This is a genomic window from Psychrobacter sp. PSi21 (genome assembly GCF_054960615.1).
This window is the reverse complement of the sequence record NZ_JBHNYR010000002.1, coordinates 171,994-218,916: the sequence shown is the minus strand read 5'-3', so window position 1 is coordinate 218,916 and position 46,923 is coordinate 171,994. Positions and strand designations below refer to the sequence as shown.

Here is a 46,923-nt window from a genome sequence, read left to right as displayed (position 1 = left end):
GAACCTGTTGCCGAACCTGTTGCCGAACCTGTTGCCGAACCTGTTGCCGAACCCAGCGCAAATGATTCTCAGTTAACACTGATGGGCGATGACCCACGCGTGTTGTTACGCTGTGCGCCGCAGCCCTTAACAGGAGAATGGACGCCTGAAAAATGGGACTATTGGTTACAAACGGCGCGTGAAGAATCTTTATTGGCAGAAGATGAGCGCGCCCTTGCCAGACAAGGCGTGATGACTGGTGAGTGTAATGGTGAAGCGACCTTTGTCACTGCTGTGGACAGTAAGCATTTGCAAGCGACCTTCTTGCAACTGTCTGCCAAACTACAAGCTCAGTTTACGCACGCTAATATCCGTCTAAAAAGCGATGGTGATATCATAAAAGCCGATAACGTCACGCCTGAGCGCCGTCAGCAGCACCGCGTAGAACAAGCCAGTCAAGTGGCTGAAAAACAGCTGCAAGATTCTCCAGTGATGCAATATCTCAGCAGTCGCGGCGAAGGCAAAATGGGCAAGGTTAAATTGACCTAGCCAGTTCCCATCTATATTACCTGCGACAACTATCAATCACATGAATGTTAATATATACTAAACAGTAAGTTTGGTTATGTGCTGGTATTTTTTATGAAAAATGCAATATGACAAAAAATGGAAAGCCATCATGGCAGCCGTAACAATCAAGTAACATTTTGATTTTATAGAAAAAAGGTTGCCATCGATAATAAAGTAAAACCATGTAACAATAGTGATGGTCTGTTACAACGATTAAGCCATATTAAAAACTGTAAAACAGCTTGGATAAAATTATGTTAGACAATTTACGCGGTATGGCCGTGTTCGCCAGCGTGGTCGGACACGGCTCTTTTAGTGGGTCAGCTCGCGAACTTGGTATCACTACCAGCGCCGTCAGCCAACAAATTCGCTCACTAGAAAATGAGCTTGGTGTGGTGCTGTTGCATCGCTCTACGCGCAAGCTCAGCTTAACCGAAGCTGGTGAAAGCTTTTATGAGGCGGCAAAAGATGTGGTCAGTGCCGCAGAACAAGGCCGCATCAAGGTAAACCAGCTGCGTGACGAGCTTGCAGGTAGCCTGCGTATCGCCACCACACCTGAGCTTGGCGTACATCATATTTTGCCCGCCTTATCAACATGGATGGCCGCACATGATGACTTGAGCATCAACTATCTGGCAGACAATCACTATATTGATATGATTGATGAGCGTATTGATATCGCTATCCGTATGAGTCCCAGTATTGATGACTCAACCTTGAGTAGCCATCCGCTGACCAATGTACGCCAGCTGCTTGTAGCATCACCGCAATATCTGCGCCAGCATCAAAAAATTGAAATGCCTAAAGATTTGACCAATCATCAATTGATCTGTATTGATTTGATGAAAGAGCCCAATCAGGTGGAGTTGGTACAAACTGAAACCAACAAAAAATCACGTATCAAAATGCCGTCGCGTATTCACACCAACAATGTCTTTATGGCGACAACGCTTGCCAAAGAAGGGCATGGACTGGTACGAATGATGGAGATGGATGTCAGAAAAGACCTTGAAAGCGGTGCTTTGGTAGAAGTGTTGACAGGGTATAAATTGCCAAGCTTTGTACTCTATGCGGTGACGCTTAACCGTGATCAGCAGCCTGCTAAAATCACGCGCTGCCTAGAAGTGTTGAAAAAGTATTTTCATGCCAACTAAATAAGCGCATATAAAACCAAACAGCCGAGATCGTTTATTGTCAATATCCAGCAATAAATGACCTCGGCTGTCATGGTTTAGAGGACTCGTAAAGACTATCCGTCACCGTTATGACGTGATAGCTGCCGCCAGCTACCTACTAGCGATTAACTTCAAGTACTTGACCACTACAGTTTGTAGACAGTTTGCCTTAGCCATTGACCTCATCAGCACGAATAACCGCATAAGGGTCAATAAACACATTGGCATGAATAATGACCTTGCCACAAATGATGGCGGTTTGATCAACGTAGGCAGTTTTGTCGATAATAGGCAGGTCGCCTGTGCGGTTTTTACGAATCATAAATCATCTTACTTATTGTTCATTGTGGGAGGGATAGGGGTATAACGGGTTGCTTAAAATGGTGGTATAAGGTGGTGTCAGACCGATATAAAAACAGCTTGGGCGAAAGGTATGACAAGCAGGGCCATGCTGCTGCACCAAAAACAAAACGGCATCACCATCGCAATCGAGTTTGGCCTCAATGAGCTGCTGGTGATGACCAGAGCTTTCGCCTTTTCGCCACAAGGTTTGCCTAGAGCGCGACCAATAACACACCCTTTTAGTCGTAAGCGTCTCCATCAGTGCATCAATATTCACCCATGCCAGCATCAAGACTTCTTTGCTGCGCGCGTCTTGCGTAATGGCCGTTATTAGCCCTTGAGCGTTCCAAGGAATTGCTGTGATGACGGTATCTATCGGATACTGCTGGCCTTTGTCCGCTTGTTCTATCGCCAGAAAAATAGAGGTATCATTGGTTACCACTGCCATGATCCTCCTGCTACCGCATCACATGAGTGAAAACGCTCTAGAGAAACAACGCTGCACATACAGTCCTTATCCGCCAGATAGATTGTCATTGATACTCACAACATCATTGAATTTATAAATGTTATGTTATAACATAACTAAAAATCTAACAAGTATGAATATATTTGATAGAGCATCCGCAATGAGATAAGGAAGAGCGCCAATGAGTGAATCTGTAGCTATCGAACAAAAACTGCCCGTTACCGTATTGTCTGGATTTTTGGGGGCAGGGAAGACCAACTTACTCAATCATATTTTGAATAATAGAGAAGGGAGACGCATTGCCGTTATCGTCAATGACATGTCAGAAGTGAATATTGATGCAGCCTTGGTACGTGAAGGGGGTGCTGAGCTGTCTCGAACTGATGAAAAGCTGGTCGAGATGAGTAATGGCTGTATTTGCTGCACGCTACGAGAAGACTTATTGGTAGAAGTGCGCCGTTTGGCCGAGGACAATCGTTTTGATCAGCTGGTGATTGAGTCTACCGGCATCTCAGAGCCGCTACCTGTGGCCGAGACCTTTACCTTTGAAGATGAAACAGGTATTTGCTTAGATGAGTTTGCCTGTTTAGATACTATGGTAACGGTGGTGGATGCGTTTAATTTTCTAAAAGATTACAGCTCTTATGACAGCCTACAGTCGAGAGGTGAGTCGCTCGGTGAAGAAGATGAGCGCACGGTAGTGGATTTATTGATTGATCAGATTGAGTTTTGTGATGTGATTGTGCTTAACAAAGTTGATTTAATCTCAGAGGCTGATAAAGAAAGATTGATGGCGATTATCCATTCCTTAAACCCAAGAGCAAAAATAGAAGTTGCACAATTTGGCCAAGTGGCGTTGGACAAGATATTGAATACCAACTTGTTTGACTTCGAAGCCGCCGCGCAAGGGATTGAGGCTTGGCAATCGATAGACAGTCCGTTTATGAGCTGGCATGAGCTGATTGCTTAAGCTTGAACCGTCAACTTTTTACTTGGGTTAGTGCTGACCTGCACAATTTCGCTAATCAACTTAATGTGATAAGGCCATTACCATGGCGTTATCACATTTTTTATGCCTTCTCATAACGCTCATAATTTGCACCGTTCACGCTTTTTAGTGACCTCTATATCCAGCTTTGCAAATAGACTCATCAGCGATAGATGCTCAGATACCCAGCGCTCGCTCTTTAGTATGTCGTTCTGTATTTTAAGCTAACCCACGTCTCGCTGAAGTGCCTGCACACGATGCTGATCGTTTATAAGGGTGCCATCTCTTCATATATCGTGTTGCCTCAAAAATACCATCTCACCTTACTAATAAAACACTAATACAAAAGCACTGATATGGTGCACATTTGTAACTTATCATATCAATTTGGTGCAATAAAGCATTTTGACCTAAAAAAAGTTATATTTTGGTGCATTTTTTTAATCATGACAGGCGGCACAGATATTGCTGTACCTAGTAAAAGCGTTTTATTACTGTGCCATATTTTTATTCAAATGTGGCGATATACAGAATAGAGCCTTTTACGAAGATGATATAACAAATAAAAAGGTTCAAGATTTGATAATCATCTAAAGGGATATTTTTAAAGGGACACTTCATTTTGGCTTGGCAATCTACTTTACAGCTTTATTTTGACCACGCAGCTGGAGCGACAAAAACTCGATTGTATCACCGTGCACATACTGGCGCGCTGATGGTACAACGCGCGCTATATCCTGAACCTGATGACCAAGCAGGAATTTGCCACATCTATGTATTGTACCCACCAGCTGGTATCGCTGATGATGACCGTTTGACGATACAGTACAAGCTGTTATCAAACAGTCACGTGGTCATCACGACACCAGGCGCAGGTAAGTGGTATGGCCAACGTCAGGGGCAGCGACCAGTAAAACCAAGTGAATCCACCCAGTGCAGCGCTCAAAGTCAACAATCATATAGCAATGATAACACCTTCTCCAATGTGGACGCCTCAAGCAATAAGGTTGAAGCGGTACAACAGATTGAGGCTTATCTCGATGCCCATACTATCCTTGAATGGTTGCCGCAAGAGAGTATCTATTATGATCATTCTGTTTCTAACGCCACCAATCGCTTTTATCTGGACAACACTGCCAGTTTGCTAACTTGGGATATTGCTGTTTTTGGTCGTCAAGCTTATCAAGAAACATTTGCTCATGGGCATTACCGCAATGGCTTAGAGATCTGGCGTAACGAGGATCTGCTGGTTAAGGATTATACTGCTCAGCAGGCTGGTGCGCGCTGGTTTACTTCAGCACTTGGGCTAAACCATCAGCATGTGCATGGCTCGTTCTGGGCAATACCAAGTACGGAGGTGATATCCGTAACGCTACAAGACAATAGTGCCAAACTTGGACAGTATTTGGATGAAACGATTAATGAGATACACCGTCTTATCGATGAGCAAGCCTTATCTATTTATTGCACACACAACTATCAAGGTATCAACTGCCGCTATCTAGGAGCCGATGTGCGGGCGTGTTTTGAAGCTTTTTATCATGTACGTAATCTTATCAGAGGCAAGTGGTATGCCCTTGAACCCCATCGACCAAGGATTTGGGACACCTAGGTCTATATTCTTCTAGGACTCTAGGTGTCGAATCATGACAGTAATTTGATCGCTTGAATCAGCAAATAAATGACAATGTATTGTTAAGGCTATTAAGGATGGTTTCATGCAATTAACCCCTACAGAAAAAGACAAACTCATGCTATTTACGGCGGGTATGGTCGCTGAGCGCCGTAAAAATCGCGGTGTCAAGCTCAATCATCCTGAAGCAGTGGCTTATATCAGTATGCTGCTTATGGAAGGTGCGCGTGATGGCAAAACTGTGGCACAACTGATGAGCGAAGGCGCGACTTACCTTGCTACCGATGAGGTGATGGATGGTATCGCCGATATGATTCATGATGTGCAAGTCGAAGCGACGTTCCCAGATGGTACTAAGCTTGTGACCGTACACAATCCTATCGTCTAGCGGTGCGCCTATATCGCTGCTAGCTGCAACGGTCGGGACGCTGGTCAGGCATACAAAACGGCCAAAAACCAATATTCAATCACTGCCATAAGCCCCGCAATCTAACAAAGGACCATTACTATGACTATGAAGGTAGGCGAATATAAAATCAAAACAGGAAGCATCGCCTTAAATGCGGGTCGTTGTGTGCAAAATATAGAGGTAACTAACACAGGCGACCGCCCTATACAGGTCGGCTCTCATTATCATTTCTTCGAGGTTAACGAGGCATTAAGCTTTGATAGAGAGTCGACGCTTGGTTACCGCCTCAATATCTTATCTGGTACAGCAGTACGCTTTGAGCCGGGGCAGGCACGTAACATAGAGCTGGTTGCCATCTCAGGTAGAGAGCATGTTTATGGTTTTGCAGGCAAGGTGATGGGGGCAGCCACTATCAAAATAACGCCAAATACCTCGCAAAAACGCGTGGATAGGCGTATTCATGCTGAGCATTTTGGCCCAACCACAGGTGATATGGTACGTCTGGCCGATACGAACTTATGGCTTGAGGTGGAGTATGATTTGACCAGTCATTCTACAACTCGCGGCGTTAGTGTTGGTGAAGAAGTAAAGTTTGGCGGCGGTAAGGTTATTCGTGATGGTATGGGACAGTCACAATTGCTAGGTAGTCAAGTTGCAGATACCGTCATCACCAATGCCTTGGTGGTTGACTATACAGGTATTTACAAAGCCGACGTCGCGATCAAAGAAGGGCACATTAGCGGTCTTGGTAAAGCGGGCAACCCTGATATACAGCCCGATGTGACCATACCTATTGGCGCCGCAACTGAGATTATCGCTGGCGAGGGCAAAATTCTAACGGCTGGTGGTATCGACAGTCACATTCACTTTATTGCTCCGCAGCAATGCGAAACGGCGTTGATGTCTGGCGTCACGACCATGTTTGGTGGTGGTACTGGGCCAGCTGAGGGTACGCTTGCCACTACTTGTACCCCAGGAGCTTATCACATCCATAGTATGTTAAAAGCTACCGACACCATTCCTATGAATATAGGCATACTTGGCAAAGGCAATGTCAGTTTACCTGAGCCAATCAGTGAGCAGATTGAAGCAGGTGCTATCGGTCTAAAATTGCATGAAGATTGGGGCTCAACACCGCAGGCCATTGATAACTGTTTGAATATGGCTGAGGCGTATGATGTGCAAGTCGCGATCCATACCGATACATTGAACGAAAGTGGCTATTTAAACAGTACTTTAGATGCCTTTAAAGGGCGCTGTATTCATACCTTTCATACGGAAGGCGCAGGTGGCGGCCATGCGCCAGATATCTTAAAAGCAATTGGCGAGACGAATGTTTTGCCGTCATCAACCAACCCGACACGCCCTTTTACGATCAATACCATCGATGAGCATCTCGATATGCTCATGGTCTGTCATCACTTAAGCCCAGCTATCGCTGAAGATGTCGCCTTTGCTGAGAGTCGTATCCGCACAGAAACCATTGCCGCTGAGGATATTTTGCATGATATGGGTGCCATATCTATGATGAGCAGTGATTCACAAGCGATGGGGCGGGTGGGTGAGGTGGTTATTCGCACATGGCAGACAGCCGATAAAATGAAAGCACAGCGCGGCCACCTTGCCCCCGATCAATCCGCTAAAGCCCAGCAATCTGCCACACATATCACCTTAAGTCAGGCTGACTTCGACAGCAATAATGATAATTTTCGTATCAAACGCTATATCTCCAAATACACCATAAACCCTGCTATCACGCATGGCATTAGTGAGGAGGTGGGCTCGATTGAAATAGGTAAATGGGCAGATTTGGTTTTGTGGTCACCTGCTTTTTTTGGGGTGAAGCCAGATAAGATTATCAAAGGGGGCTTGATAGCTGCCGCGCCTATGGGCGATGTGAACGCTTCTATCGCTACCCCGCAGCCTGTACATTATCGGCGCATGTTTGGCAGCTTTGCTAAAACAGTAGCGCAAACTTGTCTCACTTTTGTCTCACGTACCGCTTTGGATAAGGGTATTGATAAACAGTTGGGACTGGATAAAGTCGTCAAGGCCGTACATAACATTCGGCCCATACGCAAACAGGACATGAAGTTTAATAGCTACTGTCCTGAGATGGCAGTAAACCCAGAGACTTATGAGGTTCATGCTGATGGTGAGTTGTTAAGCTGTGAGCCTGCCACTCATCTACCGATGGCCCAGCGCTACTTCTTATTTTAGAGCGCACCTCTAATGGTAACCCTAATCGCCCGATAGGCTAAATATTTTGCTTTTAACAGAGGAACAAGGTCTAGCGATGTTAGGCGGTATCACAGAGGCGATTAATACATATTAACCTTTCAAATAGATGGTCAATTGACTTATGAAAATTTATACCCAGCGTATCGATCCGGAAAACCTCAGTGCTGAACAGCAAACACTGATTGCTCATCAACAAGAGGAAAAACACTTTTTACACCTAGATTTTGATACACGTCAGCGTAGTCGATTCAAAGCACAAACCCAGCAGCAACAAGCTGTTGGTATTGACCTGCCACGTACAGAAACCATCAAAAATGGCAGCATTCTGGCAAATCATCACGGCGAATTTATACAGGTCATAGCGGCTGAGCAATCCTTGATTGAAGTCACTGCCAATAACGGTTTTGATCTGATGAAAGGCGCTTATCATCTGGGCAACCGCCATGTGTTATTGATGATTAAACCTGATGCGTTGTACTTTGAACCTGATACTGTGTTAGAAGCCATGTTGAAGCAATTGGGGCTACATACCCAAACCGTACAGGCTACGTTTGAGCCAGAAACAGGCGCCTATAAGAGCAAGCATGGTGGACATTCTCATGGTCACCATGACCACCGTCACGCGCACCATGATCATGCTCATGACTGATCATCATCAAATATTAGAACAATCTGGCGCAGAGTTAATGGCTGAACCTCGTCCTCTAGATGTGTCTGGGCGTCTACTGATGTTGGCATCAAGCAATCTGCCCATCGGTAGTTATACTTACTCGCAAGGCATAGAGTCGGCTATTGAGTCCCAGCTGATCTACGATGAGACCAGCTGCTTAGCGTTTATAAGCGATTATCTGACCTTGGCATTATGCCATTATGAGTTACCAATACTGGCACTGATGATTGAGTCGTTGAGCGTAGATGATAGCGCGCTTGCTGACGCATTGGCTGCCAGTTACCACGCCAGCCGCGAAAGTAAAGAATTTGTTTATGAGTCAAACCAACTTGCCATATCTCTATCCGCTTGGCTCAGCGATGTGATTGAGCTTGATGTCCCCGATAGTCTACTTGCCCATGGTTTTTTACCTTTGTTTGCTCATATCAGTGCCTATTGGCAGCTTGAACCGGCTAAGGCCATGACGACTTACGCCTTTGGTCAAATTGAAAATATGGTGCTGGCAGCAGTCAAAACCGTACCGCTTGGACAAATGGCGGGGCAGCGTATCATTTTACAGTTGCAGCAGTCTTTAAGTGAACAGGTACCGCACCTAGCGCGCAACGTAAAACAGAGTTTTTTGACTGCTCAAAACGTCCCGCCAGCAACTGATACCACGGACATCACTGTCCTAAAGCGGGATCTGCTCTATCGACAGTTAGATATGTCAGCCAGCTTACCGAATTTAGCGATATTGTCCTGTCAACATGAAAGGCAGTACAGCCGCTTATTTCGCTCTTAATGGCTCTTAAGCAAAGCCCTAGCCATGATTATCTCGATTTAACAACGGTTTTACGCAAAACGGATTTTTATTTAAACATCACCTTATTAAGGACATCATCTTATGGCACTCACACCCAAAGCCGATCACAGCCATTCAGACATAGCGTTATCAACATTATCGCCTCTACGCCTAGGTATCGGTGGCCCTGTTGGTTCAGGAAAAACAGCGCTCACACTAAAATTGTGTCAACGCTTGCGTGACGATGTCGATATGGCTGTGGTAACCAATGATATTTATACCAAGGAAGATTCAGAATTCTTGACGCGTCACAAGGCTATGCCAGCTGAGCGTATTCGCGGCGTCGAAACTGGTGGCTGTCCGCATACGGCGATTCGTGAAGATGCGTCCATTAACCTGTCTGCTATCGCTGAATTACAGCAGCAGTTCTTAGGACTTGAGCTCATCATTATCGAGTCTGGCGGGGATAACTTAGCGGCAACTTTTAGCCCTGAATTATCAGACTTAACGCTATATGTGATAGATGTTTCTGCAGGCGATAAAATCCCTCGTAAAGGTGGGCCTGGCATCATGAAATCTGACTTACTGATCATTAATAAAACCGATCTTGCGCCTCTAGTTGGTGCCTCGCTTGAAGTCATGGCACGTGATGCCAAAAAAATGCGCGGTGACAAGCCAGTAGTGTTCAGTAATATGAAAACGGGTGAAGGTCTTGACGAGATTGTGGCATTTATCTTTGATAAAGGCATGATTGGCGCTGCGTAATACCGTGTATATACCCCGTAACTCTATATTTGTGACTGATAGGCAAAAACCATCAGTCAATGGCTGTATCAGTTTATTTATTCATTGAGGAGCAATCATCATGACACAATCCACCCAAACGAAGACCATGCAAACTAAAACAACAATGGTTAAAAATCTGAACAACAAAATGGTCAGCATGCGTACTTTAGCCCTATCAGTCTTGTTAACAGGGCTGCCAACATTAGCATTTGCCCATCCTGGGCATGGTCTGATGACAGATGAAGCTACCTTTGGTCATTCGGTCTTGTCAGGTATCATGCATCCTTTGACTGGATTTGATCATCTTGTGCTCGCGCTTGGTATGGGTATGCTTTTGACCCAAATGCACAGCTTTAAAAAAGGGTTGGCCTCGTTGGTAATAGGTCTGGTTGCAGGGTTTATCTTGAGCTTAAATACAAGCTTAAACAGTACGTTTATCGAATCAGGTATCGTGCTCTCTATTGTACTACTCACCATGGCACTGATGAGCCGCTACTTTAACAGTGCGCTCAATCCAAGCAACAATAGCTCTGTAAAACAGTGGCATCACGTAACCGTCATTGGTTTTGGTGCACTCGCTATGTTTCACGGTGCGGCACATGCCATCGAAATCCCCGCTAACAGCAGTCAAATGGGATTTTTCACAGGCATGATTATCGCTATGCTTGGGCTTTATATTGTTGGCCGAGGTATCGCGATTTATCTAAATACTCACCTACAGAACAGTCTAATCATTCAACGTCTATTGGCAGTGGTTGGCCTATGCGGCGTATTGTTTGTTTAGAAGTTACTTGACGCAACCTTCATATATGCATACGATAGTCAAACCTAATTATTGTTAACAATAATAGGGTTTGTTAACAATACAAGGAATAAGTATGTCTGACACTGCCCAACAAGTAGAATTTGACCCTCAAATAATGGATTATGACCATGGTCACCTCAATGCTTCTACTAAAGATTCAAGGCTATATAACGAGGATTTGGCACCCATACAGGAGTCAGAACGTACTTGGGGGTGGTTTGCCATCTTTAACGTGTGGTCAAACGATATCCAAAGTTTGTTTGGCTACACGCTTGCTGCCTCACTATTCTTGAGTTATGGGCTGAGTGGCTGGTGGGTGATGGCAGCGATCATATGCTCGGGCTTTGTGGTTATGTTTATGGTCAACTTAACGGGCAAGCCAAGTGTCAAATACGGCATTCCTTTTCCTGTATTGATACGTTCAAGCCTTGGGATTAATGGCGCCAATCTACCTGCCATGATGCGAGCCATCATTGGTATTTTTTGGTATGGGGTGCAGACGTACTTTGCCTCGACAGCCGTCGCCATTTTATTGACGCTCGTCATGGGCAGCTCAGACGCAACCTTTTTGGGACTCAACAGTACGGCTTGGCTTGCTTTTGTTATCGTTTGGATATTTCAGTTATTACTGTTTTGGTCAGGGGTCGAGACGATTAAGCATTTCTTGAATTGGGCAGGGCCTATCGTTTACATTGTGATGGTGATACTGATGGGGATTGTCTGGTATCAGTCAGGGTCAGAGCTGTTGCCCGCCATTGGCTCTATTTTTAGCAGTAATAGTGATTATACTGGTGGCCCAGTGCAGGCTTTTGTCGCGATTGTGGGCACGATGGTGGCTTATTTTGCGGCAGTTGTGATCAACTTTGGCGATTTCTCACGCTTTTTACGCAGTGAAAAGGATATGAAGCTGGGCAACTTGGTTGGCTTACCTGTCAATATGGCGTTCTTTTCATTCATTGCGCTGGTCATTACGGCAGGTACGCTCGTATTGTTTGGGGAAGCACTGACCAATCCATCTGATATTGTAGAGCGCGTTGATGCCTTGCCACTGACCATCGTTGCCGCCTTGACCTTTTTTGCCGCGACTGTCGGTATCAATATGGTCGCCAACTTTATACCGCCTGCTTACGATTTAGCCAATCTGTTTCCTAAGCATATCAACTTTCGTATGGGCGGCTTGATAACAGCAGTTATTGCGTTTTTTGTCGGCGCGCTATGGCTATCCTTTATCAGCCAAATCGGTATCGTTGGCTTTGTCAATGCCGTTGGTGCCGTCATCGCGCCATTCTTTGGTATTTTGATTGTTGATTATTATCTGATCAAACGTCAGCATATCGATATGAACGACTTATTTTCTGACAAGCCCACTGGCGCTTACTATTACTATAAAGGCTGGAATATCCATGGTCTCATCGCATTTGCAATAGGCGCTATTTTTTCATTATCTACCGTGCTTATACCAGCATTAAGTAGCCTTGAAGGGTATGGGTTTTTGTTAGGAGCGGCACTAGGCGGCGTGTCTTATTGGTTATTGATGCGTCATGTGCCGCAAATACTCTCTGCAAAACAAAATACCATAACTCATTAAAATCTTGTCCAAAAAAATCAAAGCGGCTAAAATCGCTTGATCGTTTGACTATTTTTTAGACTGTTTTTTAGAAAGATATCTTTGATAGATATTGTTATTGTTTTTATATAGGAACACCAATAATGACTCAAAAAGTCAACAGTGATTTTGATCAAAATACATACCCACGCGACCTCAAAGGCTACGGTGGTCAGCCGCCAAAAGCAAACTGGCTGGGCGGCGCAAAAATTGCCGTACAGTTCGTCTTGAATATCGAAGAAGGGGCAGAAAACAGCGTCATCCATGGCGATGGACAGTCCGAGCGCTTCTTGTCGGATATCTTGGGCACACCTGAGTTTAATAACCGTCACCAGTCGATTGAGTCTGCATTTGAGTACGGCAGCCGCGTCGGTGTCTGGCGTGTGTTGGATGTTTTTAAAGAGTACGGTGTACCCATCACCACCTTTACCTGTGCTGCCGCTGCCGAAAAGACGCCGCACATTATCGAGCGCGTCTTAGAAGACGGTCATGAGATTGCCAGTCACGGTCTGCGCTGGATCACTTATCAATATATGTACCGCGAGACGGAACGTGAGCACATCCGCCGCGCGACCAACATATTTGAGCGCATGCTCGGCAAGCAGCCACTCGGCTGGTACACGGGACGCGATAGCCCAAACACCCGCGAGCTGGTCGTCGAGCAAGGTGGCTATGGCTATGACTCCGACTCATACGGCGATGAGCTGCCGTACTGGCTCAATGTCAAAGCCCAAGATGGCAATATAATCACCCGCAAGCCGCATTTGGTCATCCCTTATAGCTTAGAGACCAATGACATGCGTTTTTCTTCGAGTCCAGGGTTTACTCACGCCGAGCCGTTTTATCAATATCTCAAAGACAGCTTTGACACCTTGTATGAAGAAGGTGCAGACACTCCCAAAATGCTGACCATCGGTTTGCATTGCCGCATTATTGGACGGGCAGGACGCATCAAAGCACTAAAACAGTTTTTGCAATACATCACCAATAAGCCTGACGTGTGGATATGCCGCCGTGATGAGATCGCTAAGCACTGGTATGACAACCATCCAGCAACACCAGAAAACACAGCCAACTGGATGTAGCTTTTACCACGACAGCCACTACCATGGCTGTCGAATACGCCGCAGTGTGTCGAATAAATAAAACAAGCGGCACACGATCAATCAACTCTATTATTAAATAAAAGGAATCATGATGAGTCAAAATACTTCAGAAGTCGGACAAATTATCTCGGCAAACAATCTACCTGAGAGCCTGCCAGCCTTTACTAAAAAATCAAATGTGGCTGACAGTCGTTTGGGTGCCAAAGCGTTATTTGCGACCGATGACTTTTTTGCGGATAAGAGCCGTATCCTAAATCCTGATGCGCCTGTCTTTGTGGTCGGCAAATTCGATGACAATGGGAAATGGATGGATGGCTGGGAGACACGCCGCAAGCGTCATTTGGGCTATGATTATTTAGTCATCCAACTGGCGCGTCCGACCAAAATCGCAGGCCTTGATATTGATACCAGTCACTTTACGGGTAACTTCCCTTCTTCAGCCAGTGTCGATGCATTATATGCGCCAGAGCTACTACAGCAAGCGGATGCGGCGCTCACCGATCTCAATAAAGAAGACTGGGACAGCTTGGACTGGCAGCCCCTTGTCAGCATGACCCCACTACAGGGCAATCATCATGAATTTGTTGAAACTGATAACGAGCAAACAATCACCCATATTCGTTTGAACATTTATCCAGATGGCGGCGTTGCTAGGCTACGTGTCTATGGTGACATCCAGCTCGATGCCAGCCTAAACAATCAAGATGAGATGCTCGACTTGGTAGGCGCGCTAAATGGCGGTCGCGCAATTGCCAGCAATGACGCGCATTTTGGTGAAGCCAGCAACTTACTGTTACCGACCAAAGCGCCCAATATGGGAGATGGCTGGGAAACCCGCCGTCGCCGTGAGCCAGGCAATGACTGGTGTATTATTGCCTTAGGTCAAGCAGGTATTGTCGATTCTATCGAAATCGATACCGCTCATTTTAAAGGCAATTATCCTGATAAAGTCTCAATCCAAGCCGTCTACTCGCCAAATACGCCAGAGCAAACCTTGGTCACTCAAAGTATGTTTTGGGACACGTTACTTGAGCCGCAAAAAACCAATGCCGATGACGTCCATACCTTTGGTAACGACAAGCTCCAGATAGACCAGCCTATCACCCATATTCGGGTCAATATCTTCCCAGATGGCGGTATCAGCCGCGTGCGCGTGTTTGGTAAAGTAGCAGATCAAGCGGGTACTACTGCTGATGCAGAGGTCAAATAATGAGTGTTATCCTAACGGCTCAGCCTTTGACCAAAGCCGACTTTGCCCCTTACGGCGTGGTTATCGAGCGCTATAGTGATGAGGAGCAGACGGCTGACAACACGTATGAGATCAATAATGGCTATGCCGTTCGCCATCATGCGCTTGCTGAGAGTCAGCTTGAGGGTGGCACTGTTGGCATGAGTATCTTTCGAGCCAAAAAACGTGAGAATCCGATTGCGCTGTCCGTTATGGAATATCATCCATTTGGCACGCAAGCATTTGTGTCGATGGAGGGTCAAGACTATGTCATCGTCGTTGCCAAAGCAGGCGCGCCGCCGCAATCGGCAGATGATCTGGCCGTGTTTTATGCCAAGTCGCATCAAGGCGTACAGTATGATGCCAACGTCTGGCATCATCCCTTATTGGCGCTTGGACGCGATAGTGATTTTTTGGTAATTGATCGTATCAATGGCGAGGGTAATAACTGCCATGAGATAGACATTACGGACTGGGGCGTGCTTATTGAATTAGAAAATGTACAAAACTAACGTGTGTGTTTGATACATCCTAAAGTACATTGACTTCCTCACCTCATATTTAAGAGGGGAGGAAGTCAAGTTCTGCTAAACATCACTTATAAGCCTATTGTTTCTAAAAACAGGGCTTTAGCAGATTAACAATACGCTCAACGACTTGCGTACTGTCATCACGAGTCATATTCAGCGCTGGCAGCAGACGAATCACATGTCCACCAGTCACGTTAATGAGTATTTTTTGCTCATCACGGGCGCGATCAACCAGTTGGCTACAATCCATATCTTCTGGCAATACGATACCAATCATCATGCCCGCACCGCGGCTACTGACACCATACTGCTGTAAGCTGCTGACGATCCCATCACGGATAAACTGACCTTCACGTACCGCATTGTCCATTGCGTCTGTATTAGAGAGCACCTCATATACGCTATGTACCACACGGCTGGCAAGTGGGGTGCCGCCATAGGTTGAGCCATGACTGCCTGCACCAAATAAGCCATTAGCGCGTCCGCGTACCAAGCAGGCACCGACAGGGAAGCCATTGCCGAGACCCTTTGCAGTAGTCAGTACATCAGGACGTGCATCGCTATGCTGGTAGGCAAAATATTTGCCTGTACGGCCGTTACCTGTTTGTACTTCATCAAGCATAAACAACCAGTCATGCTTATCACACGCGGTCTGTAGCTGCTCTAAATAGGTAAAACCATTGGCGGCGGTATTCAGGCCACCTTCACCTTGAATTGGCTCAACAAATATGGCGCAAATGTCATCATGCTCTGCTGCAGCCTTTTCAATGGCGTCAATATCACCAAATGGCACCCGAACAAAGTCATCATCTAACGTAAAAAAGCCTTCACGCGCTTTTGGATTGGCTGTCGCTGAGACTGATAATAAGGTACGACCATGAAAGGATTGCTCCATCACAATCACTTTAGGACGGGTAAAGCCTTTGTTGTGCGCGTACAAGCGTGCCATTTTTAGTGCTGCCTCGTTGGCTTCTGCGCCACTATTGGCAAAAAAGACGCTATCCATCTCTGCTGCTGCACACAGTACTTCGCCTGTGCGCTCTTGCCAATCGATACCATATAAGTTGCTGGTATGAATCAGGGTAGATGCTTGCTGGGTGATGGCTTCAGTAACCTTGGGGTGGCAATGTCCCAAACCGCAAACCGCAATACCCGTCAACGCATCCAAGTAGGGCGTATCATCTTGTGTATATAGCCAGCTGCCCGCACCGCGAGTAAAGCTGACAGGTTGGCGATTATAAGTAGGCATCAAATAGCTGGCAGACATACGGGTATCCTTAACAGAACAAAATAATAAATAAGCAAATAAATAGACTACAGCAAGCTATAGCTCATCGGAAAAAGGTGAAGACTCAGCAGGGACGCTGTATTCTTCGTTGGCCCAAGCCCCTAAATCAATCAATTTACAGCGGTCACTACAAAATGGCTTAGCAGGATTGTCTTGCCAAGCCGTTGGCGTACCGCATCGAGGGCAAGGATAGGTTTTGGGCAGCGGGGAGGGATCTGATTGGTTCGTCATAGAAGTGAGGATATCCTCAGTGTATTCGCGAATAAGAGCCGTTATAATAGCATGCGACCAGCAAAAGACAAACACCAGAAGGGCAAACAATGACACCACAACAAACACTCTCACACCACAAATCGCGTGCCTTTCAGCCTGAAAAACTCTCAGCACCACGCGACTTTGTCATTCCTACCACTTTACTTGATACCGATGATAAAAGCACATCCGTTGTGATTGAGATCGGTGCAGGGAAGGGCAAGCACGCCCTGCAGTTTGCCGCGCTCCATCCCAACCAGCAGCTGATTGCTATTGAGCGTACACGAAACAAATTTGAAGCGTTTGAAAAACTGGTACAGCAGCAAAAGCTGCCCAATTTAACTCCCATTCATGCTGACGCTATTGCGTGGTTGGTTCACGCGACCAAACCGAACAGCATTGCAAAGATATTTATCCTATATCCCAACCCTGAGCAGCACAATGCCAATCAGCAGTGGCTGAACATGCCATTTTTTGAATTTTTATTGTCACGTTTGCAGGTGGGCGGCGAAATTGTTTTGGCAACCAATATTGAAGGCTACATGGACAATGCAGAGCAGCAAGCACTCAATATATGGCAGCTGCCAGCAGGACGCTCAACTGTACCTGTAGACAGCGCAAGAACGCACTTTGAGATTAAATACTTAGCACGTGGTGAGACTTGTTGGGAGCTTGTCATGCACAAGCCTAAAGGGTATCGAACCCGATTTGATCAATAAGCAAAAAGTATTTATTATATGAAATAGCCTAAGCAACTAAAAAATAAATTGAAAAAACCGCCACTAAAGGGCGGTTCAAAAATCAGCTACCATTGCGTGTTAATAAGCACACTAAAGAAAAGGCTTCACCAATCTCTCAGAATCTGTGTGCGCATCGATCACGGTTAAAAACGTGTAAGCACCGATAAACTTGCGACTAATAAACATAAACTCTTTAGGTGGTAAGTTGAATTCAAAGGACTGCATGGCTTTTCTAGCGGCTTCAGCCAAACGTGAATGTAACTGGCTATTAGCCCATATGTAGCGATTTTTTGTGTCTAAACAATCTATAGGAATATCGGAATTGGTTTTGGGATAACTAAAAGGCTCTGTGGCCAGCAAAAATAGCGATGCCACGTCATTTTTGACTTTACTACTCATAGTATTGAAAAACTCATAACCTGTCATGGCAGCTTGCATCGCGTCATGATCATGTAAGTAACCTGCACGAAGTAGGCTACGAGCAATAATAAGCAAGTTATCATCAAACTGACGAATCGCGCCAAAATCTAGCAAAATGAGCTTATCAATATCTTCGTCATTATCACTGACGCGCACAAGGTAGTTGCCAAAATTTGGATCTGTTTGCATCTCGCCCCATACAAAAATCTCTTGCATGATGATTTCGATAGCCGCTTGTCCAATAGCGTTTAAGCGCTCAGCAGGTAGCAGTTGCAATGTCTCAGAGGTCACCGTAACGCCTGGCTCATAACTCATACAAAGCAGACGATTATTTGAGTACTCACGATTGATCTTAGGTACGATATAACGCGGGTCATCGATAAGACGCTCATAAAAACGCTCAGTCGTAGCGGCTTCGACTTCATAATCGACTTCATGATGTAGTAGGTCGCGTATTTCTTCAAACCATGCTTCAAGCGCACGCGTTTGCGGCACAATATTACTGACCTTAAGCAAACGCTTAAATAATGCCAAGTCTGAGTCAATGGCTTCTGCCACCCCTGGGTATTGGATTTTCAACACCACCTGTTCGCCAGTAGTGATCACCGTAGCGCGGTGTACTTGTGCCAGTGAAGCGGTGCCAATAGGGTCAGGGTCAACGTCTAATTCTGACAGCTTGTCTCCCAAAAGACGCTGCAGATTTTGTTCAATCCCCGACCATGTCAGCGTGGCAGTATCATCATTCAAAGTGTGTAAGGCACGGGTGATCTCAGGTGGCAGAATGTGCTCGCCATACATAGCCATCATTTGGCCAATTTTGACTACAGAACCTTTGAGCTTCCCCAGCTCTTCGGCAACGTAATTTGCCTGCGCCTCCATAAATGCTTGGTTACGCTCAGAGCGCGCTTGTTTGTCCAAAAACATCCCAGAAACGCTGTTACCTGCCCAACGACGACCGATATTTAAAGAAGTTTTGGCAATCGACAAACGACGCTCAAACCCTGAAGTTTTTAGCGTATCAATCGATTTTTTTTTATTAACGGGTTTAGACGTATCAGATGCCATAAATATAATCATTTATTAGGTTAGTAATGATGTGTAGGTCTGAGACCGACAATACAAGAGGGTAAATAGTTACTATACAAAATTGTATCATATAAACGGCGGCTGCCTTGTCAGACATGGTAACCGTTTGATTCATACCAGCAATCATCAGGTAGCTGTTTGGTATAAAAAAAGTAAGAAAACGGCCTAGCGGGGTGAAGACTAGGCCGATTCTGGCTGGCACTCAAATGGAGATTTGATGCAAGCGGTGCTGGAGGTAAATACGCAATGCCAGTCGTGATTTAAGTATTTTCACGAGCGATGGCATGATGACCGATATCACGGCGATATTGAGCACCCTCAAAGCTGATCGCTCCTGTCACTTCAAGAGCGGCTTGCTGTGCTTCTAAGATACTATCCGCCATTGCGGTGACACACAACACGCGTCCGCCGTTGGTGACGATATTTTGCTCATCGGTGCTCAGCGCCGTACCTGCATGGAAAACTTTGGTGTCGCCTGTTTGTGCATCCATGGCGGGTAGGCCTGTGATGACGTCTCCTTTTGAAGACGATTCAGGATAGCCTTTAGAGGCCATGACCACACCAAGGGCAGGGCGCGCGTCCCAATCAGCTTGCTGCGGTAACTCGCCTGCCAAACCTTGACGTACCAAATCCACCATAGATGATTGCAAACGCATCAATACCGGCTGTGTTTCTGGATCACCGAATCGGCAGTTGAACTCGATCACAAACGGATTGCCTTGCTCATCAATCATAAGACCTGCATACAAGAAACCTGTGTAAGGATGACCGTCGGCATTCATGGCATCGACCACAGGTTGAATGACCTGTGACATCACTTTGTCATGTACCGATTGGGTCACAACAGGGGCGGGTGAATACGCGCCCATACCGCCAGTGTTCGGGCCAGTATCGCCTTCACCAGCTCGCTTGTGATCTTGGCTGGTGGCCATAGGCAAGATGTTATTGCCGTCAATCATACAGATAAAGCTGGCCTCTTCACCAGTCAAAAACTGCTCAATGACGACGCGGCTACCCGCATCGCCAAATTTGTTGTCCGCGAGCATATCATCAACGGCGGTATGTGCTTGCTCGATAGTTTCGGCAACGATCACGCCTTTGCCTGCAGCGAGGCCATCAGCTTTGATGACGATGGGTGCGCCTTGCTCATCAATATACGCTTTGGCTTCATCGGCATCTGTAAAACCTTGATAAGCGGCAGTTGGGATATGATTTTTTGCCATAAATTCTTTAGCAAAAGTTTTGGAGCCTTCAAGCTGAGCGCAGTATGCCGTTGGGCCCCAAGCTTGAATACCTGCGTCGCGGCAGGCATCGATAATGCCCGTGACCAGCGGTGCTTCAGGGCCGACGATAACCATGTCAATGTTGTTTTGCTCACAAAATTCGATGACAGCGCTGTGCTCGCCTGCGCCTTCTTTTGGCATTAGGGTAACGTTTTGGCATTTTGGCTCAACTGCTGTGCCAGCGTTGCCTGAGGCGACATAGACAGTTTTGACATTGTCATCTTTTGCACACTGCCATGCCAAAGCATGCTCACGTCCACCTGAACCAATCACCAAAATGTTCAACATACATCCGACCCTTAATATTAAGATTTAGTAGTAAATACGTTAATAGTAGATAACAATAATGCCAGATGGCGTATTGCTACTTATGCTGGGCTATTCTAACAAAAAATAGTCACCAATTACCATGTATGAAGGCCTGCAGGTAGGCAATAAACCTAGGCCGCGATGATTGCCAATCATCTGATAAGTACCATATAAGGTAGAAAATGGCTTGCAACACATGTTTTAGAAGATTGATATGCCAATAATGTATATATAATCGCTGTCCATATATCAAAATATGACAATCTGAAGGTGAAAAAGGTCTTGCAGTAGGCGTATAATAGGGGGCAGTGATATCGGGAATATACACACAATCAACGACTATCAATGTACTTGCCAGCTATAAAATAAGGTTGTGTGATTTTATATTATCGTGGTGGCAGTTAGTTAGTACGCGGTTGATACCAGCTTATCCCGATATCGAGTTGGATAAACATAGAAGAGGGTCGCCTGTGACAGCGGCCTTTTCATGCTATGCTTATAATTTTTTGTATAATAACTTTTAAGATACCATTAACCTTAGAAACACATTTATAAAAAGGATCAATCTATGCCTAACTCTCTTAGCATTACCAAAGAGCGCATCGGCCAGATTAGCGATATTGCCACAAGCTACGTACAAGAAGACAAGTCGCTGTTAGACCACTTTATTAATAGCTACTATTATCCATTGCATCAGGAAACGGCTGATAAGATCGGTGATGTCGATTTGGCAGGCATGGCGCTACATCATTTTACGCTATTAAAAGCTTATGATGGCAGCAAGCCACAATTGGCTATCTTAAACCCCGTCGCAGAAGAACAACATTTTCATACCTCGCATACCGTCATTCAGATGGTGGCTTATGACCGTCCATTTTTGGTCGATACCTTACTGATGAGCCTTGAGGCGCAAGGCATTGATGTCCACCGCACTTATAATACCATCATCAACATTCAGCGTGATGATGACAATCAAATTACCAACATCAACCCCGCCAATGAAAGTGCTATTTGTCACTTATCATTGATTCATTGCGAGATTGCCTATCAAGACAGTGACACATTGGTTGATTTATATCAGAATTTGTTGGATAAAATTGATACGTTAGACACGGTTGTTGGTGACTGGAAACAAATGCGTGATCGTTTGATCGAGCTCAAAGCTGAATTGGCACAAAAGCCGTTACCTGAAGTGTTTTATGCGCAAGAAGAAATCCAAGCCTTTCTCGACTGGATCTTGGATGACCACTTCATTTTCTTAGGATACCGTGAGTATCGCTTAGAAGGCAGTAATGCTATTGAAGTAGGTGATAGCAGTAGCATCACTGAGAACACGGATCTGGATCTATACACCATTGGTAACAGTGGTCTTGGACTGTTACGCGGTGCAGAAGACGATACCATCTCTGAGAGCTTCAGCCGCTTACCAACTGAGCTTAAGCGTTTGCTGACTGAACCACGAGTATTGATGCTGTCAAAATCAAGCCGCGTGTCGCCGATTCATCGTTCTGTTTATATGGACTTCTTGGGTATTCATAAATTTGATGACAACGGCAAATTGGTCGGTGAGTACCGCTTTATTGGTCTATTGACCTCACAAGCCTATCAGCTCAGCGTCCAACAGATCCCACTATTGCGCGAAAAAGCCAATAAGATCATGGCGATGGCTGATTTGCCACGCGACGGTCATGCTTATCACAAAATGATGCATGTGATTAATACTTTGCCGCGTGATGACTTGTTCCAAGCCAGCGTCGAAGAGTTGTATCCGATTGTGTCAGGCATCTCACAATTGCAGGACAAAAAGAGCCTGCGTCTATTCAGCCGTGTGGATCATTATCAGCGTTTCGTATCATGCTTGGTATACATCCCGCGCGCGAAGTTCAATACTGAGCTGCGTATCAAAGTACAGCAAGTACTTAAAGAGGCTTACGGCGGTGAGTCTTCAGGCTTTACCACCGAGTTTAATGAATCAGAACACGCCCGCGTACACGTACACGTACGCACCACGCCAGGTCAAGTCAATGATGTCGATAGTGCCGCATTAGAAAACGAGCTGACGGTATTGATGCAATCATGGGTAGATGATTATCAATCGGTACTGCTTGATAATGTGGGTGAGCAGCAGGCCAATACCTTGACGCGCCGCTTTTTAAACTATATTCCAGCCGCTTACAAAGAGCATTTTGACACCCGTACTGCGGTTGAAGATACCAAGCGTTTGGCCAGTTTGAGTGGCGATAAGCCCATGATTTGGCATTTGTATCGTTCAACAGGTGATGCCAACGATCAGTTGCACCTCAAGCTCTACGGCCGCAATCAGCCTGTGATTCTCTCTAAAGTATTGCCAATTCTTGAGAACTTTGGTGTATCGGTCATCTCAGCCCAGACTTATGAGTTTGATTTGCCAGAGCAGCCCATCTGGATGCAAGAGTACGAGTTAACCTTACAGCATGTCGACACAGTTGATATGCAAGTAGTACGCGGTCAATTTGAAGAGAGCCTCAAGCAAATTTGGGCAGGTCAAGTTGAAAGCGATACGTTTAACGAGTTGGTCTTGACCACGCGACTGGATACGTATGATGTGGTGTTATTACGTGCCTTGTCACGCTATATGCTACAAGCGCGTGCGCCATTCTCAGGTTCGTATATCCAGCAAACGGTGGTCAAAAACAGTGCCATCAGTGTGGCACTATGCAACTTGTTTGATGCGCGTATGAACCCAGAGTACAGTGCCGAGGAGCGCCAAGAGAAAGTATCAAACATCCAAGAGCAAATCACCAGCGCGCTTGCCGCAGTGGACAGCTTGGATGAAGACCGTATTTTGCGCTGGTACTTGGACTTGATCAATGCGATGGTACGTACCAACTTCTATCAAGTTAACGCAGAAGGCGAGCGTAAAGATCGTTTATCATTCAAATTCTTAGCGGCAGACATTCCAAACTTGCCCAAGCCAAAACCCATGTTTGAGATCTTCGTCTACTCACCACGCGTCGAAGCGGTGCATTTGCGCGGCGGTAAAGTCGCCCGTGGCGGCTTGCGCTGGTCAGATCGTATGGAAGATTTCCGTACCGAAGTCTTAGGTTTGGTTAAGGCACAGATGGTTAAAAACGCGGTTATCGTCCCTGTGGGCTCAAAAGGCGGCTTCATCGTCAAAACGAAAACCATGGCAGATGGTCGTGAAGCATTCCAAGCAGAAGGCATTGCCTGTTATCAGACGTTCTTGCGCGGTATGCTCGATGTGACCGATAATATTGTTGATGGCAATATTGTCCCGCCAGCCAATACCGTGCGTCATGACGAAGATGATCCGTACTTGGTAGTTGCAGCAGATAAAGGCACAGCGACGTTCTCTGATATCGCCAATGCGCTCGCGGCAGAATACAACTTCTGGTTGGATGATGCCTTTGCTTCAGGCGGCTCTGTTGGTTATGACCATAAAGCGATGGGTATCACCGCACGTGGTGCGTGGGAATCGGTTAAGCGTCACTTCCGTATGCGCGGTATGGACATCCAAACGCGTGACGATTTCACGGTTGTGGGTATCGGTGATATGAGCGGCGACGTCTTTGGTAACGGGATGCTGCAATCGACCCATACCAAACTGGTTGCGGCCTTTAACCATCTACATATCTTTATCGATCCAAACCCAGATACGGCCAGCTCGTATGCAGAACGTGAGCGTCTGTTCGCATTGCCACGCTCGACTTGGGAGGATTATGATCAGTCATTAATCAGCCAAGGCGGCGGTATTTTCTCACGTAAAGAGAAAAACATCGTTATCAGTTCTGAGATGAAAGCAACGTTTGCGATCGAAGCGGACAGCTTAACGCCAAACGAGCTGATCAATGCGTTACTCAAAGCGCCTGTTGATTTGCTATGGAATGGCGGTATCGGTACGTACGCGAAGAGCGTTAACGAAACCGACGCTGAAGTGGGCGATCGTGCCAATGATGCGGTTCGCGTCAATGGTAATGAGCTTGGCGCAGCAGTTATCGGTGAAGGTGGTAACTTGGGCTTTACCCAGCAGTCGCGTATTGAATATGCCCAAAACGGCGGCCGTGTTTATACCGATGCGATTGACAACTCAGGCGGTGTTAACTGCTCGGATCACGAAGTCAACATCAAGATCTTACTTGGCAAAGTGGTCGAGCAAGGCGACATGACCCTCAAGCAGCGTAATGAATTGCTCGAAAGCATGACCGATACGGTGGCTGATTTGGTACTGCGCCAGAACTACCTACAACCACAAGCCATTGAGCTGAGTCACATTCGTGCGGCAGCCAACTTGAGCGATCATCAACGCTTTATCCAGCTGCTAGAAGCTGAGCAGCGCTTGGATCGTGCAATTGAGTATTTGCCATCGGATGAAGACATTGCCAAACGTCAAAAAGCAGGTGTTGGCTTGACCAATCCTGAACTGGCTGTGGTCATGGCCTATGGCAAAATTTGGGTCTATGACAATCTATTATTGTCTGACTTACCAGACGATCCATACTTTATCAATGAGCTGCGTAAATACTTCCCAGATGAATTGGTTGGCCGCTTCTTTGATGAGATGACTGAGCATCGCTTGCATCGTGAAATCATCAGTACGTATTTGACTAACAGTGTGGTCAACCGCTTGGGTATTGAAGCGCTGTTCCGCTTGCATGAAGAAACGGATCAGTCACTGGCAACCATCATCCGAGCTTATGCCATCACTCGTGATGTCTTCAACGTTAGCGAAGCGTGGCAGCTGCTTGAGTCACTCGACAACCAAGTCGATGCAACCTTGCTGCTGGAGCTGGAGCTGCGTTTACGTGATGTACTAGAGCGCGGCGTGGTGTGGTTTATCAACACCTTTGGTCAAAAACTACAAGTGGCCGATATGATTACCCGCTTTGGTGACAGTGTTGAGCACTTAACCAAAATTGGTGGCTTTGTTGAGCAGCAATTTGCCGACTACATGCAAGAAGACACAGCCCAGCTACGCGCTGACGGCCTATCCGATCATGACGCGGCGCTGTTTGCCATCTTGCCTTATCGCGTAGATGCCCTTGACACTGCCTTGCTGGCAGAGCAATATGAGCGCCCTGTTGACAAAATTGCTGAGCTGTATTTTGAGGCCTATCAAGCGCTGCAACTCGATTGGATGATGGATCACATCGCCATGCTACCGCAGAACGATTATTGGGATCGCCGTGCCCGTCATGCCTTAGTTAACGAGCTATCACGCAGCCTAAGACTGCTGATGGATGCGATTTTGTCTCAGCCTGATGCCGATCAAGCCTTTAGTGATTGGAAGAAGCGTCACAGTGCGCAACTGCAAGAAGTAACCATGGACATGCACAAGCTTGACGTCAGCGACAGTGATGGCGGCGTCAGTCTGTCTACATTGTCTGTATTGATGAGTGAGATCAGTGGTTTGGTGAGCAAGTAACTCAGTAGACCATAAATAGTAAATGATAAAAACCCACCTGTTCGCAGGTGGGTTTTTTATGCGAACTAATCAGAGCGTTAACAATATAAAGCTCAAAGTATTTGGTTCGAAAAGCTAACCACTTATTTTGTGACAGCCCTGCCCAGTAATTTGACTAAACCCACCTGAGAGTTTTTCGATCTTGATTTGGGTCAAAATGCGATCTTTTAGGGCTTGTACGTGAGAGATGACACCAATCAATTTGCCTTCTTGCTGTAGATTGGTCAGCGTATCAAGCGCAATATCTAACGACTCTTCATCTAAGGTGCCAAAGCCTTCATCCAAAAACAGCGAGTCCACGCGAATATTTTGGCTCGCCATTTGTGACAGTCCCAGTGCAAGCGCTAAGCTGATAATAAAGCCTTCACCGCCTGAGAGGTTTTTGGTGCTGCGTATCTCACCACCTTGATAGTTATCAATAACGTTCAGCTCAAGTGGACTGTTTTCATCACGTGCCAGCAAATAGCGATCACTCATTCTTTGTAGCTGAGTATTGGCATGTGTGATCATGATCTCAAAGGTAAGGCCTTGGGCAAAGGTGCGATATCTTTTGCCATCGGCGGAACCGATAAGTTTGTGCAGCTGTTGCCACACTTGTAATTTTTCTTTTTGATCGTTAATGGCCTCCGCTTGTGCCTGCTGGCTATTTTTCTTATCTTCGTTTTCTTTTAGCTGCTGACTGATGGCACCAATGGCTTCCATTTGCTTATTAGAAGCGTCTTGCACTTGGGCTTGCTGCTGCGCCAGTGTGTCTCTGTGGTCTGTAGTCAGTGGGTTTGCTTGTTTGTCTTCCCATGTGCGTTGTGTTTCTTTTAACAACGACTGCGCTTGTCTTAGCACGTAATCGATATGCGCTTGCTGCTGCTTGAGCGTATTGCGCTCATCTATCGGCAGACGCGCCGCCAAAAAATCGGCCTCATCAGAAAAGTCAGAACCCGCCAGCGCTTCGTTAAAGGTGTTCTGTTGTATTTCTAAAGTTTGCGTGGCGTCTTCGATACGTTCGGCCAAGGCCTGTTGCTGCTTTATAAGCTGTTGCAAAGTATATGTCTCGTTATCAAGCTGTCGTTGGGCAATGCCTTGCGCCTCTTGTGCTTGCTCTAGTGTGTCTCTAAGTGTCCGCTCAGCTGCTTCTAGGTTGGTCGCATCAAAAACCTCTGCACGTTCTTCTTGACGCTGGGTCAGTACGGCTGTCTGTTCATTCTTCGTTTTTATCAGATGTCTAAGTGCATCAGTATCTTTGTTGAACTGTACTTCTTTATTCTCAATATATGTCTTTATACGATCCAGGTCGGTCTGTAAAGCCTGCTGTTTGCTTTTATCTTCAGCGAAAGCGTCTTTTAGCTGTACGAGGGCGCGGCGCTGCTGGCGTAGTTCTTCAAGATAACTGTCATAATCGGCATTGCTCAGAATTCTTGGTTGTTTAATGCTAGCCGATAATAACTGTAAGTTTTCGGGTGCATGTTGCAAGGTACTGAGCGCCTCTATCGGATAGTTACTGGCAGCATAAGGGTCAATGCGCTGCAAAATGGCAGTAATGAGCGTTTGTAGTTCAGAAAAGTTCTCTGCAATCTTATTATCGATACCCGTTATGTTGTTTTCATTGATGGTAATCTGTGTTTTCTGCTCAGAGATATCGTTTGCCAACGCTTGCTGGTCTTGCGATGCTTTCTCTAGTGTCTCACGCATACGGGTTATGTCTTCACCGTAACTTTCGTAGCGTTCTAAAGTATTTGCGATTTCTTTTTTATACTGATTTAACTGGTCTTTACTATCAACAAGTGTTTGCGCAATGTCGTTATCACTGCCCAACGCCAGTAACGGTTCTATCAAGTTGGCAATAGTACGGTCAGCCGCGTTTTCATCATTCATCTGTTGGCTGATGACATGCAGCAGTTCCGTTATGGCGGTATCATGCTGCTGTATTTGCGCAGTGAGTTCGGCTTGCTGATTTTTTTTACTCGCAAGCGTACTTTGTTTACTTGCCTGCTCAATCTGCTGGGCAGTGATGCTTTTATTCAGCGCGGCAATTTGTTCGTCTAAAGTATCAATATACTGTGCTAACTCGGCACTTTCGCTATCGGGCACGAGATGCGGGTGACTAGCACTATAAGGGTGCTTGAGCGCGCCGCATAGCGGGCAGGGGTGACCGTCTTGCAGATTGGCAATATGGCTCTCTAGCGTAGCAACCTTTTGTTGTAGTTGCAGCTGATTGGACTTGTCTTGGTGTTTTTCTTTAGTGTGTTTGAGGTTTTCTTTTTTCGTTGTAATTAAGTCTTCATAGTCACTGATTTCACTATCTAGCTGCTCGATGTGACTTATGGTTTGTGTCACTTGTGGGTTGAGATCACGGCGCTGCTGGTCATGAAAGCGCAACTGATCGAGTTGCTGGTTAGTGCTGTCTATTTGCTGTTGTGTCTCACGCATCTGTGTAACCGATTGCGCTTGAATCAGCTTGCTTTGCTTTTTTTGTAGGGTAGCCAATTGGTCTTGGATGGCTTTATTTTTTTTGCTGTGATTTTCTTGGCGCGTCTGCCATGCTGCTAAGGCTGTTTTTTGTTCTTGTATCTCATGCTCTTGGCGGTCTTTTTCTTGGGAAAGCGCTGAATTTTGCTGTATTAAATCTTTTAGGCGACTGCACTCTTTATCAAAGATGAAAATATCGCTGTCTAATTGGCTTAAACTATCCGTGCTGGCAAGTTTTTTAGTCAATTGCGCGCATTGGTTTTCTTTTTCTATAGCGACGCTTTTTTGCACGGCAATATTTTCAAGCAGTTGCTCATTATCTGCTTTAAGTGTGTCATGTCTGTCATGTATATCTTTTAAGGTATGACGCTGCTGAGCGATCTCGTTATCAATATCACGTGCTTTTCGAATCTTCGGCAGCATGATTTGCAATGCGTTTTCTGCATTTTGGCGCTGTGTTAGTCGCTTCTCTAGCTGCGTACCAGCACTTTGTGTATGTGCTTGCTGCTTGGGTAGGCCGTATTTGAGCTGCGTTTTTTCTTGGTCTAATTTGACAATGTGCTTGCGGGTAGATGATAGCTCACCAAATTGACTATCAAGCTCTAGTGCCTTGTTAGCAGCGGCTAAGCGCTGAGAGTTAGGAACAAAATCTTGCTGAGCTTGCTGCGCCTGTGTCAGATCATTTTGATACGTGTGTATCTTTTTTTGTAATTCGGTGACGTTATCGAGCCAGATAATCTGTTTGGCCAAGTTTTGCAAGGTCTGCTGCTGCTCACTGTGGGTGTGTTTATGCGCCTGCAAATCAGTAATCAATTGATTTTCTGCATCGGTATCTAAGAGCGCTAAACCCTCTAAACCATACTGTAATTTACTCAGTATCTCTTGTTCGGTGCGATGCTTTTCATGGACCTGCTTGGAGATAATGGCATATATATCTGTACCCGTAATTTTTTCTAGAATATCGGCGCGCTCGTCGGCTTTGGCTTTTAAAAAAGCTGAAAAACTGCCCTGAGCCAGTAGTATTGAGCGGGTAAACTGCTGAAAGTCCATCCTTGTCAATTCGATGATTTTATTTTTGGTATGTTTTAGCGTACTTTCTAAAAGCTCGTCCTCTTTTGACGCATCATTGACGTTTATTTTAGCAATCTCATGGGTCGCGTCTTGCAGATTGCCGTCTGCTTTATTATAAGCACGGCGCTGTCCCCAACGGCAGCGGTACTGCTCACCATTCAAATCAATCACAACCTCAGCGGAGCACTCCGCGGTTTGCCGCGTCATCACTTCATTGCTGCTTTTGCTGATGCTATTGATTCTGGGCGTTTCACCATATAACGCCAGACAAATGGCATCCAAAATGGTGGTCTTGCCAGCGCCAGTCTGTCCTGTGATGGCAAAGATACCTTCATTGCTAAAAGCAGGGTCGGCAAAATCAATATGCCATTCACCTTTGAGAGAGTTTAGGTTTTTGAGTCGAAGTTCGATGAGGCGCATGGGTTTGTCTTATTGTTAGTGGTCGCGAATACAGCAGTAAAAATTGATACGGCTAAACATACTTGGCGTAATGGGTCACTCAGCCTGCTTGTCTTCATGGCGTAGATGATAAAGGATCTGTCCATAAGCATCGCGTAGTGAGGTTTTTTGCGAGTCAGGGACATCATTGATCGTCAAGCAGCGCTCAAACACGTCCATCTCATCTAAATCTTGTAAGATTTCAGAGGACTGCTGCTGATTAAGCACTTTATTATATGAATTAGAGTCTTTAGTGACTAAGACTTCAAAAATTGTACCTTCTACCATGTCATTAACTTTATCTTTTAGGCCACTGATAATCTCATCACCTGTATAAATAACCTCTAGCCAGATAGACTCTGTTTGGGTAAGCGATTTGATTTTTTGCTCGATCGCTATCAAGTCACCAGATATTTGCGCCAGTTGTTGGAACTTTGGAATGGATAGGGAGAGGACTTGCATCTGCTTGGTATCATTGCGGTGCAGTACTGTATTAGTGGCTGCATGATGCACAGATTGGACAGGTATGATTTCTCCCTCGGTTTTTGCTACAGGTGCTTTTGTCACTTCCTCATCATCTACAACCTCATCGAAGCCAAACAAGTCATCCATATAAGCCACTTTGTCGGACGCTTTTTTAGCGCTTTTTTCTACTGGCTTTTCACTTGTGATGGCGGTATTAGGCTTTGGATTGGCAAGCTGAGGAACAACGCTATCAGATGTGGTGTGCAATTCTGCGACTTCATTATCAGCATTACTTATAGCACCGAACTGTATAAGCAAGACCTGCTTTTGCTGCTTTGCTTCTCCAAAACCCATCGCGATGGGCGAGCCTGAATAGCGAATATGCTCACAACCACCGACGCGCTGCGGCACATGCAGATGCCCAAGGGCAACATAATCAAAGCAATCATCAAACGTGGCGGCCGATACATTACCCAAGTTTCCCACATATAGATCACGTACACCATCATCCTCGGTGGTCTTGCCATCTACGGCAAATAGATGACCAGTGGCAATAATCGGGATATGTCGTTGGTGCGTCTTAACCAATTCGGCTTGCTTGGTTTTGGCAATGGCGGCGACGCTATCGTAATGTGCTGTTATCCCAGCAATGACATTGGCATCTTTGGTCTGGCCCGACTCGCCAGCGCTGCTGCTGCGCACATCACGGTCACGCAGGTAGGGGATCGCGGCGATAATACAATGCGGCGCGTTGTCAGCAGCGTCTAATACCAAGACCTCATCGCGTAAGTCCTCACAAGCTGTACCGATGACGTGGACGTTTAAAAACTTTAAAACATGGCTTGGCGCATCCAAAAACGTCGGTGAGTCGTGATTGCCCGCGACAATAACGACATGCTGACAGCATGAGCGCGAGACCTTGCTCAAAAACTCATAATACAGCGCTTGGGCTTTATTGCTTGGGGTCATGGTGTCAAAGATATCGCCTGCGACAATCAATATATCTACCTGCTCGGTGCTAATGGTCTGCTCTAGCCACTGCAAAAACGCTTCAAATTCTGTATAGCGCAGACGCCCATAAAGCCTGCGCCCCAAATGCCAGTCAGAGGTATGCAGTACTTTTAAAGGGCGAGCTGGTAGGTAGTGGGGTGCGATAGATAGCGTCATAGGTGGTCTTATCGTCAAGCTTAAAAGTGGTGGGAAATGATGGGTAGATGGCTTGCATTTTAGCAAGAATCATTGAAGTTTGCTGCGCTACACAACAAAACCCTGCCAATAGCATACTGGCAGGGTTTTGTTGTGTAGGATGAATGCTGTTAAAAGTAAAAATCAATAAACGTAATTATAAATCGGTTACAAATCGTCAGTTTGACCGTCTGCAAGATTGGCGACCATCGAAAGCGCGTGCGCTTGCTGATCCATTGCTTTTTTAACAGTGCTGCTCACATTGCCTTCACGTAACCAATTTGCCTCTAGCATATCGTCATCTACCTGCGGGCCGTGTAAACGATACCAAGCCAAATCGTGATGCAAGCTGACCACATCTCCCATGATCAGTAGGGCAGGCGTTGGCAACTCGGCTTCCGCTTGCTGAGCGACAATCGTGCCCAGTGTGCCTGTTAATATTTGCTGGTTGGGCATACTGGCATTGGAGACAATCGCGATGGGGGTGTCGCTACTGCGCCCAGCATCGATCAGCCCTTCGGTGAGGCGTGTCAATGAGTGCAAACCCATATAAAACACCACTGTCTCATCGGTATTTAAGAAGTTTTTAAAGTTACTATTGGGAGCACCTGCTTTTAAGAACCCAGTGACAAAACGCACCGACTGTGAATGGTCACGATGGGTTAGCGGAATGCCTGCATAACTGGCGGCCGCATTGGCAGCGGTGATGCCAGGCACAACCTGATAGGGTATATCATGCGCGCGTAGGCTTTCGATCTCTTCACCGCCGCGCCCGAAGATAAAGGGATCGCCACCCTTTAGACGCACCACACGCCGACCTTCTTTGGCACTATTAACCAGTAGCTCGTTGATCCCAAGCTGTGCGACGGTATGGTTGCTGCGTTTTTTGCCGACAAATACTTTGTCCGCATCACGGCGGCACAGATCCAGTACTTGCGGCGAGACAAGCGCATCGTAATAGACAATATCAGCTTGCTGCATCAGGCGCAGCGCTTTAAATGTTAGCAGCTCAGGATCACCAGGCCCTGCACCAACGATATAAACTTCGCCCACAGTGTCTGTGACGCTTTGCTCAGTCTGGGGTGCTAGTGATGCTACGGCATCATCAGTATTGTCTGTCTTATGAATCGCGGCGGCGGTTTGTTCTAAATCAGCACGCAGCTGCTCGGCGGCTTGTGTGTCGTTACCAGAGAACATCAGCTGACTGACTTGACCCTCAAACGCGCGTTCCCAAAACTGGCGACGTCCTGTGAGCGTCGGTATTTTGGCTTTGACCTCACTGCGAAAATCACCTGCCAGCTTGGCCAATTTACCATAGCCTTGCGGAATTAAGGTCTCAAGACGGGCACGCAGTAATCGCGCCAGTACAGGGGCTTTACCATTAGATGAAATCCCAATGACAATGGGATTGCGATCAATAATCGCTGGAAAAATAAAATCACACAATGGCGGTGTATCGACCACATTGACAGGAATATTAAGCGCAGTGGCATCTGCATGAATCTGATGGTTTAGCGGTTCATCGTCCGTGGCAGCAATGATCACACGGGCGCCTGACATATGACTTTTATGATAATTCTCGTAGATAAACACGTGCTTACTGTCGCTCAGCAATGCTTGTATCTCCTCGCTGATCGTCGGTGCAAGGATGGTAATACACGCGCCTGCACGGCTGAGCAAGTCGGCTTTACGCAGTGCCACTTCGCCGCCGCCCACGATGAGCACTTTACGGCCTTCTAATTTAAAAAATAGCGGGAAGGTGTTCATGGTGTCACCATATATTGAATTATTTATTATAACGGATAGAAAAGGTATGAAGGATGCCGCCATTATGCGGTATCAAAGACGTACGCTCACCTAGTGAATTGGCATTAGTATATTCTTTTTATTCATGTTTACCCTATTATTTTATGAGAAAGGGAATAGATATGTAAAGTTGAAGGTAGCGTTGGGCTATGTCCTTATATTGGACAGGCTCATCACAGATTAAAAAACCATATGTAAAAATCATGTGAAAATAATGGAAAAATGTTTATTTATAAATTGATTTGCTATAGTTCGGTTGCCATCAATATGTTAAATAAAAAGCGATTGTCAAAAGGGTTTATGTCTTTGCTTAACGATATTGATGCTGATGGCATTAATACGGGTTGCATTGCTAGCTTGGATAATAAAATCACCTATTGGACTTATCTCAAGTATAAATACAGTAATCAACATAATTATAGTACGAATTTAAGGTAAGGTATTGAACATCATTTTACGTAGCGGCGTGATGATTTTAGCGTCTGCTTTATTTGGAATTCTTTTATTATTGGCTTTTTTACTGACGCACCAAATGAATTGGGCGGTGACTGGCATTTATCGATACGATATATTATTGGCTTATGCTTTAATGATTCAGGTTTTTTTGGTTTATTTTAAATTTGAGACACCGCGTGAAGTATGTGTTATTGCTATTTTTCATATTTTGGCTATGGCTATGGAGCTGTTTTTAACTCATCCCCAGATTGGCTCTTGGCATTATCCTGAGCAAGCCATTTTTAGAATTGCCAATGTACCGCTTTTCGCTGGTTTTATGTATTCAGCGGTGGGTAGTTTTATAGCACGCGGCTTAAGGCTATTTAATGTCAGGTTTACCGATTTTCCAAACTTGATATGGGTGAATTTATTGGTTGTTTTATCTTATGCTAATTTTTTTACTAAGTTTTTCGTTCCTGATATCCGTAATGTACTTTTCATCACTTCAGTAATCTTGTTTTGGAAAACTAAAGTGTTTTTTCAAGTTCATGACAAACATGATGGGGACGTCGGTGGTAGCAAGCAATATCAATTACCTTTTTTACCATTATTATGGTTTCTGGCATTTTTGGTTTGGCTAGCAGAGAATATTGCTACTTTTGCTAATATTTGGCATTATCCTTCACAAGAAAATTTATGGCACATGGTGGGCTGGGGTAAGATTGGCTCTTGGTATTTATTGCTGATACTAAGTCTGGTGCTGGTCTTGGTTGTACTTGGCAACCGTAGTGATAAAGGACGCTGGCAATTGATTTGATACTAGGACGCGTGCTCACTGTGAATGGAAACGATAACAATCAGCTATAAAACTTAAAAAGCCCTCTCTTAAATATTAAGAGAGGGCTTTTTAAGTTTAGAAAACGCTAAAATTACAACTGTGTGTGCAAACCACACTCACGGCTTTCTTCTACTTTAGTTGGATCAAAGTAGTCATGCTCGTTTGGCAAGTTGTTTTCTTCTAAGTACACATCCAAGTCAGCATCCGTTTTTTCGAACAATGGTGCCACTTTTAATACGCCATCTTTAGATAGGCTCAATACATCAAGGTTTTGACGGAACTCCGTTTGATCTTTACGAATGGCGTTAAACCAGACATCTGGCTTTAGCTCATCTAGAGCGCGGCGGAATGGCTCAAGTTTGACTTGCTCAGTGAACTCGCCATGTTGTGGGTTATCAATGCCTGGGATACCGTTCATGGTCGCATCACGATGCGCTGCGGTTTGCTTTGGAATAAAGGTCACGACATTGAGGTCAAGATCGCGGATCAATTTGTTGGCAAACTGATAGGTGGCATCGGTGTTGTATCCTGAATCTACCCACAATACCGTGATGTCAGGGCGCTGCTTGGCAACCAAATGCAAAATCGCTGACTCGTAAGGGCGGAAGTTAGTCGTGATGATTGGGTTTTTGGCTTGCGTTAGTGCCCAAGCAACGATTTGCTCAGGTGATTTACCTTGCAACTCTTGGTTTGCTTGGTCGATATCTAGGTTTGGGTGTAATTGGCTCATGATACAGTCCTTAATAATGGTGAATATAAAAATGGTTCTTTAATATTGAGTTATGCTAACTAATATCTAGATATTAGGTCTTTGAAAACATTGGTAATGCTGAGGCATCGCGACCATCATAGCTACTGGCTAGGGCTGTAAAGGCTTGGCTGATGTCTGATTTGAGATCATGCTCATTGAGCACAAAGCTATCAGCACCTGCGCGCAGTAAATAAGCGATTTGGTCACGGCCAAATGCGCCTGCCATGCGAATCTCGCCCTCATAACCAAGTTGGCGCAGAGTTTGGGCAAAGCTAAAGCCGCGACCATCGACAAAGCTTGGCATATGAATCACGATCAAGTCTTGCGTTAATAAAAACTCTTTGATGTCTGGCAAGTCGTCAGCATCGGTATTGGCAGTGATCCATACGCCGAGGCGACTGCTGTGCTGCGCTAGCAGGTCACGTAACTGCTGTAGTAGGCCGTTGGCCATTTTGCCTTGTGCCGTCAACAGGTCAGATAGCGGAATAAGCACGCTTTCTTTTCTTTGTTCTTGTAGCAGCTCTATCAGTGAAATATTGGTCAAGGCGATGCCATCAGGCAGCTGCTCGGTCACCAATGCTTGCCATGTGTCATCCAAGCTGATATCGGTACCATGACGATCAAACACACGATGATTAGCCATAGACCTTCTCCTTAAATGGGGCAATACCAACGCGGTCAACCACGTCAGCAAACCCTTCAACATCTTGTTCATTTTGTGCGCGCTGCTCTAAATAGACATCTAAAATCGTCTGCAATGTGCTGGCAACTGCATCCGCTGGCACTGCTTTACCTAAAATTTTACCCAATTTGGCATCCGCACTCGCGTTACCGCCAAGGCTGATCTGATACCAGTGCTCACCTTTTTTGTCCACGCCGAGGATACCGATATTACCCGTATGGTGGTGGGCGCAGGCATTCATGCAGCCTGACATATTGAGCGTGATATCGCCCAAATCATATAGGTAATCTAAATCATTGAACTGCTTTTCAATCTGCTCGGCGATATTGTGCGTGGTGGCATTGGCCAGTGAGCAGTAATCCCAACCTGGGCAGACAATCATGTCGGTTAAGGTATTGATGTTGGCGCGGGCAAGATTAAGCTCGTCCAGCTTTTTCCACAATGTGTATAGCTCGTTGATCTGTACGTCAGCAAAAACCAGATTTTGCTCATAAGTGCCGCGCATCTCGCCAAAGCTGTACTCATCCGCCAGGTCTGCCAACGCATCCATTTGCGAGTCAGTCAAGTCTCCTGAGGGCACGTAGCGACCATCGACCAGACCGGCCTTGAGTGAGATGACGACGGCACGGTAACCGTCTACTTTATGCGCCACGGTATTTTGGGTATACCAATCGCTAAATGCTTTGTCTTCGCTCAATACCTGCTGCAGATCAGACTGCACTTGCAAGGCGTCGAACGACTGATAATCAGGCATGCTAAAGTAGCTGGCTGCCGTGTCAAAGTTGTCATCGGTTAAGGTGAGCGGGCCATCTTTGGTATGCGCTTCCCATTCCGCTTCCACCAATTTGGCAAATTGCTTGCCGCCTAAGCTGTCGACCAAAATCTTGATACGGGCTTTGTATTTATTATCACGGCGACCATGTAGGTTATACACGCGCAAAATCGCATCGAGATAGCTGAGCAGATGCTCGCGCGGCAAAAACTCACGAATGGTTTTGCCGATAATCGGGGTACGGCCTAAACCACCCCCGACGATGACTTCAAACCCAAGCTCGCCTGCATCATTGGTAACGACATGCAGACCCACATCATGCACTTGCGTGGCAGCGCGGTCATTCTCAGTACCAATAACAGCGATCTTAAATTTACGCGGCAAAAAAGCAAACTCAGGGTGAAAGGTCGACCACTGACGAATGATTTCGCAGTAAGGGCGCGGGTCAGCAATTTCTTCTTTATGAATACCGGCATAAGGGTCGGTGGTGGTATTACGAATACAGTTGCCTGAGGTCTGGATGGCATGCATTTGCACCGATGCCAGTTTTGCCAAAATATCTGGCACGTCTTCTAGCTGTGGCCAGTTCAACTGAATATTGGTACGGGTGGTCATGTGCCCGTAGCCTTTGTCATAAGTGCGGGTAATATCCGCAAGGGCACGCAGCTGGTAGCTGGCTAGCAGTCCGTAAGGAATGGCAATGCGCAGCATGGGCGCAAAACGCTGAATGTAAAGACCGTTTTGTAGGCGCAGTGGCAAGAATTGCTCTTCTGGCAACTCACCTGCCAAGAACCGCCGAGTTTGGTCACGAAACTGGGCAACCCGTTCGTCCACTAAGGCTTGGTCAGCGTAGCTATATTGATACATGACGTAATCTCAATTTCAAATGTCAAAAGATGCGCTAAATTGGTACAAAAAAGTAGCGGTGAAAATGATTTGCGTGTGCGTGTTTGACAGTTATTAGGTAATAATCAGATGGTTTCCCATGATATAAGCTTGCCGTTTGAAACATAAATTCATTTAAGTCATATCCATATCCAAAGACAGCATAAATTTTCATAACGAAAGTTAGGTAGCCTATGGCGTATCAAATCGCGCACCGTGCTTAATTTACCATCAAAAGCCGTCACAATAAACGCGATTCGCCAACGCTTTTTATTTCGCTTATCTTTTATGAGGTTTCTATGACAGAATCGACAGCAAACCAAGCCCAAAGTAATCTAGTGCCGCCGCACGGTAGTGATGAGCTAAAACCTTTATTATTAGAGGGCGAAGCACGTGAGCAAGCCTTGGCGCTTGCCAGCACGCTGCCTACCATCACCCTAAGCTCACGTGAGCGCGGTGATTTGATTATGTTCGGTATTGGTGGTTTTACGCCGTTAACTGGCTTTATGAACCAAGCCAACTGGCAAGGTGTGGTCGATAACATGCGCCTCCAATCAGGCGACAATGCCGGTTTGTTTTGGCCAATTCCGATCACGTTATCGGCGCCAAAAGCCACCGCAGACGCTTTAAATGAAGGTGACAAAGTGGCACTGGTTGCCAAAGATGGCGAAGTGATGGGTATCTTAACGGTAGAAGAGACCTATACCATTGATAAAGAACATGAGTGTCAGCAAGTCTTTACCACGACAGACCCAGAGCATCCGGGCGTCCAGCAAGTGTTGGATCAAGATGAGGTCAATATCGCAGGCAGCGTTGAAGTGCTGAGCGAAGGTGAGTTCCCAACGCGTTACCCAGGTATCTATAAAACGCCCGCGCAAACGCGTGAAATCTTTGAAGGGAAAAACTGGAAAACGGTCGCCGCTTTCCAAACGCGTAACCCGATGCACCGCTCACATGAGTATTTGGCCAAAATCGCAATCGAGATCTGTGATGGGGTGATGATACATTCATTGCTTGGCGCGCTCAAACCAGGGGATATTCCAGCAGAAGTGCGTCAAGAAGCGATTAAAACCTTGATCGATAACTACTTCAAAAAAGATACCGTTATCCAAGCGGGTTATCCGCTAGACATGCGCTATGCAGGGCCACGCGAAGCCTTATTGCATGCCTTGTTCCGCCAAAACTATGGCTGTAGCCATCTGATCGTTGGTCGTGACCATGCTGGCGTGGGTGATTACTACGGCGCGTTTGATGCGCAAACCATTTTTGAGAAGATTGGCAAAGACGATCTGATCACCCAACCGCTAAAAATTGGCTGGACGTTCTGGTGTAATGCGTGTAACGCAATGGCATCGGACAAAACTTGCCCGCATGATGCCTCTGAGCATGTCAAAGTATCCGGCACCAAGCTGCGTAAAGCGCTATCAGAAGATATGGATGTACCAGAGAACTTTAGCCGTCCAGAAGTGCTTGAAATCTTGCGTAACTACTACGGCAGCATCGCTCGTGAAGAACGCGCTGAGGTCAAATTGACAGGCGCCTCTGCGGTGTAATCTGACCACTGAGCGACAAATAGTACAAAAAAAGGGGTCTACATGAGTGTAGCCCCCTTTTTTTTGGTTCCTTTTTATGATTCCTTTGCTAATGGTTTTACGTACAAATACCGATCAACTGGCCATCATACCGCCTACCAATCGTTGGTAGTTACCAGCGAGGCTGGCACCACCTGAACAAAAGTAATTCAGCGCGTGCTGATTGGTACTATCAATGGTCAGTTTGCCGTTTTTAAACTGCAAGAACGTCTTGCTGTCATTGGCGATGGTCTCAAAAATTACCCCATGCGCATCATCTTGTCCCATCAATGTGGCCTGACCATTAAAGTAGCAACTGGGCTTCTTGATATCGGCGCGCGCACGAATCTGGATATTTATCTGATCGCTGCCATGCGGTCGAACCTTGACCGTCATCCAATCATAACCTTCAAGGCGCTTGTCATAACCATCATTTGCATAGTCGCCGATGACCGTTTTTACCGCAGGGGTCAATCGTGTCTGCGCGGCCGTCATCGGCACAGGGTCTGTTGTGACGGGTTGTTGGTGAGCTTGGTGGTTCATGGTATGACAGCCTGTCATGGCAGTTGCGGGTGTTGCGGCGCAGGCCGCAACCAAACATAGGCGAGCGTACGGATGTGTGATCATAGAAGCACCTATCATTAAAAAAGAAAATTGCAGCACCAATAACCAATCATAGTCGCAGGCTGGATATGCCATCAAACTTGACTGGCAGTGGATATCATACCATAGCAAGCAAAGACACTTATGCCAAGTCAATTACTTGATAAGCCTATTTATCATTAAGCGAGGCGCGATGAAGCTGCTAGCATGAAGCTCGTGATCAGTCATCATACCCAATAACAATAAAAACCAAAGCCCATACATCCGCATTATCGAGAATCATCATGCTTCAGCACCTTTATCAAAATAATAATGGCCATAAAATCATCCGTAACCATCTCAGTATCAAGCCAGTCCTTATCGGTAGCGCCACAATCGCAGCGCTGGTGCTGGCAGGTTGTAGCCCTGCGCAGTCTACTCAAGATGGCAGTCCAGTAGGCAGTCAAGACATCAAGCTGCTCAACGTCTCGTATGATGTGTCGCGTGATTTTTACAAAGATTACAACACCCTATTTAGTGAAGCCTATCAAGCTGAGCATCCAAACAGCACCGTGAAAATCAACCAGTCACATGGCGGCTCAAGCAAACAGGCCTTGTCTGTCGCCAACGGTTTGCAAGCGGATGTGGTTACTTTTAATCAAAATACCGATATGAATTTGCTGGTAGAGAGGGGGTTGGTCAAAGCAGACTGGCAGCAGGCTTTGCCAAATAAGGCCATTCCGTATAGCAGTACCATGGTGCTACTCGTACGTAACGGTAATCCCAAGCATATCAAGGATTGGCAAGACTTGGCGCGTGATAACGTCGAAGTGGTCATGCCCAATCCAAAAACCAGTGGCACCGCGCGTTATGCCTTTTTGGGCGCCTACGGTTACGGGATTCATCATTTTGATGAAGATGGCAGTATTGACAAGTCAGCTGCCACGCCAAAAACGGATGCTTATATGCAAGACCTATTGGCGAATGTCATCACTTATGACAATGGCGCGCGTGCGGCAACCACCAGTTTTATCCAGCGCGGGATGGGGGATGTACTGGTCACCACAGAGAATGAAGCGCATCTTGTGGCGTCTAAATATGCCAAAGGGCAGGTTGAAATGGTCTATCCCAGTTATTCGATTACTATTGATAACCCTGTGGCCGTGGTGAATGCCGTCACAGATAAAAATGGTCATACCCAAGCGGCACACACCTATCTTAAAACGTTATGGGATGCGCCTGCCCAAGAGCTGATGGCCAGCATGTACCTGCGCCCAAGTGATGAGACTATTCTGGCCGCGCACCGTGACACTCTGCCTGACATTGACACCTTTGACCCCGTCACCACGTTTGGCTCATGGGAGCAGATTATGGAGACTTTCTTTGTCGATGGCGGCGTCTTTGATCAGCTGGCCACCGCTAAACAGCACTAAAACCGCTAAACAGCACTAAAAAAGTGATAAATGGTTGAATTAGAGACATGCGCTAGTATTCAGTATATAAAGACATCATGGCGGTGACGATGGTCAAGATCCAAAATAAGATACCAATGGCGATCCACAAATAGTTTAAAGGGGTTAAGTCGCGGTTGCCTTGACCTTTATCATCCAAACTGGCGATATTTGCCTGTACTTGCCCTTGCCAAAGTATTAACGATTCTACGCTTACCAGACCGATAACAGCGGGTAAATATATCGCGCCGATCACAGGGATGTCACTTATTATCAGGAATGCGACCTCCACGATTATATATATGACTGCGAAAATATGTGCTCGCTTATGTGCCAATCCAGTAATCTTATTGGCGGCCGTTTCCATCTCATTAAATAAACTGTATGCAAAAAAGATACTGAAATAGGCGCGTAAAAGAGGCCAAGCCTTTTTTTGGGTGGCGGCCTGCCATGTATGCCATTGTTTCCAAAACCAATAAAGATTATAAAAACTAAAGGTAGCAATGGACAACATAAAAAATTTACGTTTAGACACCACATAGAATAAAGGTTGTATAGCGGGTGGTACTGTAGATGAAACGAGAGTATCTGATTTTTCCAAGTTCATTTGGATGCCTGCGACAAATAATGGCCGATTATAGTCGAAAAATATCACACTGAACATTCCGATTAACGTTTATTTATAAGCCAGCGGCTGGATACCTTGTCTTAATATTCCATTTTGGCAGTAACATACGCATATTAGTCATTAAACATAATAAGCTGGCGCTGTTAGCATACTGAGATGACTCCAAAGCTCCGTTATCGACCCATTGATAACCGCGTTAACACCCTATTTGAGGCACTTATGACAACCAACACCGCAGACCAAACACTCAGCCAGCCCGCATCCCCTTACAAAACACGTGCCCGTCATGTGCTGGGCGTGGCCAGTATTGCGATGACAATGGGTATGGTCGGGTGTAGTAGCAATGAGCAGGCAGATACCAGTGCGGCTACCGATAACGCAGCAGGGGATGGTCAAAATATTGAGCTGCTAAACGTCTCTTATGACGTGGCACGCGATTTTTATAAAGACTATAACCCCATGTTCGTCGAGCACTACAAAGCTGAACATCCAAATGCCAACGTACAAATCAAGCAATCTCATGGCGGCTCAAGCAAACAGGCCTTGTCTGTTGCTAACGGCTTGCAAGCTGACGTGGCGACGATGAACCAAGGCTCAGACATCGAGCTGCTTGAGAAAAAAGAACTGGTCGCCAGTGATTGGGAAAGCCAGTTCCCAGACAATGCAGTGCCATTTACCAGCACCATCGTCTTTTTGGTGCGTAAAGACAATCCTAAAAACATCAATGAGTGGGCAGACTTGACCAAGCCTGATCTTGAGATTGTGATGGCCAACCCAAAAGTGACGGGCAATGGTCGCTATGCCTTCTTGGGCGCCTATGGTTATGGTCTGCATGCGTTTAATAACGAAGAAGCGCCTGCCAAAGAATACGTGAGAGATTTGCTTAAAAACGTTAAAGTTTACGAAAACGGCGGCCGCGCAGCAACCACGACCTTTGTACAACGCGGTATTGGTGATGTGCTTGTGACCTTTGAAAACGAAGCCAATCTTGCGGCAACCAAATTTGGCGCTGGTCAAGTCGACATCGTGTATCCCAAGTACTCTATCAAGTCAGAAAGCCCTGTGGCGGTTGTGAACGCCGTAACAGAGAAAAAAGGCACGACAGATGCAGCCAAAGCCTATCTTGACTATCTATGGAGCGAGCCTGCCCAGCAATTGGCTGCCGATCTGTACTTACGTCCCAGCGTACAAAGCGTGCTTGAGAAAAACAGCGACAAGCTACCACCTGTAGAGACGTTCCGTCCTAATGATACCTTTGGTACGTGGGATGAGATCATGAGCACCTACTTCAGTGATGGCGGCGTCTTTGATCAGCTGGCTGTTAACGCACCGCAGTAACTGGGTCGGCTGCCACGCAGTCATCACCTTGTGTTAATAGTTTATTGAATAAGGACATGGCTGCTGACGCTGTGTCCTTATCTATTTTTTAGACCCACATCATACGACAACACATGGTCTCATCTTAGTACCATCAGATCGGCAACAGGAACCACTATGAGTGCAACAACTTCTCCTGCCCAAAAACGCTCTTGGCTGACCCGTCTGCGCCAGCGCAATGTGCTGCCAGGATTTGGGCTGAGTATGGGCATCACCGTTTTCAGCTTGTCTTTGCTGGTGGTACTGCCTTTTGCCATGATGGCCTATACCACCACCCAAATGGGCTGGACTGGGTTTTGGGACACCATTACTCAGCCGCAGGTTACCGCTGCCATCAAGCTGAGCGTCTGGATGTCATTCTTGGCGATGCTGACCAATATGGTGTTTGGTACATTGGTCGCGTGGGTGCTTGTGCGTTATGAGTTTTGGGGCAAGTCCATCATCAATGCGTTGGTGGATTTGCCTTTTGCGCTGCCCACGGCAGTGACCGGTATTTCACTGGCTACCTTATACGCGCCAAATGGTTTGATCGGGCAGTGGTTTGCCAAGATTGGCGTGCAAGTAGCGTTTACGCCGCTTGGGATTTGGCTGGCGCTGGTGGTGGTCAGTTTCCCGTTTATTGTCCGCGCGGTGCAGCCAGTGCTTGCTGAGCTGTCAGTCGAGTTTGAAGAAGCCGCAGCAGTGCTGGGTGCCAATCGTTTGACCACCTTTAATAAGGTGATTTTGCCAGAGCTTTTGCCTGCCTTGTTGATGGGTGCGGGCATGATGTTTGCGCGCGCAACAGGCGAGTATGGCTCAGTGATTTTTATCGCGGGTAATATCCCGATGCAGTCAGAGATCTTGCCCCTGATTATTATCAGTAAACTTGAACAATTTGACATTCAAGGCGCATCTGCGGTGGCGCTGTTTATGCTGCTGATCTCCTTTGTGATTTTACTCAGCATCAATATCATGCAGTGGCGACTGTCACGCCGCGTAGGAGCCCGCTAAGATGCAAATATCAAATAGCTATAACTATCAAAGCAATGCGGCGACCAAAGATGCACCGTGGGTCAGAGCGGTGTTTATCGGCATTGCAGTTCTGTTTATGATTGTGATGCTGGTCATCCCACTATTGGCTGTGTTTTATGAGGCTTTTAAAAGCGGCTGGGAGCTGTATTTGGCATCACTGGTCGAGCCAGAAGCACTGCAGGCGATTAAACTGACGCTCATTACAGCAGCGATTGTACTGCCTATTAACATGGTTATGGGCATCGCAATTGCATGGTTGGTCACCCGTTATCAGTTTAAAGGTAAGCAACTGGTGACCACGTTGCTTGATTTACCGTTTTCAGTGTCTCCTGTGGTGGCTGGCTTGATGTTTGTGCTGCTGTTTGGACTCAACTCAACCATCGGCGGTTGGCTTGAAAACGTTGGCATTCAGGTGATTTTTGCGGTGCCGGGTATTGTATTGGCCACACTTTTTGTGACCTTTCCTTTTGTGGCGCGTGAGCTGATCCCGCTGATGCAGACACAAGGCGATTCTGAGGAGCAAGCAGCGCTGACGCTAGGCGCAAGTGGGTGGCAGACCTTTTGGCATGTGACTTTGCCTAATATCAAATGGGCATTGCTGTATGGTTTGATTTTGACCAATGCCCGCGCGATGGGTGAGTTTGGTGCGGTCAGCGTGGTGTCAGGCCACATTCGCGGCGAAACCAACACCATGCCGCTACTGGTTGAGATTGCCTATAACGAGTACAATTTTACCGCAGCATTTGCCTTATCAAGCTTGCTTGCCGCATTGGCACTGGTGACCTTATTGGTGCAACAAATTATGACCAAGTTGCAATCGCGCAAATTTGCCAAATCTGAGCGCTTAGTCGCCGCGCCCAAGTTGCCTGTTAGTGCTTCTAAAGAAACGACCGAAGACGCTGTGCGTAAAGCCCGTTCGACATCATAAAATAAGAATTATTGAAGAGATTGCACTATGAGTATCGAAATCAGAAACGTAAACAAACAGTTTGGCGACTTTACGGCGCTAAATGACATCAGTGTTTCCGTACCAACGGGCAAATTGACCACCTTGCTGGGTCCTTCAGGTTGCGGTAAAACCACCTTACTGCGTATCATTGCAGGGCTCGAGTATGCCGATTCGGGACAAATTTTGTTTGATGACGTTGATGTCACTCATACACCAGTGCAAAAGCGCCATATCGGCTTTATGTTTCAGCACTATGCATTATTTCGCCACAAGAATATCGCTGATAATGTCGCCTTTGGCTTGACGTTACTGCCAAAAAATGAGCGTCCAAGCAAGGCAGATATCAATAAGCGCGTGGCAGAGCTGCTGGATCTAGTGCAGTTACCACAGGTGGCCAATGCCTATCCACATCAGCTCTCAGGTGGTCAACGTCAGCGTATTGCGCTAGCACGCGCACTCGCGGTCAAACCAAAGCTATTACTGCTTGATGAGCCTTTTGGCGCACTGGATGCCAAAGTGCGTAAAGAGCTGCGTACATGGCTTAAAAATATCCACCATGAGCTGGGTATTACCAGCATCATGGTGACGCATGACCAAGAAGAGGCACGCGCGGTCTCTGATGAGATTGTGATTATGAATCAGGGCAATGTGGAACAGGTAGGCACCTCAGAAGAGCTGATCCATCATCCTGCCAGCCCATTTGTCAGTGAGTTTTTGGATTTGGTATAAAGACCATGGTCATGACAACAAACTGAATGCGGTTAGCCAAGCCCCATCAATGAGCACTCATTGGTGGGGCTTTTGGTATCAAAGACCCTAAACCGCGCAGGGTAGAAACAGACAAATCACCTCGCGCCAGTTTCTATTAGTGAGTAGTAGCACCTTGATAAATAAATTTTCTAAAAGTTATTGTAAATAGTAATAATTATCGTTATTATGATAACCACTGCAGAAAATGCGGTAAGATATTGATTGTTAAGTGACTATTTTTATCCGTGCTGGTATCAACAGATAAGTATCGATAATACTCAGTGTCAATGACCACCAGCACAGTAGCCAATAGGGTAGGAGCAACTATATGTACGTATGCATCTGTAACAGCGTAAAAGAAAAGCAAATCCAAGCCGCGATTGCCTCAGGCGTCGATACAATGGATGGCTTAAAAGACACGCTTGATGTGGCGACTTGCTGCGGCTGCTGTGAGCCTATGGTTAATGATTATTTAGAAGAGCATCATGCGGCGCTTGAGAGCTTGGCCTACGCCGTCTGAGTACGCTAATAGAATGCCTTTGAGGCAACCTCCATTTTATCTACCGCTTATCAACGCGCAGACTGTCATTACCTTTGGTTTATGGTCAGTATAGCCTTAGTCATTCTTATCATATTTTGCCTGTGGATCCTTCCTC

At 46.2% G+C, this 46,923-nt stretch carries 35 protein-coding genes and 3 pseudogenes; 24 read left to right on the top strand and 14 right to left on the bottom strand.

What is annotated here, in order from left to right:
• Positions 1–528 (top strand): annotated as a pseudogene (locus ACFI32_RS02870) (DNA polymerase III subunit gamma/tau); the annotation flags it as partial.
• Positions 529–803: 275 nt separating this feature from the next.
• Positions 804–1,703, top strand: coding sequence for a LysR family transcriptional regulator (locus ACFI32_RS02865; protein ID WP_462624991.1), 900 nt, complete (start codon positions 804–806; stop codon positions 1,701–1,703).
• Between the two features lie 196 nt (positions 1,704–1,899).
• On the opposite strand, the pseudogene ACFI32_RS02860 reads toward ACFI32_RS02865, so the two are convergent.
• Both ACFI32_RS02860 and hisI read right to left on the bottom strand, forming a co-directional pair.
• Positions 1,900–2,046, bottom strand: a pseudogene (locus tag ACFI32_RS02860) (carbonate dehydratase); the annotation flags it as partial.
• A gap of 12 nt (positions 2,047–2,058) precedes the next feature.
• Positions 2,059–2,514, bottom strand: a complete 456-nt coding sequence (gene hisI, locus ACFI32_RS02855) for a phosphoribosyl-AMP cyclohydrolase (protein ID WP_462624990.1) — start codon at positions 2,512–2,514, stop codon at positions 2,059–2,061.
• Between the two features lie 202 nt (positions 2,515–2,716).
• Here hisI and ACFI32_RS02850 point away from each other — a divergent pair.
• The 12 genes and pseudogenes from ACFI32_RS02850 to ACFI32_RS02795 form a co-directional block, all read left to right on the top strand.
• Positions 2,717–3,442, top strand: a pseudogene (locus tag ACFI32_RS02850) (GTP-binding protein); the annotation flags it as partial.
• A 703-nt stretch (positions 3,443–4,145) separates the two neighbouring features.
• The gene (locus ACFI32_RS02845) at positions 4,146–5,135 is read left to right on the top strand and encodes an urease accessory protein UreD (protein WP_462624989.1); all 990 of its coding nucleotides are present in this window, start codon (positions 4,146–4,148) and stop codon (positions 5,133–5,135) included.
• Positions 5,136–5,241: 106 nt separating this feature from the next.
• A complete protein-coding gene (gene ureA / locus ACFI32_RS02840; RefSeq protein WP_462624988.1) occupies positions 5,242–5,544 on the top strand; it encodes an urease subunit gamma in 303 nt (100 codons plus the stop codon).
• A 120-nt stretch (positions 5,545–5,664) separates the two neighbouring features.
• Positions 5,665–7,785: an urease subunit alpha gene (gene ureC / locus ACFI32_RS02835; RefSeq protein ID WP_462624987.1), complete on the top strand. Its 2,121-nt coding sequence runs from the start codon at positions 5,665–5,667 to the stop codon at positions 7,783–7,785.
• A 142-nt stretch (positions 7,786–7,927) separates the two neighbouring features.
• Positions 7,928–8,455, top strand: coding sequence for an urease accessory protein UreE (gene ureE, locus ACFI32_RS02830; protein WP_462624986.1), 528 nt, complete (start codon positions 7,928–7,930; stop codon positions 8,453–8,455).
• Positions 8,391–9,257, top strand: a complete 867-nt coding sequence (locus ACFI32_RS02825) for an urease accessory protein UreF (RefSeq protein ID WP_462624985.1) — start codon at positions 8,391–8,393, stop codon at positions 9,255–9,257. Before ureE ends, ACFI32_RS02825 begins: the two co-directional genes overlap by 65 nt.
• Positions 9,258–9,359: 102 nt before the next feature.
• Complete coding sequence (gene ureG / locus ACFI32_RS02820) at positions 9,360–10,022, top strand: urease accessory protein UreG (RefSeq protein WP_462624984.1); 663 nt, start codon at positions 9,360–9,362, stop codon at positions 10,020–10,022.
• 100 nt (positions 10,023–10,122) lie between these two features.
• Positions 10,123–10,827, top strand: a complete 705-nt coding sequence (locus tag ACFI32_RS02815; RefSeq protein ID WP_462624983.1) for a HupE/UreJ family protein — start codon at positions 10,123–10,125, stop codon at positions 10,825–10,827.
• 94 nt (positions 10,828–10,921) lie between these two features.
• A complete protein-coding gene (locus tag ACFI32_RS02810; RefSeq protein WP_462624982.1) occupies positions 10,922–12,436 on the top strand; it encodes an NCS1 family nucleobase:cation symporter-1 in 1,515 nt (504 codons plus the stop codon).
• Between the two features lie 122 nt (positions 12,437–12,558).
• Positions 12,559–13,539 carry an allantoinase PuuE gene (gene puuE / locus ACFI32_RS02805; RefSeq protein ID WP_462624981.1) on the top strand — a complete coding sequence of 327 codons (981 nt, stop codon included), beginning with the start codon at positions 12,559–12,561 and terminating at the stop codon, positions 13,537–13,539.
• Positions 13,540–13,651: 112 nt separating this feature from the next.
• A complete protein-coding gene (gene alc / locus ACFI32_RS02800) occupies positions 13,652–14,770 on the top strand; it encodes an allantoicase (RefSeq protein WP_462624980.1) in 1,119 nt (372 codons plus the stop codon).
• Entirely contained in the window at positions 14,770–15,300 is a 531-nt protein-coding gene (locus ACFI32_RS02795) for an ureidoglycolate lyase (RefSeq protein ID WP_462624978.1), read from the top strand. Before alc ends, ACFI32_RS02795 begins: the two co-directional genes overlap by 1 nt.
• 103 nt (positions 15,301–15,403) lie before the next feature.
• On the opposite strand, the gene ACFI32_RS02790 is transcribed toward ACFI32_RS02795, so the two are convergent.
• Entirely contained in the window at positions 15,404–16,585 is a 1,182-nt protein-coding gene (locus tag ACFI32_RS02790) for an acetylornithine transaminase (RefSeq protein WP_462624977.1), read from the bottom strand.
• Positions 16,586–16,642: 57 nt separating this feature from the next.
• Positions 16,643–16,837, bottom strand: a complete 195-nt coding sequence (locus ACFI32_RS02785) for a DNA gyrase inhibitor YacG (protein WP_462624976.1) — start codon at positions 16,835–16,837, stop codon at positions 16,643–16,645.
• Positions 16,838–16,926: 89 nt separating this feature from the next.
• Between ACFI32_RS02785 and ACFI32_RS02780 the strand changes: the two genes are divergently transcribed.
• A complete protein-coding gene (locus tag ACFI32_RS02780) occupies positions 16,927–17,577 on the top strand; it encodes a DUF938 domain-containing protein (RefSeq protein ID WP_462624975.1) in 651 nt (216 codons plus the stop codon).
• 111 nt (positions 17,578–17,688) lie between these two features.
• On the opposite strand, the gene ACFI32_RS02775 is transcribed toward ACFI32_RS02780, so the two are convergent.
• Together ACFI32_RS02775 and purD are read right to left on the bottom strand one after the other, a co-directional pair.
• Complete coding sequence (locus tag ACFI32_RS02775; RefSeq protein WP_462624974.1) at positions 17,689–19,083, bottom strand: ABC1 kinase family protein; 1,395 nt, start codon at positions 19,081–19,083, stop codon at positions 17,689–17,691.
• A 281-nt stretch (positions 19,084–19,364) separates the two neighbouring features.
• Positions 19,365–20,672: a phosphoribosylamine--glycine ligase gene (purD, locus tag ACFI32_RS02770; RefSeq protein WP_462625000.1), complete on the bottom strand. Its 1,308-nt coding sequence runs from the start codon at positions 20,670–20,672 to the stop codon at positions 19,365–19,367.
• Positions 20,673–21,264: 592 nt separating this feature from the next.
• Here purD and ACFI32_RS02765 point away from each other — a divergent pair.
• The gene (locus tag ACFI32_RS02765; protein ID WP_462624973.1) at positions 21,265–26,118 is read left to right on the top strand and encodes an NAD-glutamate dehydrogenase; all 4,854 of its coding nucleotides are present in this window, start codon (positions 21,265–21,267) and stop codon (positions 26,116–26,118) included.
• A 114-nt stretch (positions 26,119–26,232) separates the two neighbouring features.
• Here the strand turns inward: ACFI32_RS02765 and ACFI32_RS02760 are convergent, their stop codons facing one another.
• The 3 genes from ACFI32_RS02760 to cysG form a co-directional block, all read right to left on the bottom strand.
• Positions 26,233–30,111: an AAA family ATPase gene (locus tag ACFI32_RS02760; protein ID WP_462624972.1), complete on the bottom strand. Its 3,879-nt coding sequence runs from the start codon at positions 30,109–30,111 to the stop codon at positions 26,233–26,235.
• A gap of 75 nt (positions 30,112–30,186) precedes the next feature.
• Positions 30,187–31,761: an exonuclease SbcCD subunit D C-terminal domain-containing protein gene (locus ACFI32_RS02755; protein ID WP_462624971.1), complete on the bottom strand. Its 1,575-nt coding sequence runs from the start codon at positions 31,759–31,761 to the stop codon at positions 30,187–30,189.
• 186 nt (positions 31,762–31,947) lie between these two features.
• Entirely contained in the window at positions 31,948–33,546 is a 1,599-nt protein-coding gene (gene cysG, locus ACFI32_RS02750; RefSeq protein WP_462624970.1) for a siroheme synthase CysG, read from the bottom strand.
• 508 nt (positions 33,547–34,054) lie between these two features.
• Between cysG and ACFI32_RS02745 the strand changes: the two genes are divergently transcribed.
• Complete coding sequence (locus ACFI32_RS02745) at positions 34,055–34,837, top strand: DUF817 family protein (RefSeq protein WP_462624999.1); 783 nt, start codon at positions 34,055–34,057, stop codon at positions 34,835–34,837.
• A gap of 112 nt (positions 34,838–34,949) precedes the next feature.
• Here ACFI32_RS02745 and ACFI32_RS02740 read toward each other — a convergent pair whose 3' ends face one another.
• The 3 genes from ACFI32_RS02740 to ACFI32_RS02730 all read right to left on the bottom strand — a co-directional run bounded on the left by ACFI32_RS02740 (position 34,950) and on the right by ACFI32_RS02730 (position 37,930).
• Complete coding sequence (locus ACFI32_RS02740; protein ID WP_462624969.1) at positions 34,950–35,588, bottom strand: phosphoadenosine phosphosulfate reductase domain-containing protein; 639 nt, start codon at positions 35,586–35,588, stop codon at positions 34,950–34,952.
• Positions 35,589–35,661: 73 nt separating this feature from the next.
• A complete protein-coding gene (locus tag ACFI32_RS02735; protein ID WP_462624968.1) occupies positions 35,662–36,252 on the bottom strand; it encodes a DUF934 domain-containing protein in 591 nt (196 codons plus the stop codon).
• On the bottom strand, positions 36,245–37,930 hold the full coding sequence (locus ACFI32_RS02730) for a nitrite/sulfite reductase (RefSeq protein WP_462624967.1): 1,686 nt from the start codon (positions 37,928–37,930) through the stop codon (positions 36,245–36,247). The genes ACFI32_RS02735 and ACFI32_RS02730 overlap by 8 nt, the downstream gene beginning before the upstream one ends.
• Before the next feature lie 317 nt (positions 37,931–38,247).
• Here ACFI32_RS02730 and sat point away from each other — a divergent pair, with 317 nt between their 5' ends.
• Positions 38,248–39,501: a sulfate adenylyltransferase gene (gene sat / locus ACFI32_RS02725; protein WP_462624966.1), complete on the top strand. Its 1,254-nt coding sequence runs from the start codon at positions 38,248–38,250 to the stop codon at positions 39,499–39,501.
• Positions 39,502–39,615: 114 nt separating this feature from the next.
• On the opposite strand, the gene ACFI32_RS02720 is transcribed toward sat, so the two are convergent.
• Positions 39,616–40,146: a hypothetical protein gene (locus tag ACFI32_RS02720; RefSeq protein WP_462624965.1), complete on the bottom strand. Its 531-nt coding sequence runs from the start codon at positions 40,144–40,146 to the stop codon at positions 39,616–39,618.
• A gap of 260 nt (positions 40,147–40,406) precedes the next feature.
• Here ACFI32_RS02720 and ACFI32_RS02715 point away from each other — a divergent pair, with 260 nt between their 5' ends.
• Positions 40,407–41,534: a sulfate ABC transporter substrate-binding protein gene (locus ACFI32_RS02715; RefSeq protein ID WP_462624964.1), complete on the top strand. Its 1,128-nt coding sequence runs from the start codon at positions 40,407–40,409 to the stop codon at positions 41,532–41,534.
• A gap of 52 nt (positions 41,535–41,586) precedes the next feature.
• Here the strand turns inward: ACFI32_RS02715 and ACFI32_RS02710 are convergent, their stop codons facing one another.
• The gene (locus tag ACFI32_RS02710) at positions 41,587–42,159 is read right to left on the bottom strand and encodes a hypothetical protein (RefSeq protein WP_462624963.1); all 573 of its coding nucleotides are present in this window, start codon (positions 42,157–42,159) and stop codon (positions 41,587–41,589) included.
• A 345-nt stretch (positions 42,160–42,504) separates the two neighbouring features.
• Between ACFI32_RS02710 and ACFI32_RS02705 the strand changes: the two genes are divergently transcribed.
• From ACFI32_RS02705 to ACFI32_RS02685, 5 genes are all read left to right on the top strand, one after another.
• Positions 42,505–43,518, top strand: a complete 1,014-nt coding sequence (locus ACFI32_RS02705; RefSeq protein WP_462624998.1) for a sulfate ABC transporter substrate-binding protein — start codon at positions 42,505–42,507, stop codon at positions 43,516–43,518.
• A 156-nt stretch (positions 43,519–43,674) separates the two neighbouring features.
• A complete protein-coding gene (cysT, locus tag ACFI32_RS02700) occupies positions 43,675–44,547 on the top strand; it encodes a sulfate ABC transporter permease subunit CysT (protein ID WP_462624962.1) in 873 nt (290 codons plus the stop codon).
• Position 44,548: 1 nt separating this feature from the next.
• On the top strand, positions 44,549–45,496 hold the full coding sequence (cysW, locus tag ACFI32_RS02695) for a sulfate ABC transporter permease subunit CysW (RefSeq protein WP_462624961.1): 948 nt from the start codon (positions 44,549–44,551) through the stop codon (positions 45,494–45,496).
• 27 nt (positions 45,497–45,523) lie between these two features.
• Positions 45,524–46,246, top strand: coding sequence for a sulfate/molybdate ABC transporter ATP-binding protein (locus tag ACFI32_RS02690; RefSeq protein ID WP_462624960.1), 723 nt, complete (start codon positions 45,524–45,526; stop codon positions 46,244–46,246).
• 349 nt (positions 46,247–46,595) lie between these two features.
• Entirely contained in the window at positions 46,596–46,787 is a 192-nt protein-coding gene (locus ACFI32_RS02685; RefSeq protein ID WP_462624959.1) for a (2Fe-2S)-binding protein, read from the top strand.
• The last annotated feature ends 136 nt before the right edge of the window (positions 46,788–46,923 follow it).

Bases quoted from the DNA above. Each gene is read 5' to 3' on its own strand.
- ACFI32_RS02865 (WP_462624991.1), top strand. From the start codon at position 804: ATGTTAGACAATTTACGCGGTATGGCCGTGTTCGCCAGCGTGGTCGGA.
- hisI (WP_462624990.1), bottom strand. From the start codon at position 2,514: ATGGCAGTGGTAACCAATGATACCTCTATTTTTCTGGCGATAGAACAA.
- ureA (WP_462624988.1), top strand. From the start codon at position 5,242: ATGCAATTAACCCCTACAGAAAAAGACAAACTCATGCTATTTACGGCG.
- ureC (WP_462624987.1), top strand. From the start codon at position 5,665: ATGACTATGAAGGTAGGCGAATATAAAATCAAAACAGGAAGCATCGCC.
- ureE (WP_462624986.1), top strand. From the start codon at position 7,928: ATGAAAATTTATACCCAGCGTATCGATCCGGAAAACCTCAGTGCTGAA.
- ACFI32_RS02825 (WP_462624985.1), top strand. From the start codon at position 8,391: ATGGTGGACATTCTCATGGTCACCATGACCACCGTCACGCGCACCATG.
- ureG (WP_462624984.1), top strand. From the start codon at position 9,360: ATGGCACTCACACCCAAAGCCGATCACAGCCATTCAGACATAGCGTTA.
- ACFI32_RS02815 (WP_462624983.1), top strand. From the start codon at position 10,123: ATGACACAATCCACCCAAACGAAGACCATGCAAACTAAAACAACAATG.
- ACFI32_RS02810 (WP_462624982.1), top strand. From the start codon at position 10,922: ATGTCTGACACTGCCCAACAAGTAGAATTTGACCCTCAAATAATGGAT.
- puuE (WP_462624981.1), top strand. From the start codon at position 12,559: ATGACTCAAAAAGTCAACAGTGATTTTGATCAAAATACATACCCACGC.
- alc (WP_462624980.1), top strand. From the start codon at position 13,652: ATGAGTCAAAATACTTCAGAAGTCGGACAAATTATCTCGGCAAACAAT.
- ACFI32_RS02795 (WP_462624978.1), top strand. From the start codon at position 14,770: ATGAGTGTTATCCTAACGGCTCAGCCTTTGACCAAAGCCGACTTTGCC.
- ACFI32_RS02790 (WP_462624977.1), bottom strand. From the start codon at position 16,585: ATGTCTGCCAGCTATTTGATGCCTACTTATAATCGCCAACCTGTCAGC.
- ACFI32_RS02785 (WP_462624976.1), bottom strand. From the start codon at position 16,837: ATGACGAACCAATCAGATCCCTCCCCGCTGCCCAAAACCTATCCTTGC.
- ACFI32_RS02780 (WP_462624975.1), top strand. From the start codon at position 16,927: ATGACACCACAACAAACACTCTCACACCACAAATCGCGTGCCTTTCAG.
- ACFI32_RS02775 (WP_462624974.1), bottom strand. From the start codon at position 19,083: ATGGCATCTGATACGTCTAAACCCGTTAATAAAAAAAAATCGATTGAT.
- ACFI32_RS02765 (WP_462624973.1), top strand. From the start codon at position 21,265: ATGCCTAACTCTCTTAGCATTACCAAAGAGCGCATCGGCCAGATTAGC.
- ACFI32_RS02760 (WP_462624972.1), bottom strand. From the start codon at position 30,111: ATGCGCCTCATCGAACTTCGACTCAAAAACCTAAACTCTCTCAAAGGT.
- ACFI32_RS02755 (WP_462624971.1), bottom strand. From the start codon at position 31,761: ATGACGCTATCTATCGCACCCCACTACCTACCAGCTCGCCCTTTAAAA.
- cysG (WP_462624970.1), bottom strand. From the start codon at position 33,546: ATGAACACCTTCCCGCTATTTTTTAAATTAGAAGGCCGTAAAGTGCTC.
- ACFI32_RS02745 (WP_462624999.1), top strand. From the start codon at position 34,055: ATGATTTTAGCGTCTGCTTTATTTGGAATTCTTTTATTATTGGCTTTT.
- ACFI32_RS02740 (WP_462624969.1), bottom strand. From the start codon at position 35,588: ATGAGCCAATTACACCCAAACCTAGATATCGACCAAGCAAACCAAGAG.
- ACFI32_RS02735 (WP_462624968.1), bottom strand. From the start codon at position 36,252: ATGGCTAATCATCGTGTGTTTGATCGTCATGGTACCGATATCAGCTTG.
- ACFI32_RS02730 (WP_462624967.1), bottom strand. From the start codon at position 37,930: ATGTATCAATATAGCTACGCTGACCAAGCCTTAGTGGACGAACGGGTT.
- sat (WP_462624966.1), top strand. From the start codon at position 38,248: ATGACAGAATCGACAGCAAACCAAGCCCAAAGTAATCTAGTGCCGCCG.
- ACFI32_RS02720 (WP_462624965.1), bottom strand. From the start codon at position 40,146: ATGATCACACATCCGTACGCTCGCCTATGTTTGGTTGCGGCCTGCGCC.
- ACFI32_RS02715 (WP_462624964.1), top strand. From the start codon at position 40,407: ATGCTTCAGCACCTTTATCAAAATAATAATGGCCATAAAATCATCCGT.
- ACFI32_RS02710 (WP_462624963.1), bottom strand. From the start codon at position 42,159: ATGAACTTGGAAAAATCAGATACTCTCGTTTCATCTACAGTACCACCC.
- ACFI32_RS02705 (WP_462624998.1), top strand. From the start codon at position 42,505: ATGGTCGGGTGTAGTAGCAATGAGCAGGCAGATACCAGTGCGGCTACC.
- cysT (WP_462624962.1), top strand. From the start codon at position 43,675: ATGAGTGCAACAACTTCTCCTGCCCAAAAACGCTCTTGGCTGACCCGT.
- cysW (WP_462624961.1), top strand. From the start codon at position 44,549: ATGCAAATATCAAATAGCTATAACTATCAAAGCAATGCGGCGACCAAA.
- ACFI32_RS02690 (WP_462624960.1), top strand. From the start codon at position 45,524: ATGAGTATCGAAATCAGAAACGTAAACAAACAGTTTGGCGACTTTACG.
- ACFI32_RS02685 (WP_462624959.1), top strand. From the start codon at position 46,596: ATGTACGTATGCATCTGTAACAGCGTAAAAGAAAAGCAAATCCAAGCC.